This window comes from Streptomyces spiramenti, assembly GCF_012034385.1.
Classification (GTDB): domain Bacteria; phylum Actinomycetota; class Actinomycetes; order Streptomycetales; family Streptomycetaceae; genus Streptomyces; species Streptomyces spiramenti.
Genome location: NZ_JAAVJB010000007.1, coordinates 18,131 through 61,254 on the forward strand (window position 1 = coordinate 18,131; position 43,124 = coordinate 61,254).

42 protein-coding genes are annotated in these 43,124 nt (G+C 73.6%); 16 read left to right on the plus strand and 26 right to left on the minus strand.

What is annotated here, in order from left to right:
- The first annotated feature begins 277 nt into the window (after positions 1-277).
- Both HCJ92_RS01935 and HCJ92_RS01940 read left to right on the plus strand, forming a co-directional pair.
- Positions 278-838: a DUF1697 domain-containing protein gene (locus HCJ92_RS01935; RefSeq protein ID WP_167931599.1), complete on the plus strand. Its 561-nt coding sequence runs from the start codon at positions 278-280 to the stop codon at positions 836-838.
- A gap of 112 nt (positions 839-950) precedes the next feature.
- Entirely contained in the window at positions 951-1,940 is a 990-nt protein-coding gene (locus HCJ92_RS01940; RefSeq protein WP_167931600.1) for a Rossmann-fold NAD(P)-binding domain-containing protein, read from the plus strand.
- Between the two features lie 204 nt (positions 1,941-2,144).
- Here HCJ92_RS01940 and HCJ92_RS01945 read toward each other — a convergent pair whose 3' ends face one another.
- Positions 2,145-2,621, minus strand: coding sequence for a hypothetical protein (locus HCJ92_RS01945; protein ID WP_167931601.1), 477 nt, complete (start codon positions 2,619-2,621; stop codon positions 2,145-2,147).
- A gap of 520 nt (positions 2,622-3,141) precedes the next feature.
- Between HCJ92_RS01945 and ssuE the strand changes: the two genes are divergently transcribed.
- Positions 3,142-3,690 carry an NADPH-dependent FMN reductase gene (ssuE, locus tag HCJ92_RS01950; RefSeq protein ID WP_167931602.1) on the plus strand — a complete coding sequence of 183 codons (549 nt, stop codon included), beginning with the start codon at positions 3,142-3,144 and terminating at the stop codon, positions 3,688-3,690.
- A 98-nt stretch (positions 3,691-3,788) separates the two neighbouring features.
- Positions 3,789-4,445 carry a winged helix-turn-helix domain-containing protein gene (locus tag HCJ92_RS01955; RefSeq protein ID WP_167931603.1) on the plus strand — a complete coding sequence of 219 codons (657 nt, stop codon included), beginning with the start codon at positions 3,789-3,791 and terminating at the stop codon, positions 4,443-4,445.
- A 76-nt stretch (positions 4,446-4,521) separates the two neighbouring features.
- On the opposite strand, the gene HCJ92_RS01960 is transcribed toward HCJ92_RS01955, so the two are convergent.
- The 13 genes from HCJ92_RS01960 to HCJ92_RS02020 all read right to left on the minus strand — a co-directional run bounded on the left by HCJ92_RS01960 (position 4,522) and on the right by HCJ92_RS02020 (position 16,896).
- A complete protein-coding gene (locus HCJ92_RS01960) occupies positions 4,522-5,355 on the minus strand; it encodes a sirohydrochlorin chelatase (RefSeq protein WP_167931604.1) in 834 nt (277 codons plus the stop codon).
- A gap of 3 nt (positions 5,356-5,358) precedes the next feature.
- The gene (locus HCJ92_RS01965) at positions 5,359-6,306 is read right to left on the minus strand and encodes an ABC transporter permease (RefSeq protein WP_167931605.1); all 948 of its coding nucleotides are present in this window, start codon (positions 6,304-6,306) and stop codon (positions 5,359-5,361) included.
- A complete protein-coding gene (locus HCJ92_RS01970; protein ID WP_167931606.1) occupies positions 6,293-7,099 on the minus strand; it encodes an ABC transporter ATP-binding protein in 807 nt (268 codons plus the stop codon). Before HCJ92_RS01970 ends, HCJ92_RS01965 begins: the two co-directional genes overlap by 14 nt.
- 26 nt (positions 7,100-7,125) lie before the next feature.
- Positions 7,126-8,256 (minus strand): aliphatic sulfonate ABC transporter substrate-binding protein, encoded by a 1,131-nt coding sequence (locus tag HCJ92_RS01975; protein ID WP_167931607.1) that lies wholly within the window; start codon positions 8,254-8,256, stop codon positions 7,126-7,128.
- Between the two features lie 102 nt (positions 8,257-8,358).
- Positions 8,359-8,505, minus strand: coding sequence for a hypothetical protein (locus tag HCJ92_RS01980; protein ID WP_167931608.1), 147 nt, complete (start codon positions 8,503-8,505; stop codon positions 8,359-8,361).
- Between the two features lie 2 nt (positions 8,506-8,507).
- Complete coding sequence (locus HCJ92_RS01985; protein ID WP_167931609.1) at positions 8,508-9,875, minus strand: sulfate adenylyltransferase subunit 1; 1,368 nt, start codon at positions 9,873-9,875, stop codon at positions 8,508-8,510.
- Complete coding sequence (gene cysD, locus HCJ92_RS01990) at positions 9,875-10,846, minus strand: sulfate adenylyltransferase subunit CysD (RefSeq protein WP_167931610.1); 972 nt, start codon at positions 10,844-10,846, stop codon at positions 9,875-9,877. Before cysD ends, HCJ92_RS01985 begins: the two co-directional genes overlap by 1 nt.
- Complete coding sequence (gene cysC, locus HCJ92_RS01995) at positions 10,843-11,412, minus strand: adenylyl-sulfate kinase (RefSeq protein WP_167931611.1); 570 nt, start codon at positions 11,410-11,412, stop codon at positions 10,843-10,845. The genes cysD and cysC overlap by 4 nt, the downstream gene beginning before the upstream one ends.
- Before the next feature lie 86 nt (positions 11,413-11,498).
- Positions 11,499-12,194 (minus strand): phosphoadenylyl-sulfate reductase, encoded by a 696-nt coding sequence (locus HCJ92_RS02000; protein ID WP_167931612.1) that lies wholly within the window; start codon positions 12,192-12,194, stop codon positions 11,499-11,501.
- Entirely contained in the window at positions 12,191-12,409 is a 219-nt protein-coding gene (locus tag HCJ92_RS25485) for a hypothetical protein (RefSeq protein WP_167931613.1), read from the minus strand. The genes HCJ92_RS02000 and HCJ92_RS25485 overlap by 4 nt, the downstream gene beginning before the upstream one ends.
- Positions 12,406-14,100, minus strand: coding sequence for a nitrite/sulfite reductase (locus HCJ92_RS02010; RefSeq protein WP_167931614.1), 1,695 nt, complete (start codon positions 14,098-14,100; stop codon positions 12,406-12,408). The genes HCJ92_RS25485 and HCJ92_RS02010 overlap by 4 nt, the downstream gene beginning before the upstream one ends.
- A 401-nt stretch (positions 14,101-14,501) precedes the next feature.
- The gene (locus HCJ92_RS02015; RefSeq protein WP_167931615.1) at positions 14,502-15,152 is read right to left on the minus strand and encodes a GNAT family N-acetyltransferase; all 651 of its coding nucleotides are present in this window, start codon (positions 15,150-15,152) and stop codon (positions 14,502-14,504) included.
- A gap of 94 nt (positions 15,153-15,246) precedes the next feature.
- Positions 15,247-16,896, minus strand: coding sequence for an acyl-CoA dehydrogenase family protein (locus tag HCJ92_RS02020; protein WP_167931616.1), 1,650 nt, complete (start codon positions 16,894-16,896; stop codon positions 15,247-15,249).
- 17 nt (positions 16,897-16,913) lie between these two features.
- On the opposite strand from HCJ92_RS02020, the gene HCJ92_RS02025 reads away from it, so the two are divergent.
- On the plus strand, positions 16,914-18,278 hold the full coding sequence (locus HCJ92_RS02025; RefSeq protein WP_338053970.1) for a YihY/virulence factor BrkB family protein: 1,365 nt from the start codon (positions 16,914-16,916) through the stop codon (positions 18,276-18,278).
- 158 nt (positions 18,279-18,436) lie between these two features.
- Here the strand turns inward: HCJ92_RS02025 and HCJ92_RS02030 are convergent, their stop codons facing one another.
- Positions 18,437-18,709: a DUF1876 domain-containing protein gene (locus tag HCJ92_RS02030; protein WP_338053974.1), complete on the minus strand. Its 273-nt coding sequence runs from the start codon at positions 18,707-18,709 to the stop codon at positions 18,437-18,439.
- Positions 18,710-19,111: 402 nt separating this feature from the next.
- On the opposite strand from HCJ92_RS02030, the gene rsgA reads away from it, so the two are divergent.
- The 5 genes from rsgA to HCJ92_RS02055 all read left to right on the plus strand — a co-directional run bounded on the left by rsgA (position 19,112) and on the right by HCJ92_RS02055 (position 25,805).
- Complete coding sequence (rsgA, locus tag HCJ92_RS02035; RefSeq protein WP_167931618.1) at positions 19,112-20,230, plus strand: ribosome small subunit-dependent GTPase A; 1,119 nt, start codon at positions 19,112-19,114, stop codon at positions 20,228-20,230.
- A 213-nt stretch (positions 20,231-20,443) separates the two neighbouring features.
- Positions 20,444-22,882 carry an endopeptidase La gene (gene lon, locus HCJ92_RS02040; RefSeq protein WP_167931619.1) on the plus strand — a complete coding sequence of 813 codons (2,439 nt, stop codon included), beginning with the start codon at positions 20,444-20,446 and terminating at the stop codon, positions 22,880-22,882.
- Positions 22,883-23,084: 202 nt separating this feature from the next.
- A complete protein-coding gene (locus HCJ92_RS02045) occupies positions 23,085-23,555 on the plus strand; it encodes a PPOX class F420-dependent oxidoreductase (RefSeq protein WP_167931620.1) in 471 nt (156 codons plus the stop codon).
- A 142-nt stretch (positions 23,556-23,697) separates the two neighbouring features.
- On the plus strand, positions 23,698-25,251 hold the full coding sequence (locus HCJ92_RS02050; RefSeq protein ID WP_167931621.1) for an AlkA N-terminal domain-containing protein: 1,554 nt from the start codon (positions 23,698-23,700) through the stop codon (positions 25,249-25,251).
- Between the two features lie 59 nt (positions 25,252-25,310).
- Complete coding sequence (locus HCJ92_RS02055; RefSeq protein ID WP_167931622.1) at positions 25,311-25,805, plus strand: methylated-DNA--[protein]-cysteine S-methyltransferase; 495 nt, start codon at positions 25,311-25,313, stop codon at positions 25,803-25,805.
- Positions 25,806-25,847: 42 nt separating this feature from the next.
- On the opposite strand, the gene HCJ92_RS02060 is transcribed toward HCJ92_RS02055, so the two are convergent.
- The 3 genes from HCJ92_RS02060 to HCJ92_RS02070 form a co-directional block, all read right to left on the minus strand.
- Positions 25,848-26,396 (minus strand): SRPBCC domain-containing protein, encoded by a 549-nt coding sequence (locus HCJ92_RS02060; protein ID WP_167931623.1) that lies wholly within the window; start codon positions 26,394-26,396, stop codon positions 25,848-25,850.
- Positions 26,397-26,602: 206 nt separating this feature from the next.
- On the minus strand, positions 26,603-27,649 hold the full coding sequence (locus HCJ92_RS02065) for a DUF2637 domain-containing protein (RefSeq protein WP_167931624.1): 1,047 nt from the start codon (positions 27,647-27,649) through the stop codon (positions 26,603-26,605).
- 170 nt (positions 27,650-27,819) lie between these two features.
- The gene (locus tag HCJ92_RS02070; RefSeq protein WP_245240478.1) at positions 27,820-28,734 is read right to left on the minus strand and encodes a (2Fe-2S)-binding protein; all 915 of its coding nucleotides are present in this window, start codon (positions 28,732-28,734) and stop codon (positions 27,820-27,822) included.
- Positions 28,735-28,873: 139 nt separating this feature from the next.
- Here HCJ92_RS02070 and HCJ92_RS02075 point away from each other — a divergent pair, with 139 nt between their 5' ends.
- The 3 genes from HCJ92_RS02075 to HCJ92_RS02085 all read left to right on the plus strand — a co-directional run bounded on the left by HCJ92_RS02075 (position 28,874) and on the right by HCJ92_RS02085 (position 31,159).
- On the plus strand, positions 28,874-29,686 hold the full coding sequence (locus tag HCJ92_RS02075) for a GntR family transcriptional regulator (protein WP_167931625.1): 813 nt from the start codon (positions 28,874-28,876) through the stop codon (positions 29,684-29,686).
- Between the two features lie 292 nt (positions 29,687-29,978).
- Positions 29,979-30,401, plus strand: a complete 423-nt coding sequence (locus HCJ92_RS02080; RefSeq protein WP_167931626.1) for a VOC family protein — start codon at positions 29,979-29,981, stop codon at positions 30,399-30,401.
- Entirely contained in the window at positions 30,398-31,159 is a 762-nt protein-coding gene (locus tag HCJ92_RS02085) for an SDR family NAD(P)-dependent oxidoreductase (protein ID WP_167931627.1), read from the plus strand. Before HCJ92_RS02080 ends, HCJ92_RS02085 begins: the two co-directional genes overlap by 4 nt.
- Before the next feature lie 36 nt (positions 31,160-31,195).
- On the opposite strand, the gene HCJ92_RS02090 is transcribed toward HCJ92_RS02085, so the two are convergent.
- On the minus strand, positions 31,196-31,978 hold the full coding sequence (locus tag HCJ92_RS02090) for a hypothetical protein (protein WP_338053971.1): 783 nt from the start codon (positions 31,976-31,978) through the stop codon (positions 31,196-31,198).
- Positions 31,979-32,351: 373 nt separating this feature from the next.
- On the opposite strand from HCJ92_RS02090, the gene HCJ92_RS02095 reads away from it, so the two are divergent.
- Positions 32,352-33,443, plus strand: coding sequence for an ABC transporter permease (locus tag HCJ92_RS02095; RefSeq protein WP_245240479.1), 1,092 nt, complete (start codon positions 32,352-32,354; stop codon positions 33,441-33,443).
- Between the two features lie 43 nt (positions 33,444-33,486).
- Here the strand turns inward: HCJ92_RS02095 and HCJ92_RS02100 are convergent, their stop codons facing one another.
- Entirely contained in the window at positions 33,487-34,170 is a 684-nt protein-coding gene (locus HCJ92_RS02100; RefSeq protein ID WP_167931629.1) for a hypothetical protein, read from the minus strand.
- Positions 34,171-34,697: 527 nt separating this feature from the next.
- Here HCJ92_RS02100 and HCJ92_RS02105 point away from each other — a divergent pair.
- Positions 34,698-35,114: a DUF5955 family protein gene (locus HCJ92_RS02105; RefSeq protein ID WP_338053972.1), complete on the plus strand. Its 417-nt coding sequence runs from the start codon at positions 34,698-34,700 to the stop codon at positions 35,112-35,114.
- Positions 35,115-35,297: 183 nt separating this feature from the next.
- Here HCJ92_RS02105 and aceB read toward each other — a convergent pair whose 3' ends face one another.
- The 5 genes from aceB to HCJ92_RS02130 form a co-directional block, all read right to left on the minus strand.
- Positions 35,298-36,923: a malate synthase A gene (aceB, locus tag HCJ92_RS02110; RefSeq protein WP_167931630.1), complete on the minus strand. Its 1,626-nt coding sequence runs from the start codon at positions 36,921-36,923 to the stop codon at positions 35,298-35,300.
- 130 nt (positions 36,924-37,053) lie between these two features.
- Entirely contained in the window at positions 37,054-37,425 is a 372-nt protein-coding gene (locus HCJ92_RS02115; RefSeq protein ID WP_167931631.1) for a DUF6507 family protein, read from the minus strand.
- A 47-nt stretch (positions 37,426-37,472) separates the two neighbouring features.
- Complete coding sequence (locus HCJ92_RS02120) at positions 37,473-38,222, minus strand: hypothetical protein (RefSeq protein WP_167931632.1); 750 nt, start codon at positions 38,220-38,222, stop codon at positions 37,473-37,475.
- Between the two features lie 281 nt (positions 38,223-38,503).
- On the minus strand, positions 38,504-38,644 hold the full coding sequence (locus HCJ92_RS02125; protein ID WP_167931633.1) for a hypothetical protein: 141 nt from the start codon (positions 38,642-38,644) through the stop codon (positions 38,504-38,506).
- Positions 38,645-39,038: 394 nt separating this feature from the next.
- Entirely contained in the window at positions 39,039-41,135 is a 2,097-nt protein-coding gene (locus HCJ92_RS02130) for a hypothetical protein (protein WP_167931634.1), read from the minus strand.
- 201 nt (positions 41,136-41,336) lie between these two features.
- On the opposite strand from HCJ92_RS02130, the gene HCJ92_RS02135 reads away from it, so the two are divergent.
- Entirely contained in the window at positions 41,337-41,972 is a 636-nt protein-coding gene (locus HCJ92_RS02135; protein WP_167931635.1) for a GAP family protein, read from the plus strand.
- Between the two features lie 259 nt (positions 41,973-42,231).
- Here HCJ92_RS02135 and HCJ92_RS02140 read toward each other — a convergent pair whose 3' ends face one another.
- Complete coding sequence (locus HCJ92_RS02140) at positions 42,232-43,020, minus strand: IclR family transcriptional regulator domain-containing protein (RefSeq protein WP_167931636.1); 789 nt, start codon at positions 43,018-43,020, stop codon at positions 42,232-42,234.
- Positions 43,021-43,124: the final 104 nt, after the last annotated feature.

Consider the following 43,124-nt stretch of genomic DNA (forward strand, 5'->3'; position numbering starts at 1 on the left):
CCCCCCCCCCCCCCCCCCCGCCACCGTGCCGAGCGGGGGAGCCGCGCGGCACCGCCACCACGCGGTGAGGGGCATGGGGGCGGGGACCGCGGGCGGTCAGGGCGTGTCGTTCGGGCCGTCCGTGGAGCCGCGACGCCTGGCACGGCATCTCGCCGCGTCACCGGACCACGCGAGTACGACCCCGTACGAGCCGCGATCCGGCGTCCTGCGGTGCGCCGCGCCGGACGCCGCGGCCTGATCCACGAAAGATCCGAACGACTCGCCCTAGGCTGCCCGTATGAGTGAAGCGACGGTTCGGGTGCTGCTGCTGCGGGGTGTCAACGTCGGCGGCAGCCGCAAGGTGCCCATGGCCGAACTGCGAGAGGTGCTCGTCGCCGCCGGCCACCGGCGGGTCCGTACGCTGCTGCAGAGCGGCAACGCCGTCCTCGTGACCGACCCGGGGCCTCCCGAGGCGGTGGCGTCCGCGGTGGAGGCGGACCTCCGGGAGCGTTTCGGGTTCCCGGTGGAGGCTCTCGTCCTGGGCGTCGCGGCCCTGCGCGGGGTCGTCGCCCGCTGCCCGTTTCCCACCGAGGGCATCGACCCGACCCGGCTGCACGTGGTCTTCCTGGACCGGTCGTCGCGGGAACACCCGCTGGCGGACGCCGATCCCGCCCGGTTCGCCCCCGACGAGATGCGGCTCGGGGAACGCCAGATCTACGTGCGCTACCCGAACGGTTCCGGCCGCAGCCGTCTCGCGCAGGCGCTGTCCGCCCAGCCGCCCGTCGGTTTCGCCACCGCGCGGAACTGGCGCACCGTCACCCGGCTGCTGGAACTCGCGGAGGCGACCCCCGCCGATTGACCCCCGCCGCGCGCCGGCCGGCGCCCCGGGGCCGGCACGCGTTCGCGCACGGCGATTCCGCTCTCCGCCGAGCGTCCGCCGCGGGCAGCCGCCGCCGGGCACGCTGAACGGTATGAGACTTCTGATGCTGGGCGGGACCGGGTTCGTCGGACGGGCGGTGGTGGCCGAGGCGCTGCGCCGCGGATGGCAGGTCACCGCGTTCCACCGGGGCAACGCGCCGGACCTGCCCGGAGTGCGCGGACTGCGTGGCGACCGCTCCTCGGCGGACGGCACGACTGCCCTGGCCGCGGGGGAGTGGGACCTGGCCGTCGACACCTGGTCCGGCGCCCCCGTCGCGGTGCGGCGCACCGCCCGCATGCTCGCGGGCAGGGTCGGCCACTACGGCTACGTCTCCTCCCGCTCCGTCTACGTCCACCCCCGGCCGGCGGGCGCGCCGACCGCCGAGTCCGCGCCCGTGGTCGCGGCCGACGCCGACGGCCCGGCCACGGAGTACGCGCGCGACAAGCGGGGCGCGGAGATCGCTGTGGGCGAGTCGTTCCCCGACGCCTGCCTGCTGGCCCGCGCCGGGCTGATCCTGGGCCCGCACGAGGACATCGGCCGGCTGCCCTGGTGGCTGCTGCGGATCAGCCGCGGCGGCGCCGTCCTCGCGCCGGGCCCGCCCGAGCTTCCCCTCCAGTACGTGGACGCCCGCGACCTGGCGGTCTGGCTGCTGGATGCCGGTGCCCGCGGCCTGACAGGCGCCTTCGACACGGCCTCCCGGAGCGGCCACGCCACCATGGGATCGCTGCTGGAGGCGTGCGTGGCCGCGACCGGCTCCGCCGCGACATTGCGCTGGGCGGCACCCGAGGCGTTGCGGCAGGCCGGAATCGAACCCTGGACCGACCTCCCGGTCTGGCTGCCGCCGGGGGAACTCCACACCGCGCTCCACGGCGCGGACACCCGGCTGGCGCACTCGGCCGGACTGCGCTGCCGTCCGGTCGCGGAGACCGTCGAGGACACCTGGCGCCGGCTGTCGCCGCTCGCCGCTGTCCCGTTGCGGGCGGACCGGCCGCCGGTGGGGCTCGACGCCGCCCGCGAACGGGAGGTCCTGGCCACCCTGTGAGGACGCCGCGCGAGGAGCGCTGCGCCTCCCGTCCGTCTCAGCGCGTGTGTGAGACCCCACGCCGGGCCCGCGACGCCGGCTACGGCCATCTGCTGCGTTGTCAGGAACACCCGATCACAACCCGGTATGAGGGTGCCCCTCCGCCGTGCAGCTGACCGCATCTGACGCCGCGAGCCGATCCGACGCGGGGTCTCGAAGACGCTCTCAGCGCGGCGGCCCCTGGCGCTCCTCGCCCACCGGGACGCAGGCGGTGCGCCCGCCGTGGCGCCAGTCGGCGGGGGCGCTCTGCAACCGGTCGGCGAGGTCGAAGGCGTCCATCCCCTCCTGGGGCGAACCGGGGAGGGGGTCGCCCACGATCGCGACCTGGAGGTTGGCGGCCTCCCAGTCGTCCTCGAACTCCCAGCGGTCGCCGCTCTGCACGAAGAGGTCCTCACCGACCCGGGTGGGCGGTCCCGCCACGTACTCCAGCACCGCCCATTCGCCCTGGTAGCCGCAACGGGCCTCCTCGGCCGTCTGGCCGGGCACCACCCGCCACCCGTCGAGGGTCTGCTCCGGCGGGGTCCTGGGCTCGCCGCCCGGCGAGCCGAAGACCATCCAGGCACCCATGCTGATCAGGACCGACACCGCGATACCGCGTGGTGGCCACGATCGCGAACGCTCCGCTGACGTCTCATCCGGCACCCCGGCAGGTTATCCGGTCCCGGCGGCCGGGACACAGTCACACGACGCGAAGGGAGGTCGGCTCCGTGGCGGGCGCGCCGTCGCAGCGCCCCGCGCCGACGGCGGCAACCACCGCACGAGGCGGCGGCATCCGGCATGCGAGACCCGGGGGCTGCGTTCTTGACGCCAACCGAAGGCACTGCGAAGCTCGTTGCGTGAGCCAGGCCGACCTCCTCTTCGTGCGGTTGCACGTCGATCTCCGCCGCCAGGCCAGCGCCCTGTGTGCCGGCTGCCGCTGAGACACGGTCAGCCGAGCCCCGCCACGGCCGTCCGGGACGCGTTCCCGGTGGCCGCCGCGTGCTGCCGCTCCCGCGCCTCCCTTCGGAACCGCCCCTGACCCGGTGGCACGGCACCGCGCCCTGCCGCCGGGACCGCCGGGCACCCGACGGGAGCGAGGCGGGTGGCGCCTCGGGTGACCGGACCGCCCCGCCCGGCGAACACCGCCGGTCCGCCGCCCGTGGTCCACCCGCCCGGAGTCCCCATGACACACATCCTCGCCGTCTCAGGCGGCAGCTCGCCGCACTCCCGCGCCGAGTTGCTGGTACCTCACGCCATCGACCGGCTCACCGCCACCGGTTTCGACGCCGCCCACCTCGCGGTCCACGGCCTCCCGGCCGAGGAACTGCTGGCGGGGCGGGCGGAGTCCGCCGAGATCCACAGAGCCGTGGACGCCGTCGCCCTCGCCGACGGCGTCATCGTCGCCACGCCCGTCGTCCGGGGCGCCTACTCCGGCGTCCTGAAGACCTTCCTCGACCTTCTGCCGCACGCCGCGCTCGCCGGCAAGACCGTGCTCCCGCTCGTGACCTCCGGCTCCGTCACCCAACTGCTCGCCCTGGACTACGCGCTGCGGCCGGTGCTCAGCTCGCTGGGCGCCCGGCACATCGTGGGCGGCTGCCTGTTCCTCGACGACGACGTCGAGCGCTCCCCGACGGGCGGCACCCGGCTGCGCGAGGCCGCCGAACAGCGGCTCTTCGCCGTCGTCGACGACTTCGTCGAGTCGCTGCCCGTCCACACCGGGGCCGGCGCCTGACCGCGCCCGCCCGCAGCGCGCCGCGCACCCGGCCGGCGCCGCCACCCGCGGCGCACCGGCCCTCCCACCTCGCATCCCTGAGGAAACAGGAGCAGACCATGCATTCCTCCACCGCTCTGGCGGACCTCACCCCGCCCTCCGGCCCGGTCGCCGCCCCCCAGCTGCTGCCGCTGGCCCGCCGGCAGGCCCGGCCGGCCGGCCCGCCGACCCAGGCCGCCGTCACTGCCGACCCCGGCCGCGCCCCGCTGGTCGGGTACCTGGTGCTGGCTCCCGCGGGCACCGATCCCACTGACCTGCTGAACGCGGTCCGGGCGGAGTTCCGCGGCCCGCCGATGCCGCTGACGGTGCTGCCCGTCCCCACCGGCGCGGTGGCTGCGCCCACGGCCGTCCACGCGGTCGGTGCCCCGGTCGGCGCGGCCCCGACCGGTCCGTGGGCCGCCGGGCCGCGGACCGCCGAGGTCCGGGAGAGCGCCGGCATCGTCGTCGACCGCACCGCGCGGACCGTCGAGGTCGACGGGGTGCCGCTCGACCTGACCTACCTGGAGTACGAGCTGCTGTCCCTGCTCGTCGCCCACCCCCACCGCGTCTTCACCCGGGACCAGCTGGTCGAGACCGTCTGGGGGTACGGGCCGGTCGGGGACCGGCGCACTGTCGACGTCCACGTGGCGCGGGTGCGGCGCAAGCTCGGGGAGTACCGCGCGCGCGTCGTCACCGTCCACCGCGTCGGGTACAAGTACGTGACGCCCGCCGGCTGACGAGGACAGGACCGGCCCGGAACCCCCTCCGAAGGGGGTTCCGGGCCGGTCCCACGGGCGTCGGCGGCGGGCGGTCTCAACCGCGTCCGCCGCCCGCCGCAGCTCCTCGCCGCGGCGCCCGTACCGGCGGCGCCGCGACACCGGCCTCCCAGCGCCTGAGTACCAGCTCGGCCAGTTCCGGGCAGTCACCGATCACCGGTGCGACGACGTCCGCGCCCGCCTCTTCCGCGCCGCGCGCGATGCGGTCCGGCAATCGCCCCGGTGCCAGCACGTACGGTGCCACCGCCACCCGGCGGACGCCCTGCGCGCGCAGGGCGCGCACGGCGTCCGCCGTGGTGGGCGGCGACGCGGAGGCGAACGCGGGCCGCACGGCGCACCATCCAGCGGTGCGCCGCCACTCCCGCGCGGTTGCCGCGACCGTCGCGATCGCCTCCGGGTCCGAGGAGCCCGCCGCGGCCAGCACGACGCCGGTCCCCGCGGCGTCCGCGGGACCGACCCCGACCTCGCGGAGCCGGCGCGTCAAGGCGGCGGTCAGCAGCAGGTCCGGCCCCAGGACCGGTGCCTGCCGCACCACCGGCGCACCCGGACGCGCCGCCTGCGCCGCCAGTACCTCGGGGATGTCCTTCTTGGCGTGGTAGGCGTCCGTGAGCAGCAGCGGTACCGCCACCACCTCCCGTACGCCCGCCTCCCGCAGCCGCTCCAGCGCCTGTCCGGGGCCGGGCAGGGTGAAGTCCAGGTAGCAGCCGTGGACCCGCTGCTCCGGCCGCTGCGCGCGGACCCGCTCCAGCAGGGCGGTGACCGTGGCCGCGTGGCGCGGGTCGCGGCTGCCGTGGGCGACGACCAGCAGCGCCGGGGCGGGCCCGCGGGAGGCCACCGGGGCGAGCCCGCGCCGGGGGTGGGGTGACGTCATCGCTCAGCCGCTCCTTCCCAGCAGTCCCCTGCTGCGCAGCACCCGTCGCTCCAGCGGTGAGAAGAACAGCAGGTCGATCGCGACACCGACCAGCAGGATCAGCAGGATCGCGGCGAGCACGCCCGACATGTTCTGCATGGTGCGGTAGTTCTCCATCAACTGTCCCAGACCGGTTCCCAGGGCGGGCGCGTTGACGATCAGCTCCGCGGCCATCAGCGAACGCCAGGAGAAGGCCCAGCCCTGCTTGAGACCCGCGAGGTACCCGGGGAGGGCGGCGGGGAGCAGGATGTGTCGCACCCCGGTCAGCCCGGTCGCTCCCAGGGTCCGGCCCGCCCGCAGGTGGATCGGCGGGATCTGGTCGACACCCGCGACGATGCCGTTGGCGATCGACGGGACGGCACCGAGCAGGATCACGGCGTAGATGGTGCCGTTGGTCAGCCCGAACCAGATGATCGCGGCCGGCACCCAGGCGATCGAGGGGAGCGACTGGAGTCCGGTCACGATGGGCCCGATCGCCGCCCGAACCACCCTCACCCGTGCGATGAGCAGCCCCAGCGGGGTGCCCAGCGCGATGGCGATGGCGAAGCCGGAGATCCCCCGGGAGACGCTGGTCCAGATGTAGTCCAGCAGCGTCCCCTGCACCCACATCTGCTCGACGGCGCCCCAGACGTCCAGCGGGCCGGGCAGCAGGTAGTCGGGCTTGATCCCGGAGAGGTGGACGATCTGCCAGACGGTGAGGACCAGGACGATCGCGGCCAGCGGCGGCACCACCTTGTCGAGCAGGACGCGGCCGACGGGCGGACGGTCCGGGGCGGGCCGGGTCTCCAGCGCGTCGAGTCCCGCCTCCAGGTCGGCGAGGTCGCTCCGCTGCCGGTCGGCGCCACCGGCCGGCCCGGGGTCGCCGCCCGGCCTGTCGGCGCCGCGTGCGGTGTCGGCGTCAGTGCTGGACATGGCGACGGATCTCCTGGCGAAGGTGGTCGGTGATCTCGACGGACAGGGCGGAGACCGCCGCGTCCTCGATGCGGCGCGGCTGCGGGATGTCGATCTTCCACTCCCGCACCACCCGGCCCGGCCGGGAGGAGAGCAGGACCACGCGCTGCGCGAGCCGTACCGCCTCGCGCACGTTGTGCGTCACGAACAGCACGGACAGGCCGGTCTCCTGCCACACCCGCGTCAGTTCCTCGTGGAGGACGTCGCGGGTGATGGCGTCGAGCGCCGCGAACGGCTCGTCCATCAGCAGAAGTTGACTGTCCTGCGCCAACGCCCTCGCCAGGGCGACGCGTTGCCGCATCCCGCCGGATAGCTCGTGGATGCGCTTGCCGTGGGTGCCGCCCAACCGCACGAGTTCCAGCAGGCGTTCCGCCTCCGGTCGGCGTTCCTTCTTGGGGACGCCGCGCAGTCGCAGCGCCAGTTCGATGTTGCGGCCGGCGGTGAGCCAGGGGAAGAGCGCGTGCTCCTGGAACATCAGGGCGGGCCGGCCGCCGGGGACGTCGATGCTCCCCGAGGTCGGCGCGTCGAGCCCGGCGACCAGGTTGAGCAGCGTGGACTTGCCGCAGCCCGAGGCGCCGATGAGGGTGACGAACTCCCCCGGTCGGACGGTCAGGTCGACCTCTTCGACGGCGCGCTGCCGTGAGGCGGCGCGGCCGAACGACTTGCTGACCGATGCGAAGCGGACCGCGTGCTGGGCGGTGGTGGCGCGGCCGGAGTCGGAGTCGGAGTCCGGCGTGGTGACGGTGAGGGCCATCGGATACCTCCTGCTGGTCTCGGTGGTCAGCGGACGCCGAGACCGCCGTCTTCGGTGATCTCCTGCTTCCCGACGTCGGCGAGGACCTTGTTCAGCAGCGTCAGGTCGTAGATGCCGGTCAGGTCGGTCTCGTCGAGCAGCCCGGCGGCGACCGCGTGGTCGGCGCCGTCGCGCAGGCTGGTGGCGATCGGGTCGTACAGGAACTCGACGTTGGCGAAGGCCGGGTCGAGCACGTCCTCCGGCAGCGGGCTGCCGTTGAGCGCCTCCAGGGCCGCGTTGGCCTCCGACTTGGCGTCCTCGGGGTTGTCGTTGATCCAGTCGGTGGTGGTCACCAGACCGCGGATGACCGCCTCCACCACGTCGGGATGCTCCTCCAGGAAGCTCTGGGAGGCGATGAGGTGGGTGACGACGTACCGGCCGTCCTCCCACAGCTCGCCCTCGTCGAGCAGCGTCTCCGCCCCGCGGGTGACGAGGTTGGCCGCGGAGGGCTCCGGAACCCAGGCACCGTCGATCGCGCCCGACTCGTAGGCGTTGGGTATCTCGGCGTTGGGGATGCGCAGCACCGTGACGTCGCCCCGTCCGGTCGCCGGATCGACCTCGAAGCCCTCGCCCACCAGATAGTTCAGCAGCGCCACGTCCTGGGTGTTGCCGAGCTGCGGGGTGGCGATCGACTTCCCGGCCAGGTCGTCGAGGCCGTCGACGGTGTCGGGGTTGACCACGAGGGAGGCGCCTCCGGAGGCCGCGCCGGCCACGACGCGCAACGCCTGGCCGCCGGACTGGGCGAAGCCGTTAATGGCGGGGTTGGGGCCGATGAACGTCAGGTCGACGGCGCCCGCGTTGAGCGCCTCGATGGCGGAGGGGCCGGCGTTGAAGACCTGCGTGTTGATCTCGGTGCCGCCCAGCTCCTGGCGGATGGCACCGTCGTCGTCCAGCCCGATCAGCGCGGTGGCGTGGGTGATGTTGGCGAAGTAGCCGATGTTCACCCGGTCGGTGGAGAGGCTCGCGGCGTCGGAGTCCCGCGAGCCGGAGCCGGAGCCGGAACCCGAGTCGGAGGAGCCGGAGCTCTCGGAACCGTAGCCGCAGGCGGAGACGGCCAGCAGGAGGGCGGCGGCGCCACCGACGAGACGGACGGATCTGCGGGGGAGGAGCGTACGCACGGGATGTCCCTTCGGGGCCGGGCGCCGCTGGGGGCTACTCCGGCCCGGTTCTGACGGGCAGTGGGTGTCGGACGGGGCGTGACGGCCGCACGGCTGCGGGCGTCACCGTGCACATCGTCCGATGCCACCCTGCCCGCTGCCGCGCAGGCCGCTGCCGATCCGTCCGCCCGCCTGGTCGAAGGTGGCGAACGCGCCACCGATCGCCGGCCTGTCGGGCCGGGGGCGGCTGACGTGGGGAGGCGTCGTCATGGTCAGAAGTCCCAGCCCTCGTCGTCGGCCCGGTCGGCGTCCTGGCCGCGGCCGAACGCCTCGCCCGCCATCCCCGCGGTCAGCGTGGTGCCGTCGGCCGGGTCGATCAGCAGGAAGGATCCGGTACGGCGGGACTCGGCGTAGGCGTCCAGCGCCAGTGGCTCGGCGGCACGGACCACGATCCGGCCGATGTCGTTGGCGGCCAGCTCGGCGGGGTCGGGCTCGTGGCTCAGGTCGGCGAGGGAGAGCCGGGAGGGGATCTCCCTGACGACGGCCTTCACGGTGCGGGTGGTGTGCTTGAGCAGCACGCGCGCCCCCACCCGCAGCGGCCGGTCGTGCAGGTGGCACACCGTCGCGGTCAGGTCCTGGGTGGGTGCCGCGGCCGTCGCGGCCGGGGCGATCAGGTCGCCGCGCGAGACGTCGAGGTCGTCGGCGAGCCGGAGTGTCACCGACTGCGGGGCCCAGGCGACGTCCACGGGCTCGCCCAGCAGGTCGATCCCGGTGATTGTCGTGAGCCGCCCCGACGGCAGCACCGCCACGCGTTCCCCGACCCGCAGCACCCCGGAGGAGAGCTGGCCCGCGTAGCCGCGGTAGTCGGGGAGCTCCTCGCTCTGCGGCCGGATCACGTACTGCACGGGGAACCTCGCAGGGTCCTCGGTGGGGTCGTCCGCGACCCGCACTCCCTCCAGGTGCTCCAGGACCGTCGGACCGCCGTACCAGTCCATCGCCGCCGAGGGGGTGACGACGTTGTCGCCGGTGAGGGCCGAGATCGGGACGGCGGTCACCTCCGGCACACCCAGGCTCGCGGCGTACTCGGTGAACTCGGCCGCGATGGCGGCGAAGACGGGCTCGGCGTACTCCACCAGGTCCATCTTGTTGACCGCGAGGACGAGGTGCGGGACGCGCAGCAGTGCCGCCACCGCCGCGTGACGGCGGGTCTGCTCCACGACGCCGTTGCGGGCGTCCACCAGGACCACCGCCAGCTGGGCGGTGGAGGCACCCGTCACCATGTTGCGGGTGTACTGCACGTGGCCGGGGGTGTCGGCGAGGATGAAGCGGCGGCGCGCGGTGGCGAAGTAGCGGTAGGCCACGTCGATGGTGATGCCCTGCTCGCGTTCCGCCCGCAGGCCGTCGGTCAGCAGCGCGAGGTCGGGCTCGCCGCGCCCCCGGCTGCGGCTGGCGTGCTCGACTGCCTCCAGTTGGTCGGTCAGCACGGACTTGGAGTCGTGGAGCAGCCTGCCCACCAGGGTGGACTTGCCGTCGTCGACCGAACCCGCGGTGGCGAACCGCAGCAGTGAGGTGGCGGCGGTCTGCTCGCTCAGCGACGACCGGGTCCGGCCGTGCGTGGGGCCGTGCGTCGGGGCGGTCATCAGAAGTACCCTTCGCGCTTGCGGTCTTCCATCGCGGCTTCGGAGAGTTTGTCGTCGGCGCGGGTCGCGCCGCGCTCGGTCAGGCGGGAGGCGGCGATCTCCAGGATCACCTTCTCGACGCTGTCCGCGTCGGACTCCACCGCGCCGGTGCAGGACATGTCGCCGACGGTGCGGTAGCGGACCCGTCGGGTCCCGGACTCCTCCCCTTCGCGGGGGCCGCCCCACGCGCCGGGGGCCAGCCACATGCCGTCGCGGCGGAACACCTCCCGCTCGTGGGCGTAGTAGATCGCGGGCAGCTCGACCTCCTCCCGGGCGATGTACTGCCAGACGTCCAGTTCGGTCCAGTTGGAGAGCGGGAACACTCGGACGTGCTCGCCCGGCGCGTGGCGGCCGTTGTAGAGCTGCCACAGCTCCGGGCGCTGGCGGCGGGGGTCCCAGCCGCCGAACTCGTCCCGCAGCGAGAAGACGCGTTCCTTGGCGCGGGCCTTCTCCTCGTCGCGCCTGCCACCGCCGAAGACCGCGTCGAACCGGTTGCGGTCGATCGCGTCCAGCAACGGAACGGTCTGCAGGGGGTTGCGGGTGCCGTCGGGGCGCTCCCGGAGCCGGCCGTCGTCGATGAACTCCTGCACGGAGGCGACGTGCAGCCGCAGGCCGTGCTCGGCGACGCGGCGGTCCCGGTACTCCAGCACCTCGGGGAAGTTGTGCCCGGTGTCCACGTGCAGCAGGGCGAACGGCGGTGGCGCCGGGCGGAACGCCTTCAGCGCCAGGTGCAGCATGACGATCGAGTCCTTGCCGCCGGAGAAGAGGATCACCGGCCGCTCGAACTCGCCCGCCACCTCCCGGAAGATGTGGACCGCCTCCGACTCCAGTGCGTCGAGGTGGGAGAGGGCGAAGGGGCTGCCGGCGCTGTCGCCGTCGCCCGTTCCGCCCGGGCCCCCTCTCCTGGGGGTGACCTTGGCCGCGGTGCTCACAGCAGTCCCCTTTCGCTCAGCAGGGCGTGGAGCGCCTCCGCGGACTGCTCCACGGTCATCTCGTGCGCCGCTATTCGCAGGTCGGGCCGGGCAGGCGACTCGTACGGGTCGTCCACACCGGTCAGTCCGGACAACTCCCCGGCCGCCTGCCGCGCGTAGAGGCCCTTGACGTCCCGGCGCGAGCAGACCTCCACCGGGGTGGCGACGTGCACCTCCAGGTACGCGGTGCCCGCTGCCTCGTGGTGGGCGCGGACCGCCTCCCGAGTGTCGGCGTACGGCGCGATCACCGGGACGAGCACGGTCACGCCGTGGGAGGCCAGCAGTTCCGCCACCCATCCGATGCGCCGCACGTTGACGTCCCGGTCGGCGCGGGTGAAGCCGAGCCCCGCCGACAGATAGCTCCGTACCTCGTCCCCGTCGAGGAGCTCGACCCGGCCCCCGGCGGCGCGGAGCCGCGCCGCGAGGCTCTCGGCGATCGTGGTCTTGCCCGCGCTGGGCAGCCCGGTCAGCCACACGGTGGCGCCGGTGCCCACGGCGGTGGTCGTCGTGGTCTGCGGCACGGTCATCGTCTCGTCCCGTCCGTCGTCTCGGTCTCGGTCTCGGTCTCGGTAGCGTTCACCCGGTGCGCCGCCGCGGCGGTCGCGTGGCCCGGTCAGCCGTGCAGCCCGCACTCGGTCTTGCCGCGCCCGGCCCAGCGGCCGGCGCGTGCGTCCTCGCCCGGCGCGACCCGGCGTGTACAGGGGGCGCAGCCGACGGAGGCGTACCCGTCGTCGAGCAGCGGGTTGGTGAGGACGCCGTGCTCGGCGACGTAGGCGTCCACGTCCCGCTGCGTCCAACGGGCGATCGGCGCGATCTTGACCTTGCCGCGGCGTTCGTCCCACCCCACCACCGGCGTCCCCGCCCGGGTGGGCGACTCGTCGCGGCGCAGCCCTGTCGCCCATGCGCGGTAGCCGCTCAGGCCGCGACGCAGTGGTTCGACCTTCCGCAGCGCACAGCAGCGGTCGGGGTCGCGGTCGTGGAGCGCCGGGCCGTGCTCGGCGTCCTGCTCGGCGACGGTCCGCGGCGGGGTCAGGGTGACGACGTTGACGTCCATCACCGCGGCGACCGCGTCCCGGGTGCCGAGCGTCTCGGGGAAGTGGTAGCCCGTGTCGAGGAAGATCACGTCCACGCCGGGGCGGACCCGCGCCGCGAGGTGGGCGACGACCGCGTCCTCCATCGAGGAGGTGACGCAGAACGCGTCCTGGAAGGTCTCCGCCGCCCAGGCCAGGATGTCCAGGGCCGGGGCGTCCTCCAGCTCCCGGCCGGCGCGTTCGGCCACCGCCCGCGTACCGGGATCGGGCCGGGTCACCGCTCCTCGTCCCCGACGCCGGCCGGCGGCTCCCGGCCGTCCGCCTCCCCGGTGGTGGGGGAGCGGGTGAACCCGGCTGCCAGCAGGCCCAGGAACTTCAGCCGGAACGCCCGGTTGCAGTCGGGGCACTCCCAGGTGCCGTGTCCCTCCTCCGACGGACGCAGGTCCTCCTCGCCGCAGTACGGGCAGTAGTACGGGGCGGCGCGTTCACTCATGAGAGGGCCTCCTCGTCCGCGCGGGCCGCCCAGGTGGCGAACCGCTCGCCTTCCGCCCGCTGGTCGCTGAAGTTGCGCAGCACCCGCTCGACGTAGTCGGGGAGTTCGTCGGAGGTGACCTTGAGACCGCGGACCTTGCGTCCGAACCCCGGCTCCAGCCCGAGCGAGCCGCCCAGGTGGACCTGGAACCCCTCCACCTGCCGGCCCTCGGCGTCCGTCACCAACTGCCCCTTGAGACCGATGTCCGCGATCTGGATACGGGCGCAGGAGTTGGGGCAGCCGTTGACGTTGATGGTGACCGGCTCCGTGAACTCGGGGAGTCGCTTCTCCAGTTCGTCGATCAGCGAGGCGGCACGCCCCTTGGTCTCGACGATGGCCAGCTTGCAGAACTCGATGCCGGTGCAGGCCATGGTGCCGCGCCGGAACGGTGAGGGGGAGGTGGTGAGGTCCAGGGCCGCCAACCCCTCGACGAGCGAGGGGACGCGGTCCTCCTCGATGTCGAGGACGACCATCTTCTGCTCGGCCGTGGTGCGGACCCGCTCGGAACCGTGCGCCTCGGCGAGGTCGGCGATCCGGATCAGGGTGGCGCCGTCCACCCGGCCCACCCGCGGGGCGAACCCCACGTAGTGGCGGCCGTCGCGCTGCCGGTGCACCCCGACGTGGTCGCGCCAGCGCTCGACGGGCGCGTCGGGTGCCGGGCCGTCCAGGAGCGCCCGGCCGAGGTACTCCTGCTCCAGCACCTCGCGGAAGCGGGCCGCGCCCCAGTCGGCGACGAGGAACTTCAGCCGCGCGCGGGTCCGCAGCCGGCGGTAGCCGTGGTCGCGGAAGATGCCGATGACGCCCTCGTAGACGTCGGCCACCTCCTCCAGCGGGACCCAGGCGCCGAGCCGCACTCCGATCTTGGGGTTGGTGGACAGGCCTCCACCGACCCACAGGTCGAACCCCGGGCCGTGCTCGGGGTGGTCGACGCCGACGAAGGCGACGTCGTTGATCTCGTGGGCGACGTCCAGCTGCGGCGACCCCGAGATCGCCGACTTGAACTTCCGCGGCAGGTTGGAGAAGTCCGGGTTGCCGACGACACGCCGCTGGATCTCGTCGATCGCCGGCGTGCCGTCGATGATCTCGTCCTCGGCGATCCCGGCCACGGGGGACCCCAGGATCACGCGTGGAGTGTCGCCGCACGCCTCGGTGGTGGAGAGTCCCACGCCCTCCAGCCGCCGCCAGATCTCCGGCATGTCCTCGATGCGGATCCAGTGGTACTGGACGTTCTGCCGGTCGGTGATGTCCGCCGTCCCGCGGCCGAACTCCTCGGATACCTCACCGATGACCCGCAGTTGGGCGGTGGTGAGACGGCCGCCGTCGATGCGGACCCGGAGCATGAAGTACTCGTCGTCCAGCTCCTCCGGCTCCAGCACCGCGGTCCGGCCGCCGTCGATGCCCGGCCGACGCTGGGTGTAGAGCCCCCACCAGCGCATCCGTCCTCGTAGGTCGGCGCCGTCGATGGAGTCGAAACCGCGCTGGGCGTAGATCGTCTCAATGCGCGTCCGCACATTGAGACCGTCGTCGTCCTTCTTGGTCTGCTCGTTGGCGTTGAGGGGGGTGAAGTGTCCGGCGGCCCACTGACCCTCGCCGCGGTGGCGGCCGGTCCTGCGACGGGTCTGGGCGGCCTTCTTCGGGGGCGTGTCGGCCATGGGTGACGGGTCCTTCGACAGCGGCGGGCCCCGTGCCGGGTGCCGGAACAGGGGTGACCGGAGGTGGCTCGGTGCGGTCGGTACGCGCGTCGTCGCGCGGGGCGAGGTGTGGTGGGCAGGGCGGGGGCACGCACCGCGGGTGCGGGCGGCGGTGATCGGGAGTCGGGGGCTCCGGGCGGTCCGCGCCTACCGGCGGACGCGACACCTGGCGCTGGACATGCGGCCGAGATCGACGTGGCGTCGACTCACCAGGGCAACTCCTGCGCGGGACATGACGGAAAGATTGGCACGCACTCCGTGCGTCAGTCCACAGTCTTCCGAAATGCGGACGGAACTGTCCCGAATGGTGGGACGTGCCAGGTGGGGTGGCGAGACTGCCCGCCGGGCCGGGCGCGCCGGGCTCAGCGGTCGTGCGCTCCGGCGGGTCCGACGTGGTCGCTCGGGTCGAGGGGGTGGGCGCCCGGCCAGGGGCCCGGCGCCCGGACCACGGTGGGCTCCGTCCCGGTGCGCGTCCCGACGACGGTGAACCCGCGCCGCCGGTAGTTCTCCAGCGCGTGCGGGCCGTCCTTGGTGCAGGTGTGCAGCCACACCCGCCGCGTCGCCTCCCGCCCCGGCCAGCGGGCGGAGAGGTCCCAGGCACGTGCGGTCCCGACCGTCAGCAGGTGGCCCCCGACACCCCTGCCGCGGAACGCCGGGAGCAGCCCGAAGTAGGCGATCTCCACCACACCCTCCGCCTGGCCGTCGAGTTCGATGTAGCCGGCCGGGGTGTCGCGCAGATACGCCACCCAGGTCTCGACCGCGGGCCGGTCCAGGTACGCGCGCCACCGGGCGTGGTCCCACCCCAGCCTGTCCACCCACCGGACGTCGCCGCCCACCGCCGTGTAGAGGAAGCGGCTGAACTCGGGGGAGGGCACCGCCGCGCGCGCCACCCGCAGACCGTCCGGCACGCGCCCGCCCGACGGGCGGAGCGCCTGGGGAGTGGTCTGCTCCAGCGACCAGGTGGTGACCTCGGTGAGTTCGGTGGCCGTGGCGGCCTCGACGTGTCCGTTCATGGCCTCAGCCAATCAGACCGCCTCCGCCGCACCATGCCGACCTCGGGCCGTCGGCGGCCCGGCGTCGCCCCCCGCGCACCCACCGGCGGTCACGTCAGGGCACCGGCGTCGCGCGGGCGACGACCGCCGCCGGGTCCAGGCCCGCCGGGAGCGTGCCGAACGCCAGCCCCCGGTCGCGCCCCAGCCGCGTCGCGCAGAAGGCGTCCGCGACCGCGGGAGGCGCGTGGCGCACCAGCAGCGACCCCTGGAGCACCAGCGCGATCCGCTCCGCCAGCCGGCGCGCCCGTGCCTCCATGCCCTGGAGGTCGGAGAGCTCGGTCAGCACCTCCTTGATGGCCGCGTCGAGCCGGTGGTCCGCCCCGGCGGCCTGGCCCACCTCGGTCAGGAAGGCGTGCAGCACGTTCGGTTCGGTCCGCAGTGCCCGCAGCACGTCGAGCGCCTGCAGGTTCCCCGGCCCCTCCCACATCGAGTTCAGCGGGGCCTCGCGCAGCAGCCGCGGCATGCCGGACTCCTCCACGTAGCCGTTGCCGCCCAGGCACTCCATCGCCTCGGCCACCAACGCGGTGCAGCGCCCGGAGACCCAGAACTTCGCCGCCGGCACCGCGAGCCGCAGCAGGTAGCGGTCGTGCGAGCGCCCCGCCGCCGCCCCGTCGCAGGCCGCGGCCAGACGGAGCGCGAGAGCGGTCGCCGCCTCCGACTCCACCGCCAGGTCTGCCAGGACCGCCCGCATCAGAGGCTTGTCCGCGAGCGGCCCGCCGAACGCCTCCCGGTGCGTCGCGTGGTGGATCGCCAGCGCCACCGCCCGGCGCATCAGCGCGGCCGAGCCGGTCACGCAGTCCACCCGGGTCGCGGCGACCATCTCCAGGATGGTGGCGATGCCGCGCCCCTCCTCGCCGACCCGCCACGCCAGGGTCTCGTCGAACTCGACCTCCGCGGAGGCGTTGGCGCGGTTGCCGAGCTTGTCCTTCAGCCGCTGGAGCCGGAAGACGTTGCGGCTGCCGTCGGGGAGCACCCGCGGCAGCAGGAAGCAGGTCGGGCCGCCCTCCGCCCGCGCCAGCACCAGGAAGACGTCGGACATCGGGGCGGAGCAGAACCACTTGTGACCCGTCAGCGCGTACATGCCGCTCGCTGCGCCCTCCGCCGGCCGTGCCCGCGTCGTACCTGCGGCCAGGTCGGAACCGCCCTGCTTCTCCGTCATGCCCATCCCGGCCAGCGCGCCCCGCTTCTCGGGGGCCGCCGCCGGCCGGGGATCGTACTGCCGCGAGGTCAGCAGCGGCTGCCAGACCTCGGCCAGCGACGGCTCGGCCCGCAGCAACGGGACCGCGGCGTGCGTCATCGACACCGGGCATCCCGGCCCCGCGTCGACCTGCGACCAGACGTGGAACCCCGCCGCGCGCCGCAGCAACCCACCGGGCTCGCCGCGGCCTCCGGTCAGTCCCCACTCCACCGCGCGGCCCAGCAGCCGGTGCCACGCGGGATGGAACCCGACCTCGTCGACTCGGTTCCCGTAGCGGTCGTGGGTGCGCAGCACGGGCGGCGACTCGTTCGCCTGCCGCGCCAGTTCCTGCGCCTCGGCGGAACCGGCCTCGCGGCCCAACTCGGACAGCTCGGCGGCCAGTCGGGCCGCGCCTTCCTCGGAGACGTAGTGCGCGACCCCCTCCCGGAGCGCGGCGTCCGTGGTGAAGACGTCGTGGTCGGCGAGGGGAGGGGACTGGTTGGCTACCGTGTGGGTGCGGGAGGTCATGCGGCTACGTTATGGGCGTGACCGCCGACGACGCATCCCACCGGACCGGGCAGGACCCCCGGCCCGGACCGCCCGCACCCGGTGACGAGGGCGCCGCCGGCACCGGCGCGCCCGAACCCGGCAGCGGCGCGCCCGAACCCCGCACCGGACCCGTCCCTGGACCCGTCCCAGGAGCCGGGCCGGAGCCGGGCCCGCACGGGAGTGGCGAGCCCGGATCCACCGCGGACGGGGCCGGCGTCCCCGACCCCCCGGCGGCGGTGGGGGCCGACGACCGGGACGCGGCGGAGCGGGTCGCGCTGTACCACCGCATTCCCAAGGCGAAGCTGGTGTGGCTGCTGCTGCGCGACACCGTGCAGTCCTGCACGGAGCACCGCATCGTCGGCATGGCCGCGGAGGCTGCCTTCTTCACCCTGCTGTCGCTGCCCCCGCTGCTGCTCGGGCTGATCGGCCTCCTCAGCAGCCTGGACGCGCTGGCCGGCACCGACATGCTGGAGACGGCCCGCAGCCACATCCTCGACGTCTCGACGACCATGCTCTCCGAGCGCGGCGTCAACGACGTGGTGCGCCCGCTGATCGACGACCTCACCAAGGGGCCCCGGCCCGACGTGATGTCCTTCGGCTTCGTGGTCGCCCTCTGGTCGGGGTCACGGGCGGTCAACGTCTTCGTCGGCACCATCACCGTGATGTACGGGATGGAGGGCTACCGGAACCCGGCCGCCACCCGGCTGCTCGCCTTCCTGATGTACCTGGTGAGCCTCGCCGTGGGCGCGGTGGTGGTCCCTGCCCTGGTCATCGGGCCGGAGCTTGCCATCGGCTGGTTCCCCGGACTGGAGGGACAGCTGCGGATCGCGTACTGGCCGGTGGTGCTGCTGCTCTGCGTCGGCTTCCTGACCACGCTCTACCACGTCTCGGTGCCGGTGCGCTCGCCCTGGCGGGAGGACATCCCCGGGGCGATGGTGGCGCTGGCGATCTGGGCCGTCTGCGCCTTCGCCCTCCGCGCCTACCTGCGGACGACCGTCGAGGGACCGTCCATGTACGGCTCGCTCGCGGTGCCGGTGGCGATCCTGCTCTGGCTGGGTGTCTCCGCGTTCGCCGTCCTCGTCGGGGCCGCGCTCAACGCAGCCGTCGACCGGGTCTGGCCCACGGCGGCCACCGCCGCGGCGCGGGCGGAGACGGATGAGGCGCGCGAGGCCGCCGCCGAGGCGATGCTCGCGGCGGTCCGGGAGCGGCGCAGCCGCGCGGAGAAGCTCGGGGTCCAGGCGTACGACATGACCGCCACCGCGATGCGGCTCGCCGGGACGCTGCGGCCGTCGGAGCTGCGGCAGCAGCTCAAGGCCGCCCGGAAGCGCCGCCGCAAGGAGGCGGGGCGCCGGGTCCGCTGACGGCCGCCCGGCCGCCCCGCCGATGCCTTGACGGCCGCTCGCCCGGTGCGGGCGCGGGCACCGCGGCCCGGGGTCCGTCAGAGCCTGTCCGGCACTTCGCGCCGCGGGCCGAGCGGGATTCACCGGACAGGGCCCAGGAGACGAGGCTCCTGCGCGGGTCACAGCGTCAGATGCGCCGGGGTGGTCGTCGCCCGCTCGATCTCCCGCTCCGCCTCGGCCAGCAGCCGTCCGGCGAGCTCGTTGAGCAACCGGGCTGCCGCCACCTCCTCGCCGACCCGCGGTTGCGACGGATCGTCGGGGTGTCGGTCCGCGTGCGCGTGGGCGCGTAGCTCGGTCCCGTTCGGCAACCGCAGCAGGGCGACGGCCCTCGTCTCCGATCCGATCTCGTTGAACTCCAGTTCGATGTGCCATCCGGCGACGGTCGCCATGATGCCCACCTCCGCTCGTGCTCCTTCCAGCGTGCACCCGTCGCCGGGACGGGGCAGCGGAAAAGGCGTTGCCCGCCCGCGACGGCGCTCGGTAGCGTGCCGTGCGTGCGGTCCGGCCGGATCGCACGACGGCCGGGCCGTGGGCCCGTGAGGCGGAGGGAGGTGCGAACGATGGCTGTCCTCCACAGCGTTCCGCGCGGCGTGTCCGCCGCTTCCGTACGTTCCACCTCCGTGCACCCCGGCTGACCTCCGCGCGCTTGCGCGCCACCGGGGAGCCGTCCCCGGAAGGCCCACCCTGTCGTGAGCAGCACCTCCCGTACCACCTCCTCCGCTCCTCTCCCGGACGCGCCGTCCGCCCCGTCGCCGGTGTCCCCCGCGTCGCCGGCGGACAGCACGGCGTCGTCCGTGTCCGTGCCCGACCGGGGCGACCCGCTCCACCGGCTCGGCTGGGACGAGGCGTACGACGCCGCCCTCGCTCCCTTCCTCGCCGGCGACCCCCGCGTCGTCCCCGGCCGCGTCACCCGTGTCGACCGAGGCGGGTGCGAGCTCCTCACGGCCGACGGCAGCGTCCGCGCGGGGTTCGTCGACCGGCCCGCGGCCGACCCCACCGAGCGGGTCTGCACCGGCGACTGGGCCGTGCTCGCCCCCGGTGGCGCGGCATGGGAGCTCCGCGCCCTCCTGCCCCGCCGGTCCGCCTTCCTGCGCTCCGGCTCCACCAAGGCGGCCAGGGGCCAGGTGCTCGCCGCCAACGTCGACGCGGCGCTGATCGCCGTCTCGCTCGCCGACGACTTCGTCGTCGGGCGCCTGGAGCGCTTCGTCTCCCTGGCGTGGGCCGCCGGCACCCGGCCGGTGGTCGTCCTCACCAAGTGCGACCTCGCGTCGGACGTGGAACACCTGCTGGGGGACGCGAGCGCAGCCGCCCCCGGGGTCCGGGTGCTCGCGGTCAGCGCGCGCACCGGCGCGGGGGTCGCCGAGCTCTCGGCAGCGCTCCGCGGCGGCAGCGCCGCTCTGCTCGGCCTCTCCGGGGCGGGCAAGTCCACGCTCGCCAACGCCCTCACGGGGCTGGGTGGTCAGCGGGTGCAGGAGACCCGGGACAGCGACGGTCGGGGGCGCCACACCACCACCGCCCGGGAGCTGCTGCCGCTGCCCGGCGGCGGGGCGCTGATCGACACGCCGGGACTGCGGGGCGTCGGCCTCTGGGACGCCGCCGAGGGTGTCGGCGCGACGTTCGCCGAGATCGAGGAGCTGGCCGGTCGTTGCCGGTTCGGTGACTGCGGTCACCGCACCGAGCCCGGGTGCGCCGTTCTCGGGGCGATCGAGGCGGGCGTCCTCGCCTCGCGCCGCCTGGACAGCTACCGGAAGCTGCTCCGCGAGAACGACCGGCTGGCGGCGAGGGCCGACGCGCTGCTCCGGGCCGAGCAGCGCAAGGAGTGGAAGCGGCGCGCCGCGCGGGGCCGGTGGGAGAGCGACGCCAAGCGGGGGCTCACCCCCGGTACGGGCGGTCGGGGCGGCCGTCGCCGCTGACATCGGCGGCGCGGGTGTGCGGTGCGTGCCGCACCCCCGCCGAGAGCGACCGGCCGCGCGGGAATCGCCGCTCCGCGGGCCGCGTTGTGACGGCGAACGCCCCCGGGGCAGTGACCGATCGCTCTCGGCGAACACCCCACCCGCTGCGGGAACAATCTCCCCGCTCCCCGCATTGAGTCCTCATAGCTCAACTTATCTGCGGATGGAGTGGTCATGGCAATTTCGCGCACAACGCTCACGCTGCCCGTGCTGCCGCTGGACGACAACGTGGTGCTCCCCGGCATGGTCGTCCCGCTGGACCTGAGCGACACCGAGGTCCGGGCCGCCGTCGAGGCCGCCCGCGCAGCGGCACCGGCCGGCGGGAAGCCCGAGGTGCTGCTCGTCCCCCGCACCGAGGGGCGCTACGCGGCGATCGGCGTGCGCGGCCGGGTCGAACAGACCGGCCGGCTGGCCGACGGCGACCCCGGCGCCCTGATCCGGGGACTGGGACGGGTACGGGTCGGTGCCGGTACCACCGGACCGGGTGCCGCGCTCTGGGTCGAGGGGTCGGAGATCCGGGACGTCCTGCCCGACCCGCTGCCGGGCGCCGTCAGCGAGCTCGTCACGGAGTACCGCGCGCTGATCACCGCGTGGCTGAGGGAGCGCGGCGCCTGGCAGGTCGTGGACCGGGTGCAGCAGATCGACGCCCCCGGCGCACTGGCCGACAACGCCGGCTACTCGCCGTTCCTCACCACCGAGCAGCGCGTGAGCCTGCTGGAGGCCACGGACCCCGTCGACCGGCTGCGGCTGGCCACCGGCCTGCTCAAGGACCACCTCGCCGAGCGCGAGGTCGCCGACTCCATCGCCAAGGACGTCCAGGACGGCGTCGAGAAGCAGCAGCGCGAGTTCCTGCTCCGCCGCCAGCTCCAGGCGGTCCGCAAGGAGCTGTCCGAGCTGACGGGGGACGGCGGGAGCGGGGAGGCGGACGAGGACTACCGCTCCCGGATCGAGGCCGCCGCGCTGCCGCCCGAGGTCCACAAGGCCGCACTGGCGGAGGTCGACAAGCTGGAACGCGCCGGTGACCAGGGCCCCGAGGCCGGGTGGATCCGCACCTGGCTGGACACCGTCCTGGAGATGCCGTGGAACGTCAGCAGTGAGGACGCCTACGACATCGCCGAGGCGCGCGCCGTGCTCGACGCAGACCACACCGGCCTCCAGGACGTGAAGGACCGCATCGTCGAGTACCTGGCGGTCCGCAAGCGCCGAGCGGCCCGCGACCGCGCCGCCGAGAACGCCACCCCGGAGGCGGCTCCGTCCCGGTCGCGCGACCGGCGCCCCGGCGGCGCCGTGCTCGCCCTCGTGGGCCCGCCCGGCGTCGGCAAGACCTCCCTGGGGGAGTCCGTCGCCCGCGCCATGGGCCGGGAGTTCGTGCGCGTCGCCCTCGGCGGCGTCCGCGACGAGGCCGAGATCCGCGGTCACCGCCGGACCTACGTGGGCGCGCTCCCCGGCCGGATCGTCCGCGCGATCAAGGACGCGGGCTCCATGAACCCCGTGGTGCTGCTGGACGAGGTCGACAAGGTCGGGAGCGACTTCCGCGGCGACCCGGCGGCGGCCCTGCTGGAGGTCCTGGACCCGGCGCAGAACCACACCTTCCGCGACCACTACCTGGAGGTCGAACTCGACCTCAGCGACGTGGTCTTCCTCGCCACAGCCAACGCGCTGGAGAGCATCCCGCAGCCCCTGCTGGACCGGATGGAGCTGGTGCAGCTCGACGGGTACACCGAGGACGAGAAGGTGACCATCGCACGGGACCACCTGCTGCCCCGGCAGCTGGAACGCGCCGGACTCGACGCCGACGAGGCGACGGTCACGGACGACGCGCTCCGCCGACTGGCCGGCGAGTACACCCGGGAGGCCGGGGTCCGCGGACTGGAACGCGCGGTGGCACGGGTGCTGCGCAAGGTCGCCGCGGGGGGCGAGTCGGACGTCACCGCGCTGCCGGTGACGATCGGGCCCGACGACCTCCGCGCGCTGATCGGCAGGCCGCGCCACACCCCGGAGGCCGCCCACGACCCCGCCGAACGCCGCACCGCGGTGCCCGGCGTGGCCACCGGTCTGGCCGTCACCGGAGCCGGCGGCGACGTGCTGTACGTCGAGGCGTCACTCGCCGACCCGGAGACGGGCGGTGCGGGACTGACCCTCACCGGTCAGTTGGGCGACGTGATGAAGGAGTCCGGGCAGATCGCTCTCTCCTACCTGCGGTCGCGCGGCGCCGAGCTGGAACTCCCCGTCGGAGACCTCAAGGAACGCGGCGTCCACCTGCACGTCCCCGCCGGGGCCGTCCCCAAGGACGGCCCGAGCGCCGGCGTCACGATGATCACCGCGCTGGCGTCGCTGCTCAGCGGCCGTCAGGTGCGGCCCGACGTCGCGATGACCGGGGAGGTCTCCCTGACCGGGCGGGTGCTGCCGATCGGCGGGGTGAAGCAGAAACTGCTCGCCGCCGACCGGGCCGGGATCACCACGGTGATCATCCCTGCCCGGAACGAGCCCGACCTGGACGACGTCCCCGCCGAGGTCCTGGCGAGGCTGGACGTCCGGCCGGTCTCCGACGTCCGGACCGTCCTGGAGGTGGCCCTCACTCCCGGTCGACGCCCGGTGGGCGTCGCGGCCTGACCGCCGCGCGCACCCCGTACGGGCTGATGTGCCCGGGCGGGCCCGCTCTCGGGCCCGCCCGGGCACCGTCGCCGTGGCGCGGGACGGCGGCGCCCTGGCGGGGCGTCCGACGGCCCGCGGCGGGGCGGGCCCGGCTGCGGCGCGGTCCGGCACACGCCACCGGTCGGCCGGGAAGCAGCCGGTCAGCGCCTAGGGTCGGGGCATGACCCCATCGATCGCGACCAACACCCGTGTTGAACTCCCGGAACTGCTGGAGTTCCTGCGCCCCCGCCACCGGGCCCTCCTCCTCACCCGCCGCGGCGACGGCAGCCCGCAGGGCTCCCCGCTCACCTGCGGCGTGGACGACGCCGGCCGCATCGTCATGTCCACGTATCCCGAGCGCGCCAAGACCCGCAACGTCCGCCGCGACCCCCGCGCCTCCGTCATCGTGCTCTCGGACGAGTGGGACGGGCCCTGGGTCCAGGTCGACGGGACAGCCGAGGTGCTGGACGTTCCCGAGGCGGTGGAGGGTCTCGTCGAGTACTTCCGCAACATCGCGGGGGAGCACTCGGACTGGGACGAGTACCGCGAGGCCATGGTGCGGCAGGGGAAGTCCCTGATCCGTATCACCCCGGAGCGCTGGGGCCCCGTCGCCACCGGAGGTTTCCCCGCCCGCCTGGCACCCGACGCCTGAGGCGGCGGACCGGCCGGTCCGGCCCGGTCCGGCGGGGCGGACGGGGCCGTGAGCGTCCGGCTGCCCCGCGGCGCCCGGACGCGCCACGGCCGTGTCCGTTTTCCGCCGGACCGGGACGGCCGGGCGCGTCACACTGGAGGGTATGAACGACGACGAAGCCCGGTACGAAGCGGTCCGCGCCCGTGACGCCCGCTTCGACGGGGTGTTCTTCACCTGCGTCACGAGTACGGGCATCTACTGCCGTCCCAGCTGCCCCGCCACCACTCCGAAGCGGACCAACGTCCGCTTCCGCCGGTCCGCCGCCGCCGCACAGGCCGACGGGTTCCGCGCCTGCCGCCGCTGCCGCCCCGACGCGGTCCCCGGCTCCGCCGAGTGGAACACCCGGGCGGACTCGGTCGGCAGGGCGATGCTGATGATCGCCGACGGCGTGGTCGACCGCGAGGGCGTCACCGGACTGGCCCATCGGCTCGGTTACAGCGAACGGCAGTTGCGCCGGCAGCTCATCGACGAACTGGGTGCCGGACCGGTCGCGCTCGCCCGCGCGCAACGGGCACATGCCGCCCGGACCCTGCTCCAGACGACCACCCTGGACATCGCCGCGGTCGCGTTCGCCGCCGGGTTCTCCAGCATTCGCCAGTTCAACGGGACGGTGCGGCAGATCTACGACCGCACCCCGGGCGAGCTGCGTGCCGCGGGCCCCGGCCCGGGAGCCGGAGCGGGCGAGGGGATCGCGCTGCGACTCGCCCACCGGGGCGCCCTGGACACCGGACAGGTCTTCGATTTCCTGGCGCGGCGCGCTGTCCCCGGGATCGAGGAGGTCCTCGGACTGCCCGGTGCCCGCAGCTACCGCCGGACCCTGCGACTGCCGCACGGCCACGGCGTCGTGGAGGTCGGGGAGTCCGGCGGCTCCGGGTGGCTGCCCGCACGGCTCGCGCTGGCGGACCCGAGAGACCTCACCGCCGCGGTGCAGCGGGTGCGCAGACTCCTCGACCTCGACGCCGACCCGTACGCCGTCAGTGAACGCCTCGCCGGGGACCCCGTGGTGGGAGCCGCCGCGGCGGCCCGGCCCGGCGTCCGGTCCCCGGGCACCACCGACCCGGAGGAGCTGGCGGTACGTGCCGTCCTCGGCCAGCAGGTCACCGTGGCCGCCGCCCGGACCCTGACGGCGGCGCTGGTCGCCGCGCGCGGCACCCCGCTGCCCACCGCCGACGGCGGCCTGACCCACCTCTTCCCGGGCCCCGAGGACCTTGCCGACGCCCCTCTGGGGGAACTCCGCATGCCGGAGAGCCGACGAGCCGCCGTCCGAGCGCTCACCACGGCGCTCGCCGCCGGTGACCTCGTCCTCGACCCCGGTGCCGACCGCGAGGAGGCGGAGCGGCGGCTGCTCGCCGTCCGGGGCATCGGACCGTGGACCGCCGGATACGTACGCATGCGCGCGCTCGGAGACCCGGACGTGCTGCCCCCCGGGGACGCAGGCGTCCGCCACGGGCTGGAGCTGCTGGGGGGCACCCCCGACGACGAACGGGCGTGGCGGCCCTGGCGGAGCTACGCGCTGCACCATCTCTGGCTCGCGGCATCCGCCCCGTCCCGCGCGCCCGCCCCGTCCCGCGCGCCCGCCCCGTCCCGCGGCGGGGCGTCCCGCGCCCCGACGGCGGCAGGATCGTTCGACCTCGCCGCCCCGTCGCACCGCCCCTGAACCGAGAAGCCGCCCGCCGCTCCACCGGCGGGCACTCCGACCCACCGGGAGTCACCACCATGCTCTACACCGTCGTCGCCGGCCCCCTCGGCGACATGACCCTCGCCGGGCCCCGGCCGGACGTCCTGGGCCACCTGACCTTCGCGGGTCAGAAGTACGAACCCGAGGTCGGCGGGGAGTGGCACCGTGACGACGCGGCCTTCCCCGAGACCTCACGCCAGCTCGCCGCCTACTTCGCGGGCGATCTCAAGGAGTTCGACCTGACCGTCGAGGCCGTCGGCAGCGAGTTCCGCCGGCGGGTCTGGGACGCCCTCGACGCCATCCCCTACGGCGCCACCGTCACCTACGGCGGGCTCGCCGCCGCCGCGGGGCTGCCGGCGAACGCCGTGCGGGCCGTCGGCGGAGCCGTCGGGCACAACCCGATCAGCGTCATCCGGCCGTGCCACCGGGTAGTGGGAGCCAACGGCACACTCACCGGCTACGCGGGCGGCGTGGACCGCAAGCGCCACCTGCTGTCGCTGGAGGGGGTCCTGCCCCAGGGGCTCCTGCTCTGACGAGGGAGCCGCACAGCCGCCGTCGGTGTCGCGCCTCGCGGCTCAGCCCGGGGGCGCCGCCGCCGGCGGCGGCAGGTGCGGACGGTCCGGCCCCGCCGTCACCAGGTCCTCCAGCCGATCGAGGGAGACCTGCATGCCGTCCTCCATCCCCGCCGCGAGCTGCGCGTCCCGGTGCGCGGGCCGCTCGTGGAGCACATCCAGGGTGAGCGTGGTGACGCCGCGCCCGTCCTCGTCGAACTGGACGGTGTCCAGCGCCGCCGACTCCGGCACGGACTCGTGGATCTCCGTGGTCACCAGCAGGTGCGGCGGTCGCAGCTCACGGAACTCGCCGTGGACCGCCACATCGTGGCCGTCGGCGCCTTCACCCGGCTCATGGGTGACGTAGCGCCAGGTGCCGCCCTCGCGTGCGTCGATCTCGCACACCCGCCACGAGGCGGACGCCAACCCCCACCACCGGCGCACCGGCCCCGGTGTGGTCCACGCCCGGTACAACTCGGCGGCGGGCGCGTCGAACCGGCGGACGATCCGGATGCCGCGGTCCGACGGCAGGGACACCACCGCCGTGCCGTGGCGGTCGACATGGCTGCTCATGGGTACCTCCTGAGCCCCCATGGTCCGCCGTGCGGGCCGGGGCCGCGACCGGGACTGCGTCAGGGCCCCGGTCGGTCGCACCGCCCGGCCGGGGCGCCGACCGCCCTGGGACGTCACGGAAGGGCGGGCCGACGCCGCCGCGCCCGACCCGCCCTTCCGTGACGTCCCGCTGCTCAGCGGAACTCCTGTTCAGTCGGGGCTGCTGCTCAGTCGAACTGCTTCTCGATCTGCGCGAGCTTCGCCTCCAGCGTGTCCAGCGGCGCCCGCCCGCTGCCGCTGACCGATGCGCGGGTCTTCGGCTCGGCGGCCGATGCCGTGGCCGCCGTCGACAGGCCGGGCGCGGGCCGTGCGGCAGGGAGCTGGCCCGGTTCGCGGGCGGTGGTGTCCGGCGCGCCGACCGCTGCCGAGCCGGCCCCCACCGCCACCTCCATCCGGGGTGCCCGGCCCCGGCCGAACATCCGGTGCTGGCGGCGCAGCGCCCGGTTCCGGGATCGCTCCAGGCGCCGCTGCTCCTTCTCTCGGCGCTTCTTGGTCTCCCGCTCGCGGCGCTCGTCGCGGACCTCGTCCACCGCCTCGTCCAGCGTCCGCACGCCCTCCAGCAGCATCAGCGACCAGGCACCGAACGTCTCCCGCGGCGCTCGCATCCAGCGGACGAAACGGATCTGCGGGAGCGGCCGGGGGACCAGCCCCTGCTCCCGCAGCGCCGCCCGGCGTGTCTGCTTCAGTGCCCGGTCGAACAGGATGGCCGCGGAGAGCGACATCCCCGCGAAGAAGTGCGGGGCGCCGGCGTGCATCTCCCCTCGGGGTGCGTGGACCCAGTTGAACCAGGCAGCCGCACCCGCGAAGAGCCAGACCAACATGCGCGAGGCGACGGAGGCGTCGCCGTGGCTCGCCTCCCGGACCGCGATCACGGCGCAGAACATCGCGGCGCCGTCGAGGCCGAACGGGACCAGGTACTCCCAGCCGCCGGTCAGGTTCAGGTTCTCGCGCCCGAATCCCACGAGGCCGTGGAACGACAGCGCGGCAGCCACCCCGGCGCAGCAGAAGAGCAGCGTGTACGAGGCGGTGGCGTACATGCGCTCCTTGCGCCGACGCCGTTCCTCCATCCGCTCCCAGGAATCCTCCGCGGCGCCGTCGCCCGCCGCCGCGGCGCGCTGCCGGCCCCGGGCCAGCACCACCACCGCGACCAGGATGCCGACCAGCAGAATCGCCGCCGCCAGCACCCAGTTGAACTGCACATCGGTCAGCGTCATACGGCTGCCCCTTGTCCGACCCGTCGTCCTCGCACCCGCCGCCGGTGCGTCCGCGGGCGTCCTCGATCCGCGAGAATCCTCGCGGACGCGGGAAGGCAACCGCCCCGCTCAGCGAAAAGCCCCCGCGAACGAGTGGTGTACGCGGGGGCGGTAGGGCGTTTGTTCCGAATTCACGCCGGTACGTCGGCAACCTGTTCGACCGGCCGGGCGAGTCCCTCGCGGACGACCCGGTCGGTGTCGGAGGTCCGGGGGCACGTGACGCAGGTGGCCTCGGGGCGGAGGGTGTAGAAGAAGCAGCACGTCACCCGGTCGCGGGTCGGCAGCCGACCGCCACAGGGCTTGTCGATCTCCCGGAACGCCGCGCCGCCGGAGAACGGCGCGGTGCGGCCCGGGAGCACCAGCTCGGCCTCGGCGCGGGCGCGCCGCTCTTCACCGAGGAGCTTGCCCACGTACCAGAGCCCCTCGACGAGCTCGTCGGTCGCCGTCCCCCACATCGCGCGCGCCCGGCGGCGCATGCGTGGCGCGAAGACGTCCAGCACCGGCGCCATGTGGTCGGCCAGTGCACCGCGGAGCTCCGCCCGCAGCGCCTCCTCGGAGGCGACGGGGCGCGCTCCGGGCGCGTCCACCGCCGGGTCGTCCGGCAGGCAGGCGAACTCCCGCACCCGCACGGCCACGCGTCCCTCGTCGCTGTGGAGGGCGACGTCCGCGGGAGTCAGCCGCGGCACCCGGCGGACCAGGAACCAGGGCAGCGAGAACAGGGCGGTGGCGGGCCAGGCGTAGCGGTGCAGCGCGAATCCCGCCGCGACGTCCGGACGGACCGGCACCCCGTAGGCGGCGGCGCTCTCGCGCTCGCTCCAGCCGACGAACTCGTCCAGCACCGCCGCGTCCTCGACCAGGTCGGAACCGCGGAGCACGCCGGCCGCCGGGCCGCCGGCGCCCGGGTCGGCACTCTCCTCGATCCGCATATGCCCGAGGACCGCGTTGACCGCCTCGTAGGCGGGCCACAGGGGAGTGGGAGCCGCCGTGCCGACGGCCGTGTGCTGCTGTGCTGCGAGGCCGGCGGGAGCGGCCGGGAGGAGCGTCATGGTGCCACCGCATCGTGATCGTTTCCAGGTAAGCCTTACCTTACCTTCCCGTCGGGGGCTGCGCTGACCAGGTAACCCGCCTAGAGTGCTGCTGGTCGGAACAGAGCGGGACGCGGTGCGGACGGGACGGCGGAAGCGGATGGATCAGACCCGGCCGGACCCGGCCCCCGGCCCGGCACGTCACCCGGTCGCCCCGCCCCCTTCCGCCCTGGGGGGCGACGGGGTGGCCGAACGCCCGCAGATGCCCGCACGGCACTCCGTCCGCGACCAGGTCCTGGCCGAACTCCGAGCTGCCCTCGCCGGGGGCGGCCTCCTGGCCGGTCAGGTCTACTCGGCGCGGTCGCTCGCCGAACGCTACGGCGTCTCCGCGACCCCGGTGCGCGAGGCGATGCAGCGCCTCGCCAGCGAGGGGGCCGTCGAGGTGGTTCCCAACCGGGGCTTCCGGGTAGCCGGCCTCAGCGACCGTGACCTCGTGGAGCTCGCCGAGGTCAGGACCGCGCTGGAGGTGCCCGCGGTGCTCAACCTCCTGCGACGCCCCCGTCCCGGACCCCGCGCCTCCGCGACCTCGCGGACCGGACGCGGGGAGCCGGAGAACCGTTCGACGGAGGCCGCCGGCCGGCAGTGCCTCACCAGCGCCCCGGGCTGGTCCGCCCTGCGCGCCGTCGCGGATGCCTCCGTCGCCGCCGCCGGACGGGGCGACCGCCACGGGTACGCCGAGGCCGACCTCGCGTTCCACCGCGGTCTGCTGGAACTCACCGGCAACCGGCAGCTCACCGAGGTGGCCGTGGAGATGCTGCGTCGCAGCCAGGCGCCCGTGGCGGGCCGCCCGGCCTCCCCACCGTCCGTGCTGCGGGCCACCGCGCTCCAGCACGTCGCGCTGCTCGACGCCCTGGCCGAGGGCGAGGCGACCCTCGCGGAGCGACTGCTCCGCGACCACCTCACCCGGGTCTGACTGAGAGCGTTTTTGCGACCCCACGTCGGATCAGCTCGCGGCGCCAGATGCGGTCAGCTGCACGGCGGAGGGGGCCCTCATACCGGGTTGTATTCGGGCGCTCCTGACAGCGCAGCAGATGGCTGGAGCCGGCGTCGCGGGCCCGGCGTGGGGTCTCAAACACGCTCGGAGCCGCCGCGCGGGCCCGGCCGGCGACCCGGGCCGCCCGCCCGGCACTCCGTCCCGCCGGGGACGGAGTGCCCGGCGGGCGTGCCACAGTGGCCTCGACCTCCGCCCGCCACCGAGGAGCAACGTGTCCGCCCTCCCCGTCTTCCACCTCGCCGTCCCCGTCGACGACCTCGCCGCCGCCCGCCGCTTCTACGGCGAACTGCTCGGGCTCGCCGAGGGCCGCTCCACCGACCACTGGGTCGACTGGGACATGTGGGGCCACCAGTTCGTCACCCATCTCGCCCCCGGCGCCGGCGCCGCAGCCGGCACCTCCACCGTGGACGGCCAGGACGTCCCCGTGCCCCACTTCGGGGTGCTGCTCGCGGCCCCCGAGTTCCACCGACTCGCCGCGCGACTCCGCGACGCGGGCGCCCGGTTCGTGGTCGAGCCGAGACTCCGCTTCGAGGGCGAGGCGGCCGAGCAGTGGACCATGTTCCTGCACGATCCCGCCGGCAACGCCCTGGAGTTCAAGGCGTTCACCGACCCGGGCCAGGTGTTCGCCCGATGAGGCGGGTGCTGGTCACCGGAGCCTCCCGGGGCATCGGGCGTGCCGTCGCCTCGGCATTCGCCGAGAACGGCGACCGGGTCGCCGTCCACTTCGCGACCCGCGAGGACGAGGCGCGCGCCACCCTGCGGGCCCTGCCCGGTGCGGGCCACACCCTGGTCGGGGGCGATCTGGCCGACCGGGGCGCCGCCCCCGCCGTGGTCTCCCGAGCCGTCGAAGAGCTCGGCGGCGTCGACGTACTCGTCAACAACGCCGCAGTGGCCCCCGCGCCGGAGAACCGGCACGCCGTCACCGACGCCGGGTTCGACGACTGGCAGCGGACCTGGCGCGCCATGACGGACGTCAACCTGCTCGGGCCGGCGGACCTCACCTTCCACGTCGCCCGCCACCTCATCGCCCGGGGCGTGGGCGGTGCGGTGGTGAACGTCGGCTCCCGCGGCGCGTTCCGGGGCGAACCCGACCACCCCGCGTACGGCGCCGCCAAGGCCGCCCTGCACGCCTTCGGCCAGTCGATGGCGCTCGCCCTGGCCCCGCACGACATCGCCGTCTCCTCGGTGGCCCCGGGGTTCGTCGCCACCGAACGGCAGGCGGAGCGGATCGCGGGCGCCGAGGGCGAGGCGCTGCGGGCGCAGAGCCCCTTCGGCCGGGTCGGCACCCCGGAAGAGGTGGCGGCAGCCGTGCTCTACCTTGCCTCCGCCGAAGCGCGTTGGGCCTCGGGAACCGTGCTCGACCTCAACGGGGCCTCCTACCTGCGGACCTGACCCCGTGCACGGCCGCCCGACGGACCCCGGGCCCGCTCAGCCTGCCTCGGCCGACGCCTCCGCGGGCGGAGCGCACGCTTCCGCGGCGTCCGGCGGGGACTGCGCGGGCACCAGCCGGGGCACGAGCCATCGCGGCACGTCGCCCAGCAGCCGCACCAGCCGTGCCGCCTCGGCACGCAGCCGGGCGGCCTCCGGCTCCGGGGCCACCTCCGCCAGCGCGGCGAGTGCGGGGGCGGCACCGACCAGATGGCCGGTCTCCTCGCACAACCGCAGCGAGTCGACGAAGTGCTCCCGCGCGACAGCCGTCTCGCCCGCAAGTACCGCCAACCAGCCAAGTTGGCGGGCGACCGCGGCCCGCAGCGGCCGGTCACCCCGAGCGGTGGCCTCGGCGTGGGCCCGACGGTAGGACGCCTCCGCGCCCTGCGGACTGTCGCTGAGGTGCTGCGTCATCAGCCCCCGCCGGAAGTCCAGCAGCGGTCGTCCGGGCCCGGCCGGCTCCAGGAGCGCCGCGGCGCGCCCCAGCGCGGAACGGGCCTCGTCCGTCCGGTCCCGTACCCCGAGATGGGTCGACGCGTAGGCCAGGTAGCCGCGCTCGCACGCCGCCACGCCCCGCTCGGCGTCGGTGAGCGGGAGTGACTCCGCAGCCCGCAGCGCCTCCTCCGCCTTGTCCCACCCCTCGGAGGTGTGGACGCACCGCTCCACGTAGAGCTCCACCTGGCGCAGCGCGGCGCCGTGGTGGTGCGGGACGAGCGGCGTCAGCAGTCCGGCGGCCTCCTCCCAGCAACCGCGCGAACGGAGGCGCCAGACCGCCCGGGTCAAGGGGTCGTCCCCCTCGGACCGGACCGTACGCAGAACGGCGGGATCCGCCACAGTGCCCTCCCCAGGCGCTTCTTCGAGCCGATGGTCATGCGGTCACAGGGTGTTGCGGTTGCATCTCAGCATGAACACGGGGGCCGGGCCAAGAGGCGCGAGTGAACCAGTTCACAAAGTCCGACGGGGCCGGACGACCCACCCCAACGGCCCAGTACCGCATGCGCGTCGGCGCGCGCGCCGCTTCGCTGGGGAGACCCCGCCGCCGCGGCACGCTCGATCCGGCCCGGTGACCGGCTGTCACCGGGTCCGGGGGCCCGGCGGCGGCCTGCCCGGTCCCGCAACCGGGGACGCGGCACGGCGGACCGAGGAGGCGTGGCGGATGTACTCAGCACACGGCGGAGGTGGCGGCGGAGGCGGCGGTGACGGCGCCCGGGAACCACGCCGGGGCTTCCTCGCGGAGCTGGCACAGGCCGTGACGCCGCGTGCGGCGCTGCTGGTCCTGGGCGTACTGGCGCTGCAACTCGGTTTCGTCCTCTCCTACGTGGGGGCGTTCCACGATCCGGAACCCCGGGACGTCCCGGTCGCCGTCGTCGCACCCGAGCCGGTTCGGACGCAGCTCACCGACCGCCTGGAGGCGCTGCCGGGCGGCCCGCTCGACACCGGCCCCACCGCCGCCGACGCAGAGGCGGCGCGGCAGGAACTGCTGCGCCGCGAGATCGACGCAGCCCTCGTCGTCGACCCGGACGGCACCACCGACACGCTGCTGGTCGCCACCGGCGCCGGCTCCTCGCTCGCCCAGGCGGTCACCGAGGTGCTGCGCGCCGTCGCCGACGATCAGGACCGTGAGCTCCGGGTGGAGGACGTGGCACCCGCGGCGTCGGGCGACAGCCGCGGCCTGACGGCGTTCTACCTCGTGGTCGGCTGGTGCGTGGGCGGATACCTCTGCGCGGCGGTGCTGGCGATCAGCCGGGGGGCCCGTCCCGCCAACACCTCACGCGCCGTCATCCGGCTGCTGGTCCTCGTCTGCTACGCGCTCGTCGCCGGCCTCGGCGGCGCGCTGATCACCGGACCGGTCCTGGACGCCCTGCCGGGCGGCATCCTGGCGACCGCGCTGGTCGGGGCGCTGGTCGTCCTCGCCACGGGGGCGACCACCCTCGCCCTCCAGGGACTGCTGGGCGTGGCCGGTATCGGCGTCGCGATCCTGCTGGTGGTCGTGCTCGGCAACCCGAGCGCGGGCGGCGCCTACCCGGGGCCGCTGCTGCCCGGGTTCTGGCGCGAGATCGGCCCCGCGCTCATCCCCGGGGCGGGGACCTGGCTGGTCCGGTCGGTGGCCTACTTCGACGGGCACGCCGTCACCGGGCCGCTGCTCGTCCTCGCGGCGTGGGCGGTGGCGGGTGCGGCGCTGACCGTCCTGGCCGCACGGTTCCGGGGCGCCGAGACGGCCGGCGGGGCGCCCGCCGCCGGGAGGTGACGAGGGCTCCCTCCCGGGCGCCCCAGGGGCACGGGACGGGGGTTCAGGCGTCGGCGCCCCGGTGCAGCAGGGCGTCGGCGGCGTCGTTGACCGGCTGCGGTGTGCCGGTGAGGTCGAGCACGAAGAGCGCGAGCCGCAGCTCGTCCGCGCGGTTGCGGGCGCCCCGTTCGAAGCCCGCCAGCGAGAACGCCACGGGGGTCTGCTGCTCCGTCATCGCGTAGAGCCACAGCGTCTCGATCGATGCCCCGCCGGTGGGCACGGTGCTCGCGTCCACCATGCCGACCACCCGGGGTCCGCGCAGATCGAGACCCGAGGCGGGACGCGGCACCGCCGTCTCGACCGTCCTGAACCCCAGCCAGCGCAGGAAGTGCGCGGCGCAGGAGACCGCGTCGTCCCCGGTGCGGATGGTCAGCGGCCGGAACGGCGCGCGCCGGACCGGGCCTCCGTCGCCGGCGTCGCTGCCCGTCACCGCGTCCGGCGCGAGTCGCACCGTCGCACCGCAGGGGCAGCAGAACTCGGGTTGCGGCCAGTGCCCGGGCTCGCCGCAGGAACCGCACGGCACCTCCGTCCACGCGTCGGACCAGGACCGGTGCCGCACCAGCACGGCGGTCGCGCCCGCCCGCAGCGGCACCGTCACCGGCGCGCCGCACGCGCAGGGGTACTCGGGCGGGCTGTAGGCGTGCTCACGGCGGCACGCGGGACAGCGCACCGACACGCTGTGGGTCATCGACTCTCCAGGCGGTGTGGGCGGTGTGGGCGGTGTGGGCGGTGTGGGCGGTGTGGGCGGTGTGGGCGGTGTGGGCGGTGTGGGCGGTGTGGGCGGTGTGGGCGGTGGACGGCGGGGGAGCAGGGGGCGCCCGCCCCCAGTCTTGCCGAACGTCGTTGCGGAGCGCAGCTTCTCGGTCTGTTCGCCGCCCCTGCGCCACCCTCGCCTCCCCCCCCCGGCCCGAGTTCGCAAGCGGGCGGCGGTCCGGAGAGTCCCGTTCCGGAGGAGTCCCCTTCCGGAGGGGCGCGTTCCGAAGGGGTGCGCCGGAGGTCGGCCGCGCCTCCCCGCCCGCCCGATGCCCGATGCCCCACGAGAGGGGCGTGAACCGGGTGCGCCCGGGGCGCACGTGGTGCGCCAAGGGGCGCGAAAGTGGGCGCGTTCACCGGAATGTGACGCGGAGTTTCGCACTGCGTATGGCGTACTGCGCGGACAGTGATATTTACTGTCCTTGATCGCAGAACCGGCAGCAGAGGCCAGGGGAGGGCCGAGTGACCGCTGGGACCGCAGAAACGCCGGGTGCCGCTCATGGAACGGCCTCGAAGAACGAGCAACCGCCACCCGTCGCGTCCCGTGTCGGCGCCGTTCTGGACATCGACATCGACCCGCGGGACGAGCGGTGGGAGGCCCTGGTCGCTGCCAGCTCCCGGCTGCGCACCGCTCTCGACGCCTACCGGGCTCCGCTCGTCGACCGGGGTGTGGCCGAACACGAACTCGCAGCCCTGCACCGGATGGCGGCGGGTGGGGCAGCCGACCCGGCCGCCCTCAGCGGTAGGTTGCTGCTTGTGGCATCGGCTGTCGGATCGGTCCGGGTGCTCAGCCCGGCGCTCGCCGAACTCCGCGCCGCTGTTGGGAAGTTCGGTCCGGGTGTCACCTCCGTGACGGTGATAGCTCCGCCGCGCCGCTGACCTCCGGCCGTCGAGTCCCGTCACCGCGTCCTGCCACTGAACCCGCCGCGCGTCGAGGCTGTCGCCCGTGGGATGCGCAGGGGCCCGAGCCCGGAGTCCCGGGACACCCGAGCGGCCGAGACGTCCGGGCTCCCGTGTGCCGCGTGGCGCGGCCCCGTTGGGTGATGCCGCACCACGCGGTCGTCAGGGCAGCAACTCGTAGGCGGTGAGCGTCAGGAAGTCGACGTAGTCCTCGTCGAGAGCGACACGCAGCAGCACGTCGTGGGCCTGCTGCCAGCCGGCCGCTGTGACGGCCTCGTCGCCGACATCCCGGGCGACGGCGGCCAACTCCTCGGCGGCGAGGTCTCGGACCAGCTCCGCGGTGACCTGCTCGCGCCCGGCGGGCGCCCCCTCCAGGCGGACGTCCGCATGGACCCACTGCCAGATCTGGGAGCGCGAGATCTCCGCCGTCGCGACGTCCTCCATCAGGTTGAAGACCGCGACGGCTCCGCGGCCGTTCAGCCACGCCTGGAGGTATCGCATCCCGACCGCCACGGCGTTGCGGAGTCCCTCGTAGGTGGGCCGCGCCGTCAGTGATCCGACGGCCAGCAGATCGGCGGCGCCGACAGCCACGTCCTCCCGCAGTCGGTCCTTCTGGTGGGGCCGCTCACCCAGCACCGCGTCGAAGGACTCCAGGGCGACCGGGACCAGGCCGGGGTGCGCCACCCAGGACCCGTCGAACCCGTCGGCGGCCTCCCGGTCCTTGTCGGCCCGGACCTTGGCGAAGGCAACGGCGTTGGCCTCCTCGTCCTTCGACGGGATGAACGCCGCCATGCCGCCGATGGCGTGGGCGCCCCGCTTGTGGCAGGTGCGGACCAGCAGTTCGGTGTAGGCGCGCATGAACGGGGCCGTCATGGTGACGGCGTTGCGGTCCGGCAGCACGAACGCGGGCCCGGCGTCCCGGAAGTTCTTGATCAGAGAGAAGAGGTAGTCCCAGCGGCCGGCGTTGAGCCCGGCCGCGTGGTCGCGGAGCTCGTGGAGGATCTCCTCCATCTCGAACGCCGCGGTGATGGTCTCGATGAGGACGGTGGCACGGACCGTGCCGTGAGGGATGCCCACGTACGCCTGGGAGAAGACGAAGACGTCGTTCCAGAGACGGGCCTCCAGGTGGCTCTCCAGCTTGGGCAGGTAGAAGTACGGCCCCCGGCCCTGCTCGGTGAGGAGCGCGGCGTTGTGAAAGAAGTACAGGCCGAAGTCCACCAACCCCGCGGGCGCCGGGGCGCCGTCGACGCTGAGGTGCGAGTCGTTCAGGTGCCAACCGCGCGGGCGCATCACCGCGACGGCCAACTCCTCGTCCGGGCGCAGCGCGTAGCTCTTGCCGCCGTCGTCGGTGAAGTCGATGCGGCGCCGGAAGGCGTCACCCATGGAGATCAACCCGCCCACGACGTTCTCCCAGGTCGGGGAGGAGGCGTCCTCGAAGTCGGCCAGCCAGACCTTGGCGCCCGAGTTGAGGGCGTTGACCGCCATCTTGCGGTCGGTCGGCCCGGTGATCTCCACCCGCCGGTCGGTCAGCGCGGGAGGCGCCGGCGCCACCCGCCACTCGCCCTCCCGGACGTGCGCGGTCTCCGGCAGGAACTCCAGCTTCCCGGTGGCGGCGATCTCCTGGCGACGCGCCGCGCGGGCGGCGAGCAGCTCGTCACGGCGGGGGGCGAAGCGTCGGTGCAACTCGGCGAGGAACAGCAGAGCTTCCGCCGTCAGGACCTCGTCCTGTCGCGGTACGGCAGGTGCGTCTGCGGCGATGACTGCTGCGGTGGGCGCGGTTTCGGGCATGGGGGCACTCCTTCGTCGCGGCGCGGCTGCTGGGGCGACCGCGTCAACGCTACGGACGTGGCCATCCGGTATCGGAGATTAATTTCCTCATCGTGGAACTTCAAGACCGCCACGGAGGGAATGCCGGAGCTCACCGGCCGGGGTTGAGGACGAACGGGATCGCCGAGTCGGAGGCCACCCGCCCCGCGCGCTCGGCCCACTGCTCCATGATCACGTCCCCCACCGCATAGGCGGCGGTGGCGCGGGCCGCGCCGTCCGCGCAGGCGTCCACCTGGAGACGGAGCGCCTCGGACACGTCCGCCGCGCGCACACTGAACTCCGCCAGCGCCTCCCGTAGCGGGCTCCGTTCGGCGATGCCGCCGACGATCAACCCGCGCGCGGCTCCGTGCGCCGTGTCCAGGTGGTCGAGCGTGGTGCGGGCCCGCTGCGAGAGCCCGTCGGCCTGCTCGTCCACGCGGGCGAGTACCCCGCTGACGCCGTCCGTGTTCAGATCCCAGTGCATGTGCTCTCCTCTTCCCTGTCGCGCTCACTGCGGTGTTCGGCACGTGCTCAGATGTCGGGCACTTCGGCGAAGCAGGGCCTTTGCCATTCTTTCGCCATCGCACGCGCGTACTCCGGCAGGAGATCGGAGAGGACCCGTTCGGATTCCTGCGCGTCGGTCGGGTACTTGGCTCCGATGGCGACGACCATGCTTCGGGTGCTGCGGTTGCTGCGGTTGCTGCGGTTGCTGCGGTTGCTGCGGTTGCTGCGGTTGGTGCGGTTGGTGCGGTTGGTGCATTCCATGAGGCCGTAGGCGAGATGGGGCCAGACCCGAAACGTGTGCGTACCCTCCACGGTGATCTCTTCGGGCTGGCCCGGCAGGAGTTCGCGGTCCGCAGTGAAAGCTGAGCGAGCGGCGTAGAGTTCATTCTCCGATTGGATCAGGGCGATCCCGGCTGTCACGGTCCGTTCACCCCCTTCTGAGATCCGGCATCGTCGAAGTGTTTCCTTGCCGATGTACCGCAGTACTTCGCCAACCTTCTCCTCCCCGGAGAACAGGCCGTGATGCAGGTCGCCGACCGCTTTTCCACAGAACAGGGCAGGAGGTTCAAAACTGAACTGTTCGTGGTGGAGGCGGGGGTCGCCATGCCAAGCAGCGACATCAACAACGCTGTTGTGGCGGCTCGAACGAAGCGAGATGTATGTGACAACAACAGTCGACCTCCGTCCGGTTGTTGTGATTCTCCTGGTCGCCGTCGTACGAGACGGTTCATCGCTGCTGCTGTTCTGCTTCAGATGTTGGGCGGCGCGTCGTTGCATGCACTCGTTCAGTGCTCCGCTGAGGATCGTGCCTATGGGGGAACTGGATTCAACGGATTCTCTTCGTTTTCCGCGACGGCGTGCGGCAGTGAAGAATTAGTGGTCCGGCGGTCCACGTGGAATTCATTGACTAATGAACGAAGTCGACGGTCCGGGGTGACGGCTGCCGTGTAGCAGGTCGACTCAGGGGGCTGGGAGTTCTTCCTGCTGCAGGCGGTGGTTGCCTCGTCGCGAACTGCCGTGCGTGGTGGTTCTCCCTGGTGGAAATACCGAATGCGTCGTCAGATGTCCGGCACTTCGTCGAAGCAACTGCCGACCCAGTGCTCGAGGGAGGCTCTTGCGTAGGGCGTGATGAGATCTGCCAATGTGTCTTCGTTCTCGCTGTGCGGCGTAGCAATGACGATCAGTAGATCCCATTCCACGCCGTCTTTGCATGGGACAAGTGCGTACGCCGCGCGGGACCAGACGCGTACCTCCTGATCAGCCGGCAGGAGCCTCCCCTCGGTAGTGGGCGTGGCGCTGGGGGCGGTGTACGCTTCCAGCGTCCTCGCTATGCCTCTGCTGGCTGAGATGAGAGAGGTTCCCGCTTCGGCTACTACGTCCTGCCCCTCGTACAGCGTGCAGAATTGCACGGGTCCCGGTGTGCCATCCGGTTCGGCGGTGTGGCGTACCAGTGAATCGGAGACCTCGTCCTCTCCGGGGAATAGCGGAGCGTGTAGTTGACCGACGTCTTCCCCGCAGAAAGTCTTCGGAGGCGGGTGGGGGCCTGTCTGTGTGCAGCCGGCCAGGAGTGGCGAGATGAAGAGCGCCAGAACGCTAATTCTTGTTCTTGGAATTGTATTCCGCGGAGGTTTCATTGAATCCACTTCGTGCTCCCAGGCTTGCTGCATCTCGATAGTGCTTCCGGTCGTCTTCGGTGTACCTAAGGCTCGCTGTCGCGCTGTCCATTACGTCTGAGTAAGCCACGCTCACTTGATCACGAGTCGATCCTCGAATTGCTTCGCGCTGATCCTTTGCTTCCTGTAGGAGCTTCCTGTCGTGCTCTCTCCAGAGGCTTTCGTTTACTCTGATCATTTCGTTGCCCGCCGCGGTTCCGGCCCCCGGGAATCTACCGACCGTGGAATCTGTCACCGAGGTGAGGAAGTGTTGAGAAAGTCGCTTGAATCCGTTGTCGAGACTTTTGGTGTTCTCGGTAAACACGGCATCGGATCGCGTGGAAGTGAGTGCGCCCATCGCTTGACCTCCGGCCTGAGAGGCAAGCTCTGCGGCCTCGATCGGGGTCACTTTCTCGAAATCGACCTCATCGGACAGAAGGTACGTGAAAGTCGCGCCGGCGTACGCGATCTGTGCTTGCCGAACGATCTCGAAGCTCTCTTCGTTCTTCCCGTTCTCCTCGAGAACGGAAATCGCTTTTGAGTAGTCCAGGTCCAAGCCGTTCTCGAAGAGAGGCAGGACGCCGCCGTTCATCGCATCGTTGAAGTCGCCCAGGTACAGGGCGGTCGTGTTGCCGAGTGCCTGAGCGAGCGGCGGCGGGAACCCCTCCTTCTTTGCGGCCTGGTCGATGACGAGCTGAGCGATCTGTGCGTTCTTCGCGCTGGGCTGTGCCGCATCGGGGGTCGGTTCGGTGCCTTCGATCATCCCCGTGGCGGCTGCACCCAGGAACTGGTTCAAGCCCTTCGTCAGCTCGGGATCGGGCTCTCCTCGGATCGGGGAGAGAAGGTCCGTCTGCCCGACCTGTTCGATCCAGTCCTTCGCACGGCTGTTGCGGTCCGGGTCGACGATCATGGCAGCGGCGTCCGGGTTCCGCGAAGAGATGCCGAGCAGCCGGTCGAGGTCACGACGCTCCCCGGCGGAGCGGATCTCCTCGTACGAACTGCCACTCGGCCCGTTGGACATGTCCGCGACGAGACCGTCCAGGAACTGCGGGCTGTACGGCACGGAAGCCGGCTCCATCAGATCCAGCAGCGGTCCGTACTGGCGGACGTCGACGAGCAGGCCTTGGTCCTCCGGCCCGGCGGCGAAGGCGCGGGCGGCGTCGGTCCTGCGCTGCCAGTCGCGCCCTTCGGGGGTCCTCAGCCACTCCGTGAACTCGGCGGACTCCGGTGGTGCGTCCTTGAGGCGCTCGGGGGTCCGGGTCGCGGTCGCGAAGACGTTGGCGAGCCCCACCACCAGCGAGTTCACCGGGAACGGGTCCTCGGGGGAGCTCGGCGCGGTCGACAGGTAGTCTACGTTCTCGAACCGGGCGGACTGGCGCGCGAGCTCGGCCACTCCCAGCGTGTCCAGCAGGTAGCCGGCGAAGTGGTCGTTCTCGCCGTGCGTGGCCAGTAGGCGGTCCAGCTCCGCCAGCTCGCCCTCGGTGAGGTCGTCCTGGCGCATCAGGGCGACGGCCCGCTCCGCTCCGCTGAGCGCGGCTGCGCGCTCCAGCACCGCGGTCCCCGAGTGGGTGGCGAGCAGGTCGGCGATGGCGCGCGCCGCGTGGGTCTCCGTCGCGTGATAGTCGGTCAGGGCGGTGCGCAGCGCTCCCCTGATCGCTTCGCTCTCCGCGCGTTGCGAGGCGGTGACGTCGGCCGGGTCGGCCGCGTTCTGCAGCAGCTCGGCTCGTTCCCGCAGCCCGGTGAGGCTTCTCGCGAGTGACCGGGCCTGTTCCACGTAGCGCTCCAGGTGCTGCGCGGCCCCGGCCGTGGCGTCGTGCAGTTCCTCGTTGAGGGAGCCGACGGAGGCGATGCTGCCGAGCAGTTCGGGGGCCTCGGGGGCGTCGTAGTGATCGCCCAGTGAGAGGTAGGTGGTCCGGACCGTCTCGCCGCGCCGGTAGGTGGCGGCCCCGGCTCGCGAGAGGTCGCCGACAGTCTGCTCCAGGGTGGACAGGTCGGCGGCGAGGACGGGTATCTCGCCGGGGTGCACCAGGTCGCTCATGCGGTTCCCTTCCTCAGCGGCCGACGCCGCCCTCTCGTCGCTCGCGGTCCCGGCCCCGCAGGCTGGGATGCTCTCGCAGGGCAGGGGGCCCGAGGTGCGACGGCCGACTCTCGGCTTCCCACCGTCCGGTGCCGCCGCGAGCCGGAGGTGACGAGCTGCGGAGTCGGGCGGGCGCGCCGACACTGGGACGGAGGAGGTCCCATGAGTACAGCCGTGCTGCCGCTGGCCGTGACCATGCTGGCCGGCCCGCAGATCATCTCAGCGATCATTCTCGTCACCACCCCCCGCCCCGTTCGCACCTCGCTCGCCTTCCTCGTCGGGGTGGCCGCGGCGGTGTGTGTCGGCGTCGGGGTCGCGCTCGGGCTGGCGCATCTGCTCGGCAGTGCCGTGGACCTCGGCGCCACCGGCAACCGCGGCTCCGTCGGCAACATCATCAAGTACGTGCTCATCGGCCTGCTCGTGCTGGCCGCGCTGCGGAACTGGCGGAACCGGGCGGACGCCGAACCGCCGAAGTGGCTCACGTCGCTCATGACCTCCGGCGCCGGTCGGGCACTGACCATCGGGTTCCTCGTCATTCTGCTGATGCCGTCGGACGTGGTGGTGATGCTGACGGTCGGCGTGCACCTCGCGCAGGGGAGTGCGGGATTCGTCGGGGCGCTCCCGTTCATCGCGCTCACGGTCCTGATCGCGGCCCTGCCGCTGCTCTGCCGACTGCTGTTCCGACGCCGTGCCGCCGTGCTCATGCCTCGGTTGCGGGACTGGATGAACGGGCACAGCTGGCTGATCAACATCGTCGTGTGCCTGGTCTTCGTCGCCCTCATCGCCTCCGGCGGGTGAGAGCGGGGCGGGACCGCCGGTGTCGCCGAGCGAGGCTCGCCGGTGCGGCGGGTACGGGTTCCCGGTGCGGTGCCGGATCGATCCGGCGCAGGCGTGCGTCGCCATGGCCCCCCCGTCACGATGTGCGAGCAGGCGGTCGCCCCGGTCCCCTCCGTGGCGGCCTGCCCTGATCACTGTGTATATCAGCGAGTACTCAGGGTCGACAACGCCGGGACGGTCGGGGCGCCGTCACGGTTTCGTCCCGGCCGGGCCCCGCGCGTCAGGTGGGCTGGTTGGCGGCCAGGGAGGCCGCCAGGTCGCGGGCTACCTCTTGCAGCAGCGGCACGATGGTGGTGGTCGACTCGTCGGTGATGCGTCCCGCGGGCCCGGAGACCGAGATGGCGGCCGGGGTGGGGGAGTCCGGGACGGGGACGGCGATGCAGCGGACGCCGATCTCCTGCTCGTTGTCGTCGACCGCGTACCCGTCCGCCCGCGCGGCGGCCAGCTCGCCGACCAACGCGTCGGCGTCGGTCAGTGTCCGGTCGGTCGCGGCCGGCATGCCGGTGCGGGCGAGGAGGGCCCGGACCTCGGCGTCGGACCGCTGGGTGAGCAGCGCCTTGCCGACGCCGGTGGCGTGCGGGTGCACCCGTCGCCCCACCTCCGTGAACATCCGCATCGAGTGCCGGGAGGGGACCTGGGCGACGTAGACGGCCTCGTCGCCGTCGAGCAGCGCCATGTTGGCCGTCTCGCCGGTCTCCTCGACCAACCGGGCCAGGTGGGGGCGCGCCCAGGTGGCCAACGGCCGTGCGGCGCTCTCGCCGAGACGGATGAGGCGAGGTCCGAGCGCGTACCGTCGGTTGGGTTGCTGGCGGACGTAGCCGCACGCCACGAGGGTGCGCATCAGCCGGTGAATGGTGGGAAGTGGCAGACCGCTGCTGGAGGCGAGCTCGCTCAGGCCGATGACGCCGCCGGCGTCGGCCATCCGTTCCAGCAGGTCGAAGGCCCGCTCCAGCGACTGGACGCCGCCGCTGCCGGTGTTGGCGGCTCTGGGCTCGTCGGACGTGGCCACGTCGCGTTCCTTTCGGGGCGGATCGACCGCAGCCTACCGGTCGGGGCGGCCCGTGCCCGGTGCCACCCGCCGCCCGGCGCGCGGCGAGCGGCGAGCGCGGCGAC

Excerpts from the sequence above, each read along its gene's own strand:
- HCJ92_RS01935 (WP_167931599.1), top strand. The coding sequence starts at position 278 with ATGAGTGAAGCGACGGTTCGGGTGCTGCTGCTGCGGGGTGTCAACGTC.
- HCJ92_RS01940 (WP_167931600.1), top strand. The coding sequence starts at position 951 with ATGAGACTTCTGATGCTGGGCGGGACCGGGTTCGTCGGACGGGCGGTG.
- ssuE (WP_167931602.1), top strand. The coding sequence starts at position 3,142 with ATGACACACATCCTCGCCGTCTCAGGCGGCAGCTCGCCGCACTCCCGC.
- HCJ92_RS01955 (WP_167931603.1), top strand. The coding sequence starts at position 3,789 with ATGCATTCCTCCACCGCTCTGGCGGACCTCACCCCGCCCTCCGGCCCG.
- HCJ92_RS01960 (WP_167931604.1), bottom strand. The coding sequence starts at position 5,355 with ATGACGTCACCCCACCCCCGGCGCGGGCTCGCCCCGGTGGCCTCCCGC.
- HCJ92_RS01965 (WP_167931605.1), bottom strand. The coding sequence starts at position 6,306 with ATGTCCAGCACTGACGCCGACACCGCACGCGGCGCCGACAGGCCGGGC.
- HCJ92_RS01970 (WP_167931606.1), bottom strand. The coding sequence starts at position 7,099 with ATGGCCCTCACCGTCACCACGCCGGACTCCGACTCCGACTCCGGCCGC.
- HCJ92_RS01980 (WP_167931608.1), bottom strand. The coding sequence starts at position 8,505 with ATGACGACGCCTCCCCACGTCAGCCGCCCCCGGCCCGACAGGCCGGCG.
- HCJ92_RS01985 (WP_167931609.1), bottom strand. The coding sequence starts at position 9,875 with ATGACCGCCCCGACGCACGGCCCCACGCACGGCCGGACCCGGTCGTCG.
- cysC (WP_167931611.1), bottom strand. The coding sequence starts at position 11,412 with ATGACCGTGCCGCAGACCACGACGACCACCGCCGTGGGCACCGGCGCC.
- HCJ92_RS25485 (WP_167931613.1), bottom strand. The coding sequence starts at position 12,409 with ATGAGTGAACGCGCCGCCCCGTACTACTGCCCGTACTGCGGCGAGGAG.
- HCJ92_RS02010 (WP_167931614.1), bottom strand. The coding sequence starts at position 14,100 with ATGGCCGACACGCCCCCGAAGAAGGCCGCCCAGACCCGTCGCAGGACC.
- HCJ92_RS02015 (WP_167931615.1), bottom strand. The coding sequence starts at position 15,152 with ATGAACGGACACGTCGAGGCCGCCACGGCCACCGAACTCACCGAGGTC.
- HCJ92_RS02020 (WP_167931616.1), bottom strand. The coding sequence starts at position 16,896 with ATGACCTCCCGCACCCACACGGTAGCCAACCAGTCCCCTCCCCTCGCC.
- lon (WP_167931619.1), top strand. The coding sequence starts at position 20,444 with ATGGCAATTTCGCGCACAACGCTCACGCTGCCCGTGCTGCCGCTGGAC.
- HCJ92_RS02045 (WP_167931620.1), top strand. The coding sequence starts at position 23,085 with ATGACCCCATCGATCGCGACCAACACCCGTGTTGAACTCCCGGAACTG.
- HCJ92_RS02050 (WP_167931621.1), top strand. The coding sequence starts at position 23,698 with ATGAACGACGACGAAGCCCGGTACGAAGCGGTCCGCGCCCGTGACGCC.
- HCJ92_RS02055 (WP_167931622.1), top strand. The coding sequence starts at position 25,311 with ATGCTCTACACCGTCGTCGCCGGCCCCCTCGGCGACATGACCCTCGCC.
- HCJ92_RS02060 (WP_167931623.1), bottom strand. The coding sequence starts at position 26,396 with ATGAGCAGCCATGTCGACCGCCACGGCACGGCGGTGGTGTCCCTGCCG.
- HCJ92_RS02065 (WP_167931624.1), bottom strand. The coding sequence starts at position 27,649 with ATGACGCTGACCGATGTGCAGTTCAACTGGGTGCTGGCGGCGGCGATT.
- HCJ92_RS02070 (WP_245240478.1), bottom strand. The coding sequence starts at position 28,734 with ATGACGCTCCTCCCGGCCGCTCCCGCCGGCCTCGCAGCACAGCAGCAC.
- HCJ92_RS02075 (WP_167931625.1), top strand. The coding sequence starts at position 28,874 with ATGGATCAGACCCGGCCGGACCCGGCCCCCGGCCCGGCACGTCACCCG.
- HCJ92_RS02085 (WP_167931627.1), top strand. The coding sequence starts at position 30,398 with ATGAGGCGGGTGCTGGTCACCGGAGCCTCCCGGGGCATCGGGCGTGCC.
- HCJ92_RS02095 (WP_245240479.1), top strand. The coding sequence starts at position 32,352 with ATGTACTCAGCACACGGCGGAGGTGGCGGCGGAGGCGGCGGTGACGGC.
- HCJ92_RS02100 (WP_167931629.1), bottom strand. The coding sequence starts at position 34,170 with ATGACCCACAGCGTGTCGGTGCGCTGTCCCGCGTGCCGCCGTGAGCAC.
- aceB (WP_167931630.1), bottom strand. The coding sequence starts at position 36,923 with ATGCCCGAAACCGCGCCCACCGCAGCAGTCATCGCCGCAGACGCACCT.
- HCJ92_RS02115 (WP_167931631.1), bottom strand. The coding sequence starts at position 37,425 with ATGCACTGGGATCTGAACACGGACGGCGTCAGCGGGGTACTCGCCCGC.
- HCJ92_RS02120 (WP_167931632.1), bottom strand. The coding sequence starts at position 38,222 with ATGCAACGACGCGCCGCCCAACATCTGAAGCAGAACAGCAGCAGCGAT.
- HCJ92_RS02130 (WP_167931634.1), bottom strand. The coding sequence starts at position 41,135 with ATGAGCGACCTGGTGCACCCCGGCGAGATACCCGTCCTCGCCGCCGAC.
- HCJ92_RS02135 (WP_167931635.1), top strand. The coding sequence starts at position 41,337 with ATGAGTACAGCCGTGCTGCCGCTGGCCGTGACCATGCTGGCCGGCCCG.